At 52.3% G+C, this 56,120-nt stretch carries 55 protein-coding genes, 3 tRNA genes and 4 pseudogenes (2 of these 62 cut by a window edge); 28 read left to right on the forward strand and 34 right to left on the reverse strand.

The annotated features are described in order from the left end of the window. The 3 genes in view from V2154_RS01915 to V2154_RS01925 are tightly spaced (at most 21 nt apart) and all read left to right on the forward strand, a layout consistent with a single transcriptional unit that may run on beyond the window. Window positions 1-447, forward strand: partial view of a ShlB/FhaC/HecB family hemolysin secretion/activation protein gene (locus V2154_RS01915; RefSeq protein WP_353500836.1) — the 3' portion only. It extends 1,281 nt beyond the left edge of the window; only the last 447 of its 1,728 coding nucleotides appear in the window; the start codon falls outside the window, past its left edge; its stop codon occupies window positions 445-447. Between the two features lie 21 nt (window positions 448-468). Further along, window positions 469-13,005, forward strand: a complete 12,537-nt coding sequence (locus V2154_RS01920) for a hemagglutinin repeat-containing protein (RefSeq protein WP_353500837.1) — start codon at window positions 469-471, stop codon at window positions 13,003-13,005. Continuing rightward, window positions 12,992-13,261, forward strand: a complete 270-nt coding sequence (locus V2154_RS01925; RefSeq protein ID WP_353500838.1) for a hypothetical protein — start codon at window positions 12,992-12,994, stop codon at window positions 13,259-13,261. Before V2154_RS01920 ends, V2154_RS01925 begins: the two co-directional genes overlap by 14 nt. A gap of 59 nt (window positions 13,262-13,320) precedes the next feature. Here the strand turns inward: V2154_RS01925 and V2154_RS01930 are convergent, their stop codons facing one another. Next, window positions 13,321-13,479, reverse strand: coding sequence for a hypothetical protein (locus V2154_RS01930; protein ID WP_353500839.1), 159 nt, complete (start codon window positions 13,477-13,479; stop codon window positions 13,321-13,323). A gap of 126 nt (window positions 13,480-13,605) precedes the next feature. On the opposite strand from V2154_RS01930, the gene V2154_RS01935 reads away from it, so the two are divergent. From V2154_RS01935 to V2154_RS01945, 3 genes are read left to right on the forward strand one after another with little or no spacing between them, the layout of a single operon-like run. Further along, complete coding sequence (locus V2154_RS01935) at window positions 13,606-14,088, forward strand: VENN motif pre-toxin domain-containing protein (RefSeq protein ID WP_353500840.1); 483 nt, start codon at window positions 13,606-13,608, stop codon at window positions 14,086-14,088. Between the two features lie 32 nt (window positions 14,089-14,120). Further along, window positions 14,121-14,726, forward strand: coding sequence for a filamentous hemagglutinin (locus tag V2154_RS01940; protein ID WP_353500841.1), 606 nt, complete (start codon window positions 14,121-14,123; stop codon window positions 14,724-14,726). A 2-nt stretch (window positions 14,727-14,728) separates the two neighbouring features. Continuing rightward, the gene (locus V2154_RS01945) at window positions 14,729-15,172 is read left to right on the forward strand and encodes a hypothetical protein (RefSeq protein WP_353500842.1); all 444 of its coding nucleotides are present in this window, start codon (window positions 14,729-14,731) and stop codon (window positions 15,170-15,172) included. Between the two features lie 52 nt (window positions 15,173-15,224). On the opposite strand, the gene V2154_RS01950 is transcribed toward V2154_RS01945, so the two are convergent. Further along, window positions 15,225-15,374 carry a SymE family type I addiction module toxin gene (locus tag V2154_RS01950; RefSeq protein WP_185688632.1) on the reverse strand — a complete coding sequence of 50 codons (150 nt, stop codon included), beginning with the start codon at window positions 15,372-15,374 and terminating at the stop codon, window positions 15,225-15,227. A gap of 158 nt (window positions 15,375-15,532) precedes the next feature. Here V2154_RS01950 and V2154_RS01955 point away from each other — a divergent pair, with 158 nt between their 5' ends. Continuing rightward, complete coding sequence (locus V2154_RS01955; RefSeq protein WP_437342018.1) at window positions 15,533-16,333, forward strand: polymorphic toxin type 50 domain-containing protein; 801 nt, start codon at window positions 15,533-15,535, stop codon at window positions 16,331-16,333. Window positions 16,334-16,359: 26 nt separating this feature from the next. Further along, on the forward strand, window positions 16,360-16,659 hold the full coding sequence (locus tag V2154_RS01960) for a MafI2 family immunity protein (RefSeq protein ID WP_353500843.1): 300 nt from the start codon (window positions 16,360-16,362) through the stop codon (window positions 16,657-16,659). Window positions 16,660-16,697: 38 nt separating this feature from the next. Here the strand turns inward: V2154_RS01960 and V2154_RS01965 are convergent, their stop codons facing one another. Next, window positions 16,698-16,862, reverse strand: a complete 165-nt coding sequence (locus V2154_RS01965; protein ID WP_353500844.1) for a SymE family type I addiction module toxin — start codon at window positions 16,860-16,862, stop codon at window positions 16,698-16,700. Between the two features lie 158 nt (window positions 16,863-17,020). Between V2154_RS01965 and V2154_RS24890 the strand changes: the two are divergent. From V2154_RS24890 to V2154_RS01980, 3 genes and pseudogenes are all read left to right on the forward strand, one after another. Further along, window positions 17,021-17,308 (forward strand): annotated as a pseudogene (locus tag V2154_RS24890) (VENN motif pre-toxin domain-containing protein); the annotation flags it as partial. Window positions 17,309-17,476: 168 nt separating this feature from the next. Then, a pseudogene (locus tag V2154_RS01975) lies at window positions 17,477-17,899 on the forward strand (polymorphic toxin type 28 domain-containing protein); the annotation flags it as partial. Next, window positions 17,896-18,282: a contact-dependent growth inhibition system immunity protein gene (locus tag V2154_RS01980; RefSeq protein ID WP_353500845.1), complete on the forward strand. Its 387-nt coding sequence runs from the start codon at window positions 17,896-17,898 to the stop codon at window positions 18,280-18,282. The pseudogene V2154_RS01975 and the gene V2154_RS01980, both read left to right, overlap by 4 nt. A gap of 48 nt (window positions 18,283-18,330) precedes the next feature. Here the strand turns inward: V2154_RS01980 and V2154_RS01985 are convergent, their stop codons facing one another. Further along, window positions 18,331-18,693, reverse strand: coding sequence for a SymE family type I addiction module toxin (locus V2154_RS01985; RefSeq protein ID WP_353500846.1), 363 nt, complete (start codon window positions 18,691-18,693; stop codon window positions 18,331-18,333). Window positions 18,694-18,913: 220 nt separating this feature from the next. Here V2154_RS01985 and V2154_RS01990 point away from each other — a divergent pair, with 220 nt between their 5' ends. The 3 genes and pseudogenes from V2154_RS01990 to V2154_RS24895 form a co-directional block, all read left to right on the forward strand. Beyond that, window positions 18,914-20,092 carry a VENN motif pre-toxin domain-containing protein gene (locus V2154_RS01990; RefSeq protein ID WP_353500847.1) on the forward strand — a complete coding sequence of 393 codons (1,179 nt, stop codon included), beginning with the start codon at window positions 18,914-18,916 and terminating at the stop codon, window positions 20,090-20,092. 14 nt (window positions 20,093-20,106) lie between these two features. Beyond that, window positions 20,107-20,394, forward strand: coding sequence for a hypothetical protein (locus V2154_RS01995; protein ID WP_353500848.1), 288 nt, complete (start codon window positions 20,107-20,109; stop codon window positions 20,392-20,394). Continuing rightward, window positions 20,387-20,482 (forward strand): annotated as a pseudogene (locus V2154_RS24895) (O-acetyl-ADP-ribose deacetylase); the annotation flags it as partial. The gene V2154_RS01995 and the pseudogene V2154_RS24895, both read left to right, overlap by 8 nt. Before the next feature lie 29 nt (window positions 20,483-20,511). Here the strand turns inward: V2154_RS24895 and V2154_RS24900 are convergent. Beyond that, window positions 20,512-20,712, reverse strand: a pseudogene (locus tag V2154_RS24900) (SymE family type I addiction module toxin); the annotation flags it as partial. A 219-nt stretch (window positions 20,713-20,931) separates the two neighbouring features. Between V2154_RS24900 and V2154_RS02005 the strand changes: the two are divergent. The 8 genes from V2154_RS02005 to V2154_RS02040 all read left to right on the forward strand — a co-directional run bounded on the left by V2154_RS02005 (window position 20,932) and on the right by V2154_RS02040 (window position 31,690). Continuing rightward, window positions 20,932-21,738 carry a VENN motif pre-toxin domain-containing protein gene (locus V2154_RS02005; protein WP_353500850.1) on the forward strand — a complete coding sequence of 269 codons (807 nt, stop codon included), beginning with the start codon at window positions 20,932-20,934 and terminating at the stop codon, window positions 21,736-21,738. A 474-nt stretch (window positions 21,739-22,212) separates the two neighbouring features. Further along, on the forward strand, window positions 22,213-23,352 hold the full coding sequence (locus V2154_RS02010) for a porin (RefSeq protein ID WP_353500851.1): 1,140 nt from the start codon (window positions 22,213-22,215) through the stop codon (window positions 23,350-23,352). Window positions 23,353-23,580: 228 nt separating this feature from the next. Further along, window positions 23,581-23,934, forward strand: coding sequence for a type II toxin-antitoxin system RelE/ParE family toxin (locus V2154_RS02015; RefSeq protein WP_353500852.1), 354 nt, complete (start codon window positions 23,581-23,583; stop codon window positions 23,932-23,934). Further along, window positions 23,924-24,247 (forward strand): helix-turn-helix domain-containing protein, encoded by a 324-nt coding sequence (locus V2154_RS02020; protein WP_353500853.1) that lies wholly within the window; start codon window positions 23,924-23,926, stop codon window positions 24,245-24,247. The genes V2154_RS02015 and V2154_RS02020 overlap by 11 nt, the downstream gene beginning before the upstream one ends. A 503-nt stretch (window positions 24,248-24,750) precedes the next feature. After that, window positions 24,751-26,034 carry an HAAAP family serine/threonine permease gene (locus V2154_RS02025; RefSeq protein WP_353500854.1) on the forward strand — a complete coding sequence of 428 codons (1,284 nt, stop codon included), beginning with the start codon at window positions 24,751-24,753 and terminating at the stop codon, window positions 26,032-26,034. A 101-nt stretch (window positions 26,035-26,135) separates the two neighbouring features. Continuing rightward, on the forward strand, window positions 26,136-27,503 hold the full coding sequence (locus tag V2154_RS02030) for an L-serine ammonia-lyase (protein WP_353500855.1): 1,368 nt from the start codon (window positions 26,136-26,138) through the stop codon (window positions 27,501-27,503). Window positions 27,504-27,635: 132 nt separating this feature from the next. After that, window positions 27,636-29,288, forward strand: coding sequence for a dihydroxyacetone kinase subunit DhaK (locus V2154_RS02035; protein WP_353500856.1), 1,653 nt, complete (start codon window positions 27,636-27,638; stop codon window positions 29,286-29,288). A gap of 239 nt (window positions 29,289-29,527) precedes the next feature. Continuing rightward, entirely contained in the window at window positions 29,528-31,690 is a 2,163-nt protein-coding gene (locus tag V2154_RS02040) for a YgiQ family radical SAM protein (protein ID WP_353500857.1), read from the forward strand. Here the strand turns inward: V2154_RS02040 and rhaM are convergent. The 5 genes from rhaM to rhaB are packed head-to-tail and all read right to left on the reverse strand — an operon-like array spanning window position 31,665 to window position 36,756. After that, a complete protein-coding gene (gene rhaM, locus V2154_RS02045; RefSeq protein WP_353500858.1) occupies window positions 31,665-31,979 on the reverse strand; it encodes an L-rhamnose mutarotase in 315 nt (104 codons plus the stop codon). The genes V2154_RS02040 and rhaM overlap by 26 nt on opposite strands. A 13-nt stretch (window positions 31,980-31,992) precedes the next feature. Continuing rightward, the gene (gene fucO / locus V2154_RS02050; protein ID WP_353500859.1) at window positions 31,993-33,141 is read right to left on the reverse strand and encodes a lactaldehyde reductase; all 1,149 of its coding nucleotides are present in this window, start codon (window positions 33,139-33,141) and stop codon (window positions 31,993-31,995) included. Between the two features lie 19 nt (window positions 33,142-33,160). Further along, entirely contained in the window at window positions 33,161-33,985 is an 825-nt protein-coding gene (rhaD, locus tag V2154_RS02055) for a rhamnulose-1-phosphate aldolase (RefSeq protein WP_353500860.1), read from the reverse strand. 42 nt (window positions 33,986-34,027) lie between these two features. Next, a complete protein-coding gene (locus V2154_RS02060) occupies window positions 34,028-35,284 on the reverse strand; it encodes an L-rhamnose isomerase (protein ID WP_353500861.1) in 1,257 nt (418 codons plus the stop codon). Continuing rightward, a complete protein-coding gene (rhaB, locus tag V2154_RS02065; protein ID WP_353500862.1) occupies window positions 35,281-36,756 on the reverse strand; it encodes a rhamnulokinase in 1,476 nt (491 codons plus the stop codon). Before rhaB ends, V2154_RS02060 begins: the two co-directional genes overlap by 4 nt. A gap of 330 nt (window positions 36,757-37,086) precedes the next feature. On the opposite strand from rhaB, the gene rhaS reads away from it, so the two are divergent. Continuing rightward, entirely contained in the window at window positions 37,087-37,914 is an 828-nt protein-coding gene (rhaS, locus tag V2154_RS02070) for an HTH-type transcriptional activator RhaS (RefSeq protein ID WP_353500863.1), read from the forward strand. Window positions 37,915-38,002: 88 nt separating this feature from the next. Beyond that, complete coding sequence (rhaR, locus tag V2154_RS02075) at window positions 38,003-38,872, forward strand: HTH-type transcriptional activator RhaR (protein ID WP_353500864.1); 870 nt, start codon at window positions 38,003-38,005, stop codon at window positions 38,870-38,872. A 69-nt stretch (window positions 38,873-38,941) separates the two neighbouring features. Here rhaR and rhaT read toward each other — a convergent pair whose 3' ends face one another. Next, the gene (rhaT, locus tag V2154_RS02080) at window positions 38,942-39,976 is read right to left on the reverse strand and encodes an L-rhamnose/proton symporter RhaT (RefSeq protein ID WP_353500865.1); all 1,035 of its coding nucleotides are present in this window, start codon (window positions 39,974-39,976) and stop codon (window positions 38,942-38,944) included. A 496-nt stretch (window positions 39,977-40,472) separates the two neighbouring features. Continuing rightward, window positions 40,473-41,564: a GGDEF domain-containing protein gene (locus V2154_RS02085; protein WP_353500866.1), complete on the reverse strand. Its 1,092-nt coding sequence runs from the start codon at window positions 41,562-41,564 to the stop codon at window positions 40,473-40,475. 264 nt (window positions 41,565-41,828) lie between these two features. Here V2154_RS02085 and V2154_RS02090 point away from each other — a divergent pair, with 264 nt between their 5' ends. Further along, window positions 41,829-42,113, forward strand: coding sequence for a DUF1435 domain-containing protein (locus V2154_RS02090; RefSeq protein ID WP_353500867.1), 285 nt, complete (start codon window positions 41,829-41,831; stop codon window positions 42,111-42,113). A 137-nt stretch (window positions 42,114-42,250) separates the two neighbouring features. Here V2154_RS02090 and V2154_RS02095 read toward each other — a convergent pair. The 4 genes from V2154_RS02095 to rsmC form a co-directional block, all read right to left on the reverse strand. After that, window positions 42,251-42,336, reverse strand: a tRNA-Leu gene (locus tag V2154_RS02095). Between the two features lie 49 nt (window positions 42,337-42,385). Continuing rightward, a tRNA-Leu gene (locus V2154_RS02100) sits at window positions 42,386-42,471 on the reverse strand. Window positions 42,472-42,528: 57 nt separating this feature from the next. Next, window positions 42,529-42,614, reverse strand: a tRNA-Leu gene (locus tag V2154_RS02105). Window positions 42,615-42,895: 281 nt separating this feature from the next. Beyond that, entirely contained in the window at window positions 42,896-43,954 is a 1,059-nt protein-coding gene (gene rsmC, locus V2154_RS02110) for a 16S rRNA (guanine(1207)-N(2))-methyltransferase RsmC (RefSeq protein WP_353500868.1), read from the reverse strand. Window positions 43,955-44,069: 115 nt separating this feature from the next. Between rsmC and V2154_RS02115 the strand changes: the two genes are divergently transcribed. From V2154_RS02115 to V2154_RS02125, 3 genes are all read left to right on the forward strand, one after another. After that, on the forward strand, window positions 44,070-44,483 hold the full coding sequence (locus tag V2154_RS02115) for a DNA polymerase III subunit psi (RefSeq protein ID WP_353500869.1): 414 nt from the start codon (window positions 44,070-44,072) through the stop codon (window positions 44,481-44,483). Further along, window positions 44,452-44,895, forward strand: a complete 444-nt coding sequence (rimI, locus tag V2154_RS02120; RefSeq protein ID WP_353500870.1) for a ribosomal protein S18-alanine N-acetyltransferase — start codon at window positions 44,452-44,454, stop codon at window positions 44,893-44,895. The genes V2154_RS02115 and rimI overlap by 32 nt, the downstream gene beginning before the upstream one ends. A 450-nt stretch (window positions 44,896-45,345) precedes the next feature. Next, entirely contained in the window at window positions 45,346-46,596 is a 1,251-nt protein-coding gene (locus tag V2154_RS02125; RefSeq protein WP_353500871.1) for a tyrosine-type recombinase/integrase, read from the forward strand. On the opposite strand, the gene V2154_RS02130 is transcribed toward V2154_RS02125, so the two are convergent. The 18 genes from V2154_RS02130 to V2154_RS02215 all read right to left on the reverse strand — a co-directional run. After that, window positions 46,568-46,747, reverse strand: a complete 180-nt coding sequence (locus tag V2154_RS02130; protein WP_353500872.1) for a helix-turn-helix domain-containing protein — start codon at window positions 46,745-46,747, stop codon at window positions 46,568-46,570. The genes V2154_RS02125 and V2154_RS02130 overlap by 29 nt on opposite strands. Window positions 46,748-46,781: 34 nt before the next feature. Then, complete coding sequence (locus tag V2154_RS02135) at window positions 46,782-46,937, reverse strand: hypothetical protein (RefSeq protein WP_353500873.1); 156 nt, start codon at window positions 46,935-46,937, stop codon at window positions 46,782-46,784. Further along, on the reverse strand, window positions 46,934-49,036 hold the full coding sequence (locus tag V2154_RS02140; protein ID WP_353500874.1) for a DNA cytosine methyltransferase: 2,103 nt from the start codon (window positions 49,034-49,036) through the stop codon (window positions 46,934-46,936). The genes V2154_RS02135 and V2154_RS02140 overlap by 4 nt, the downstream gene beginning before the upstream one ends. After that, on the reverse strand, window positions 49,033-49,968 hold the full coding sequence (locus V2154_RS02145) for an MT-A70 family methyltransferase (RefSeq protein WP_353500875.1): 936 nt from the start codon (window positions 49,966-49,968) through the stop codon (window positions 49,033-49,035). Before V2154_RS02145 ends, V2154_RS02140 begins: the two co-directional genes overlap by 4 nt. Continuing rightward, window positions 49,968-50,207, reverse strand: a complete 240-nt coding sequence (locus V2154_RS02150; RefSeq protein WP_353500876.1) for a DUF4060 family protein — start codon at window positions 50,205-50,207, stop codon at window positions 49,968-49,970. Before V2154_RS02150 ends, V2154_RS02145 begins: the two co-directional genes overlap by 1 nt. A gap of 70 nt (window positions 50,208-50,277) precedes the next feature. Next, on the reverse strand, window positions 50,278-50,622 hold the full coding sequence (locus V2154_RS02155; RefSeq protein WP_353500877.1) for a hypothetical protein: 345 nt from the start codon (window positions 50,620-50,622) through the stop codon (window positions 50,278-50,280). A 1-nt stretch (window position 50,623) separates the two neighbouring features. Then, on the reverse strand, window positions 50,624-51,064 hold the full coding sequence (locus V2154_RS02160) for a hypothetical protein (RefSeq protein WP_353500878.1): 441 nt from the start codon (window positions 51,062-51,064) through the stop codon (window positions 50,624-50,626). A gap of 5 nt (window positions 51,065-51,069) precedes the next feature. Beyond that, window positions 51,070-51,357 carry a hypothetical protein gene (locus tag V2154_RS02165; protein ID WP_353500879.1) on the reverse strand — a complete coding sequence of 96 codons (288 nt, stop codon included), beginning with the start codon at window positions 51,355-51,357 and terminating at the stop codon, window positions 51,070-51,072. Next, window positions 51,354-51,857, reverse strand: a complete 504-nt coding sequence (locus tag V2154_RS02170; RefSeq protein ID WP_353500880.1) for a hypothetical protein — start codon at window positions 51,855-51,857, stop codon at window positions 51,354-51,356. Before V2154_RS02170 ends, V2154_RS02165 begins: the two co-directional genes overlap by 4 nt. Beyond that, entirely contained in the window at window positions 51,850-52,533 is a 684-nt protein-coding gene (locus V2154_RS02175) for a hypothetical protein (RefSeq protein WP_353500881.1), read from the reverse strand. The genes V2154_RS02170 and V2154_RS02175 overlap by 8 nt, the downstream gene beginning before the upstream one ends. Then, window positions 52,530-52,841, reverse strand: coding sequence for a DUF4406 domain-containing protein (locus V2154_RS02180; RefSeq protein WP_353500882.1), 312 nt, complete (start codon window positions 52,839-52,841; stop codon window positions 52,530-52,532). Before V2154_RS02180 ends, V2154_RS02175 begins: the two co-directional genes overlap by 4 nt. Before the next feature lie 82 nt (window positions 52,842-52,923). Then, window positions 52,924-53,184, reverse strand: coding sequence for a hypothetical protein (locus V2154_RS02185; RefSeq protein WP_353500883.1), 261 nt, complete (start codon window positions 53,182-53,184; stop codon window positions 52,924-52,926). Then, entirely contained in the window at window positions 53,181-53,375 is a 195-nt protein-coding gene (locus V2154_RS02190) for a hypothetical protein (RefSeq protein ID WP_353500884.1), read from the reverse strand. The genes V2154_RS02185 and V2154_RS02190 overlap by 4 nt, the downstream gene beginning before the upstream one ends. Before the next feature lie 32 nt (window positions 53,376-53,407). Beyond that, complete coding sequence (locus V2154_RS02195) at window positions 53,408-54,112, reverse strand: single stranded DNA-binding domain-containing protein (protein ID WP_353503885.1); 705 nt, start codon at window positions 54,110-54,112, stop codon at window positions 53,408-53,410. Next, window positions 54,109-54,792, reverse strand: a complete 684-nt coding sequence (locus tag V2154_RS02200) for a DEAD/DEAH box helicase family protein (protein WP_278879009.1) — start codon at window positions 54,790-54,792, stop codon at window positions 54,109-54,111. Before V2154_RS02200 ends, V2154_RS02195 begins: the two co-directional genes overlap by 4 nt. Next, window positions 54,792-55,463 carry an exodeoxyribonuclease X gene (exoX, locus tag V2154_RS02205; protein ID WP_353500885.1) on the reverse strand — a complete coding sequence of 224 codons (672 nt, stop codon included), beginning with the start codon at window positions 55,461-55,463 and terminating at the stop codon, window positions 54,792-54,794. The genes V2154_RS02200 and exoX overlap by 1 nt, the downstream gene beginning before the upstream one ends. Before the next feature lie 144 nt (window positions 55,464-55,607). Beyond that, on the reverse strand, window positions 55,608-55,769 hold the full coding sequence (locus V2154_RS02210; protein WP_353500886.1) for a hypothetical protein: 162 nt from the start codon (window positions 55,767-55,769) through the stop codon (window positions 55,608-55,610). After that, window positions 55,760-56,120 carry the 3' portion of a hypothetical protein gene (locus tag V2154_RS02215; protein ID WP_353500887.1) on the reverse strand. The gene runs 26 nt beyond the window's last position, so only the last 361 of its 387 coding nucleotides appear in the window; its start codon lies off the right edge, out of view; the stop codon is at window positions 55,760-55,762. Before V2154_RS02215 ends, V2154_RS02210 begins: the two co-directional genes overlap by 10 nt.

Genomic DNA, 56,120 nt, shown 5'->3' on the forward strand with positions numbered 1-56,120 from the left:
AGCAAATGGACGCTGGCGACCAGCTACTACCTGCCATTGACCAAGCACGTGACTTGGCTCACCAGCGCCTACGGCCAGCAAACCGACGACCGCCTGTACGGCAGCGAACGCCTGAGCATCGGCGGCGAAAGCTCGGTGCGCGGCTATAAAGAGCAGTATTTGTCTGGCGATAACGGCGTTTACTGGCGAAACGAACTCGACGGCCAGCTTGGCACGCTGCCACTGCTCGGCCAGATCACGGCGATTGGCGCCATCGACGGCGGCGTGCTGCGCCACAACAACGACGACGTCAACGCCTCCGGCACCCTGTGGGGCGGCGCTATCGGGCTGGCTAACAGCAACCGTTATTTCTCCAGCCAGTTCACCGTCGGCTGGCCGCTGAAATACCCAGACTCGCTCTCCCCTGACCGCGTTACGGTTTATTACCGCATCGGCTTTGTGTTGTAACTTTTCATGAGGAATTCACGGATGGACGATTTAACAACACAGCCTGTTGCAACCTGGCGCAAATTGCTGACCTACACGCTGGTCACGCTTCTGGCCGCGCAGCCGTTGTTACCGGCCTTTGCCGCGGGCGTGACCGTCGCCAATGGCAATACGCAGGTGGATCAGGCGGGCAATGGCGTGCCGGTGGTCAATATCGCCACGCCAAATCAGGCGGGGATTTCTCATAACCAGTACAACGATTTTAACGTCGATCAGGAAGGGCTGATCCTTAATAACGCTACGGGAAAATTAACTCAGACCCAGCTCGGTGGATTGATTCAAAACAACCCAAACCTGCAACCGGGCAAAGAGGCGCAGGGCATTATTAACGAAGTGGTGTCCGCCAACCGCTCGCAGCTCAACGGCTATATGGAAGTGGCGGGGAAAGCCGCCAACGTAATGGTTGCCAACCCTTATGGCATCACCTGTAACGGCTGCGGATTCCTCAACACGCCAAATGCCACGCTCACCACCGGCAAGCCGGTTCTGGGTGCCGACGGCTCGCTGCAATCTTTGGAAGTGACGCAGGGCGCTATCACCATTGAAGGCAAAGGGCTGGACGCCACGCAGAGTGATGCCTTCTCTCTGGTTTCCCGCGCCGCGCAGATTAACGCCGGGCTTCACGCTAAGGATCTTAATGTCACCGTGGGGGCCAACAGTGTGGACGCGCAGGGGCACGCCACGCCGCTGGCGGCGGGCAATGCGCCGCAGCTGGCAATTGATACCGGCGCGCTCGGCGGCATGTACGCCAACCGCATTCATCTGGTGTCGAGCGATAAAGGCGTCGGCGTTAACCTCGGCAACCTCAATAGCGCGGTTGGCGACATGCAGATTGACGCCAACGGCAAGCTGGCGCTGGGCAATACCACCTCCAATGGCAAGCTAACGGCCAACGCGCAGGAGATTGCGCTACAGGGCACTCAGCAGGCGAGCGGCGATATAGCGCTGAACAGTCAGGGGCAGTTGGCGGTGCAGAACAGCCGCGTGACCAGCGGCGGCAATCTGGCACTTAACGGCGGGCAACTCAGCGCCGACGGGCAGGCGCAGGTTTCTGCGGCGGGCAATATCAACGCCAATGCTGCAAACGGCGGGCAGTGGCAGGGCAGCCTGACGGCTGGCAAAGATTTGCAACTGAGCGGCGGTGATTTCAGCAACGGCGGCACGCTGGCGGCGGCGGGCAATAGCCAATTAACCGCACGCAACCTGACTAACAACGGCGTAATCAGCGCGGGTGGCAGCTTACAGCTCAAGGCTGAACAGGAGCTGACGCAGGGCGCGAATGGCTCGGTGGCGGTAAATTCCTCCCTGAATATTGCTGCCGGGAATGCCAACTTGGGCGGCAAAATCAGCGGCAAGCGCGATAGCCAGATGAACTTTGGCTCACTCAACACCACGGCGGGTTCTGCTATCAGCAGCGACGGGGATCTGACGGTGAATGCCGACAGTGCCCAGCTCGGCGGCCTGCTTTCTGGCGACCAGCAATTGACCGGGCGCTTTGGTCAATTGACCACGTCGGCGGGCTCACAAATTCAGTCCGGCAGTGATGCGGATATCGCCGCCACCGGCAGCGCCGCGCTGTGGGGCAACCTGCGCGCCGGGCGCAACCTCCAGCTGAATAGCGGTTCACTCAGCGCCGACAAAGGGGCGCAGGTTTACGCCGTCGGCAACGTGCTGGCGAATGGCGGCAACAATGGCGTATGGAACGGCAATCTGACGGCGGGAGGCGATTTAGCGCTGAATGCCGCCGACTTCACCACCAACGGCACGCTGGCGGCAGGCGGCAACAGCCAGATCACAGCCCAAAAACTCACTAACGGCGGGATGATTCAGGCGCAGGGCCAACAGAGCCTCAACGCCACGGATCTCAGTAACAGCGGCAAGTTACAGTCCGGCGGCGGGCAGCAGATCCACGCCAACAATCTCGACAGTCAGGGCAGCATTGCGTCTCAGCAAGGGCTGGATCTGCAAATCGCCAAACAGCTTAACGTCGGCGAGGCGGGATCGCTGTTCGCGGGCGATAAATTGAATGCGCACGCGGGCGACATGGCCTTAGACGGCGTATTGATAGGGAAAAATGGTCTGACGCTGGGCGGCGATAGCCTCACCAGCGGCCAGAACTCATTACTTAACAGCCAAGGGGATATCGCGCTTAACAGCACGGATTTCACTCACGGCGGCCTGCTGGACGCGGGCGGTAGTAGCAACATCACCACCCAGAAGCTGACCAACACCGGGGTCTTACAGGCGCAGGGTGAGCAGAAAATCCAGACTGCCGAACTTAATAACGGCGGCAAGATCCAGTCAAAAGCAGCACAAAATATTCAGGCTGACAGCCTGCAAAACGATGGCGCAATCAGCGCCGATGGCAATTTACAGCTCAACGTCAAAAAAGAGCTGACGCAGGGCGACAATGGCAGCCTCGCGACCAATTCCGCGCTGGGTATTGCCACCGCGCAGGCCGTCCTTGGGGGCAAAATCACCGGCCAGCGAGGAACCCAGCTTGATGCCGGTTCGCTCAGCACCAGCGGGAATTCGTCCATTACCAGCGGCGGGGATTTGGCGATAAATGCCGACACCGCGCAGCTTGGCGGGCTGATTTCTGGCGACGGCTTATTAACCGGGCGTTTCGGCCAACTGACCGCGGCGGCCGGATCTCAGCTGCAATCAGGCGCGGATGCCAATATTGCCGCCACCGACAGCGCCGCGCTGTGGGGCAATCTGCGCGCCGGGCGCAATCTTCAGCTCAACAGCGGCTCACTCAGCTCTGGCAAAGGCGCACAGGTTTACGCCGTCGGCGGTGTGAACGCCAACGCTGGCAACAACGGCGTGTGGAACGGCAGCTTAACCAGCGGCGGCGATCTCGACTTCAACGCGGCTGATTTTACCAACGGCGGCACGCTGGCGGCGGGCGGCAACGCGCAACTCATCACCCAAAAACTCACTAACGGCGGGCTGATTCAGGCGCTGGGCCAGCAAAACCTCACTGCCAGCGATCTCAGCAACGGCGGCAAGTTGCAGTCTGGCAGCGCGCAGCAGATCCACGCCAACAATCTCGATAATCAGGGGCTGATGGGTTCCCAGCAGGGGCTGGATTTACAGGTCGCACGGCAGGCGACGATAGGGGATCAAGGCTCGGTTTTTGCCGGTGACCGGCTGGGGTTCACCAGCGGGCAGGCGCAGATTGACGGCGTGCTGACCGGCAAAAATGGCCTGACGCTAAACGCTGATGCGGTTAACGCCGGGCAGAACTCGGTGATCAACAGCCTTGGGGATATTCAGCTCAACGCGGCTCAGCAGGCGCTTAACGGCCAGCTTTCCACCACCGGCAATGTGGGCCTGAACGCCACGGATCTCGCCGTCGGCGCGCAGGGCAAGATCCACAGTGACAAAGACTTGTCGGTCGCCGCCAGCAATGGTGCGACGGTGTCCGGCGCGCTCGACGCCAACACGTTGCAAGCCAGCGGCGGCAAGCTACAGCTTAACGCGGGCGGCTCGCTGGCGGCTCTCGGCGATATGAACTTATCTGCCGCGCAGCAGCAACTCGACGGCACCAGCAGCGCGGGAAATAATCTGACGATCGCCGCTGATACTCTTAATAGCGCGAGCAGCGGCAAAACCTCGGCCAAAAACGATCTGCAGGCAAAAATAGCCAGCGGCGGGCAGTGGCTCGGCAGCTTAATTGCCGGGCGCGACCTGGGTTTCACCTCGGGCGACTTCAATAACGGCGGCACGCTGGCGGCCAACCGTAACGGGCAGTTCGGCTTTAAAACGCTGACCAACGGCGGCCTGCTGCAGTCTCTCGGTAGCCAGACCCTCTCCGGCGATATCTTCAATAACAACGGCACGGCGCAGTCCGGCGGCGACCAGACGCTAACCCTCAATAGTTTTGATAACCAAGGGCTGACCGGGGCGCAGGGCGATCTCGGCCTTAACGTGCGCGACAGTTTAACCACCGGCGACGGCAGCACCTTGCTGTCCGACGGCTTGCTCACCCTGCGTGCCGCGCAGGCCGATTTAGGCGGCACCCTGACCGGCGCGCGCGGGGCAAATCTTACCGCCAGCTCGCTGAGCAGCCACGCGGGTTCGGTGCAGAGCAGTAAAGGAGATGTGGCGCTCAACGCCGACACCGCCAAGCTAAACGGCTTCCTTTCCGCCGATGGCAGCATGGCGCTGACCACCCAGCAGCTGACGACCGGCAATGGTTCGCAGACGCAGGGCAAAAACGCGCTGGGGATCAGTGCGTCCAAACAGGCTGATTTAGCGGGCAAGCTGGTCACGCCGGGGACCCTCACCCTGCAAGCCGGAACGCTGAACAACAGCGCTGCGCTTGGCGCCAATAACGTGGAATTGAACGCGGGCACGCTGAATAACCAAGGGGCGCTGACCGCCGATAATAACCTGCACGTGAAAGCCGACGCTCTGCAACAGCAGGGCAGCCTCGCGGCGCAAAACCAGATGAACCTTGAAGGTAAAACGCTGGTCAACCAAGGCAATATTGCGGCGGGCGATCTGACAGTTAATGCCAGTGGGAGTTTGGATAATCAGCAGTCGGGCACCCTTTCCGCCTCGCGCGGCGCAACGCTCACCACGCCGACGCTGACCAACCAAGGCACGCTGGCGGCGAAAACGCTGGGCGTCAATGCGGGCAGCATCAGCAATAACGGGCTGGTGCAGGGCAATGGCGATACCACGCTGACCGCCAATTCTCTGGCGAACGGCACTCAGGGGCGGGTGCTGTCTGGCGGCACCCTCGACCTGCATCTTGGCGACACCCAGAATCAGGGGCGTCTACAGGGTAATCAGCTCAACCTGACCGGCAATGGCCTGAACAACGGCGGCACGCTGCTCGGCAGCAATGGGCTGAACACGCAACTTCAGGGTGACCTGAATAACGCGGGCAGCCTGCTGACCTCGGGCAAGGCGATCATCAATGCCGCCACGCTGGAGAACGGCGGGCAGCTGCTGAGTGATAAAGACGCGACAATCAGCGCGGGCCGCATCACCAACCAAGGGCAGATGCAGGGCGACACGCTGACGCTGAATGCCACTAACGCTGACAACAGCGGCAATATCATCGGCCTGAAGGGGCTGACGGCCCAGCTTCAGCAAGATCTCAATAACGCCACTTCCGGCAAAATGCTCACCCAAGGGGCGCTGGCGATCACTGCCGCCCACGCCACCAATAACGGCAGTTGGCAGGCCGATAGCGCGGATCTTCACGCCAACCAGTTGGATCTGAATGGCGCGATCCAGACCGCTTCTCGCGCCAATCTTATTCTGACCGGCGCGCTTAATACCCAGTCGCAGGGCAAAGTCGTCTCTTCCGGCTTGGCAGTATTACAGGCTTCAAGCCTCAACAATCTGGGGAACTGGTCGGCCAATAACTTGCAGTTGCAGGGCGGCACTCTGAGCAACGGCGGCACCGCCAGCGGCGTGAGCTCTCTGGCCACCAGCCTCAGCGGGCAGCTGCAAAACCAGCAGGGCGGAGCCTTGCTCAGCGGCGGCACCAGCACCCTGAATGCGGGCAATATTGCCAACAGTGGCAATTTGCAGGCCAACAACTTGGTGTTCAACACCAACAGCTTGTCGAATAACGGCCAGCTACAGGGTCAACAGAGCCTGAGCGGCACGGTAAAAAATGATATCAATAATCTTGGCGGCGGCACGCTGCGCAGCCAAGGGACGCTGGATCTCGGCGCACAGTCACTGCTCAATCAGGGGCAGTTGCAGGGCGACGGCGTCAGCCATATCACCCTCAGCAATAACCTGAACAATCAGGGCACGCTGCTCAGCGGCGGCGCGTTAACCCTCTCCGCTCCGACCTTAAACAACAGCGGCGTGCTGCAAAGTCAGGGCCTAACACTCAGCGGCAATACGCTCAATAACGGCGGCACCTTGACCGGGCAGGGCGGCAGTACGCTCACCTTCGGCCAGACCTACAATCAGGGGCAGCTGCAAGGGGATTGGCTGCAACTGAACGGCGGCGAGTTGCACAACAGCGGCACGCTGTTCGCCAGCCAAGCGCTGGGAATTAATGTCCAGAACGCCGACAACCAGTCCAGCGGCAAGCTTTACAGCGCGGGGAACCTGACGCTGGTCGCGCCGACCCTCAACCCGGCGGGCAGCCTGCTGGCGCGGGGTGATTTGACCTTACAACTGGGATCGGGCTTCAACCAGAGCGGAACGCTGGCGGCGGGGCAGAACCTTAGCCTGAGCACGCAGGGCGACCTGAATATCTATGGGACGCTGCAAGGCAACGGCATTCAGCTCAGCTCCACGGGCAATTTCAGCAACAGCGGCGTGCTGCGCGGCGGTGGCGGCACGGTTGGCGTTGATGCCAACAACATTACGCTCAACGGCAATGGCAGCCTGAACTCCGGCGGCGATATTCGCCTCGCCAGCCGCGGCCAGCTCAATAACAGCGGCTTTGTCGGCGCAGCGGGCAACCTGCTGATGTCCGCCGCCGGGCAACTGGGCAACACCGCGCTGCTCTACGCGGGTAATAACCTGCAACTGCTGGCTGACAGCATCAATAACTACCGTGGCGATATTCTGGCGGGCAACAGCCTGTGGATGATGCGCGACGGCAGCGGCGCGGCCAACACTCAGGTGGTCAATACCTCCGGCAATATCGAAACCACCAATGGCGATATCACCATTAACACCGGCCATCTGCTGAACCAGCGTGATGGGCTGAGCAGTTCGAGTAGTTATCAGGCGGGCAGTAATGCCGGGGTGAATCAGGGGCAGAGTTCGATACAGATCCAGCTAGGTGACCTGAATGATGATGAGATTGGTGTCTACTTGGAAACGCGGACGCGTCATACAGGCGGGAGTAATGGTAAAGGCAACGGTGGCGAAGAGTCCTATACCGTTGTCGGTTTGGCTCCGACCAAAGCCGCGGCGAATAGGCAGTTCTTGGTGGGTTCTTCGACGGTAACTGCTACCGCGACAGGTGGTGCGGGCCGCATTGCCGCAAACCGCAATTTAGCTGTTTCGACCGGCGTGCTTGATAACCTCGGCAGTAATATCTTGGCTGGAGGGAATATTGCGCTTTCGGGTTCTAACCTGAATAACCAATCATATGAGAACAGCGTCCAGAATGAATATCTAACTTATCAATACATTGGAACGATAGGTACCCTGCAAAAAGATACAACTCTTATTCCTGATATCCGCAAAGGTAATACCAGAGCAACCCACTATGAAACGGGTTTGGGAGATAAGATCACTTATAAACTCACTGGTGCCCCAACTTACGAGACGACCAGCACCGGCGAAGGTCTGCGTTCGGTCATTCAGGCGGGGGGCGCGGTTAATGCCAGCTTCAGCAATAACATCAGCAATACCACCACCAGTGCCAACGCGGGCGGGATTTCCCATGAGATTGGCGCGCCGACGCTAAACGGTGCTTCCGGCGTGCAGCAGGTCAGCGGGACGCAGGCCCAGCAGTTGGCTGCGGGGAAAAACCTGACGCTAGGCTCGGTGCAGTGGACCAATTCAGTCCAAGATGCGCTGAAGCAGATCGGTAATCAGGGCGCGGCTTTGACTGATTATCCGTTGCCGACCAGCAATAACGGCCTGTTCGTCGCCAATAAAGATCCGTCCAGTCCTTACCTGATCACCACCAACCCGCAGCTTGGCCAAATCGGTAAAACTGATCCTAATCTTTTTAACGGCTTAAACGATTACCTTTCACGCCCGACCTCGTCGGTCTCGGGAGTGAACCAGCAGGCGACGCAGAACAATGGCGGCCCTGAGTTTGCGACGGTGAATCATTCAGGTGGGATGCCAAGCCTGTCTTCAGTATCGGCTGTGGCCTCGGCGCAGACGCCAGTCGCGGGTTCGACCGCTATCGCTACGCCCGCAATGGGTTCCGTGAGTGCGCAAGGCAAGGTGATTAACCCGGTCGTTACTCCCGGCCAGACCACCAATCCGCTGATTGAGACGCGCCCGCAGTATACCGACGAGACGCAGTTCCTCGGCTCTTCCTACTTTATGGATAGGCTAAAACTGCGCCCGGACTATGACTATAAATTCCTCGGCGACGCGGCTTTTGATACTCGCTATGTCAGCAATGCGGTGCTCAGTCAGACCGGCCAGCGCTACGTGGGCGGCACGGGGTCTGACCTGCAACAGATGCAGTATCTGATTGATAATGCTGCCGAACAGCAGGCAGGTTTAGGGCTGAAACTGGGCGTTAGCCTGTCGCCAGATCAGGTCGCGGCATTGACCAAAAGTATCGTTTGGTGGGAGAAGACCACCATCGATGGCCAGACCGTGCTTGCGCCAAAACTCTATCTCTCCGCCAATGACACCCACGCGGTAACGGGCAGCGTGATTTCGGGAGATACCGTCAACCTTGACGCCGGACACATCGTTAACGCCGGGAGCACGATTCAGGCCGACACCCAGCTCGCCGCCAAAAGCAGTGGTTCGCTGGATAACCTTAACGCCGGTTTAATCAAATCCAACGGCGATCTACAGCTCAGCGCGATTGGCGATATCAACAACATTGGCTCCTCCATCAGCGGCAAGACGGTTGATCTCGAGTCTTTAAGTGGTGATATCAATAACATCACGCAGGCCCAGCAGTGGAACGCCGCGCCAGCGACCGGCAAAAATAAAGGGCTTACTTTCAGTGACACTCTGACCGGCAGCCTCGCCAGCATTAGCGCTACCGATGGCCTGTCGCTCAGCGCGGGCAACAACATCAACAACACCGGCGCAAAACTCAGTGCAGGAACGGGCTTGCAGCTCGACGCCCTGAACGACGTCAATATCACCGCCAACGCCATCAATAGTGACAAAACCGCGTTCAGTGGCTGGTATGGCAACAACGGCACGCGCACCATCAGCAGCGACAGTCAGGGGAGTGATATCAGCTCGGGCGGCATGGTGGATATCAGCGCCGGACATGACCTCAACCTCACCGCCAGCGCAGTCAACGCCAAGGGCGACGCCAGCCTGAGCGCGGGGAATGACGTTAATCTGACGACGATGGACAAGAGCAGCCATCAGACCACCAAAAACAGTCAGAACGATGTCAACAATGCGACGCGCAGCAGCGTCAGCAGCGGCGGCGATCTGGATATCTCTGCCGGTCGTGACCTCAACTCGCGGGCTGCCCAGCTCGCCGCTGACCTCAATACTTCGCTCAGCGCCGGGCGCGACGTCAACCTCGCCGCGCAGCAGACCAGCAGCTACAGCGAACATCACGGCAGCAAAGACCAACACATCACCGAGACGGTTCGCCAGCAGGGAACCGACATCACCAGCGGCGGCGGCACTTCAATCGCTGCCGGTCGTGATATCAACACCCAAGCCGCCGAAGTCAAAGCGGTCGGCGATCTGGCGCTCAACGCCGGGCGTGACGTCAATATCACCACCGCCAAAGAGAGCGACTACCAGTACGACGAAGAGACCAAAACCAAAAAAGGCCTGTTCTCCAGCACCACCACGCACACCGTAAAAGAGGACTCTTCCACCACCGAGAAGGGGACGCTGCTGAGTGGGGATAATGTTTCTGTTGTGGCTGGGCAAGATCTGAACGTGACGGGTTCGGCGATTGCGGGAGATGGTCAGGTTGGGCTGAAGGCGGGTAATGACGTCAACATTGTGGCGGCAACCGAAGAACAATCGAGCTACCGACTAGATGAGAAGAAAAAGAGCGGCTTATATAGCGGCGGCGGTATTGGGATCACCGTCGGCAGTGTTTCATCCAAACATGAATTAAACTCTGCAGACACCACTCAGAGTCAGAGTGTCAGCACCGTGGGCAGCACTGGCGGCAACCTGAGTGTGGAAGCTGGTGGTAAGGCGTTGATCAGCGGCGCGGATCTGATTGCAGGCAAAAACATGTCTGTCACAGGCGACTCGGTGCAAATCGATCCGGGTAAAGATACTCACCGCAGTGATGAAAAAACCGAGCAGAAGAGCAGTGGTATTACGCTGGCACTCTCAGGAACCGTCGGCAGCAATATCAACGCGGCGGTAACCACGGCGCAGCAAGCTAAACAGGAGAGTGATGGCCGACTGGCTGCGCTGCAAGGGGCAAAAGCCGCACTTTCGGGTGTTCAGGCTTCACAAGCGAGCCAACTGGCCGAAGCGAAGAATGATACTGGCAATATGATCGGCATTAGCATTTCAGCCGGAATGCAAAAGTCCTCGTCTTCCCAGCATCAAGAGCAAGTCGCGGTTAATGGCTCGACCTTAAACGCGGGTAATAACCTGACGGTGACGGCAACCGGTAAAGGCTCAAGTACCAATAGCGGCGACATCGCCATCGCGGGTAGCCAACTTAAAGCCGGGGGTGACACCACGCTTGACGCTTCCCGAGACATTTTGTTGGGCGGTGCTGCTAATACTCAACTCACGGAAGGCAGCAATAAGAGCAGCGGCGGCAATATTGGCGTCAGTTTGGGCGTGTCCAATGGTGGGCAGGGCGGCGGTTTAAGTGTCTTCGCCAACGCCAATGCCAGCAAAGGCAATGATAAAGGCAACGGCACGACGTGGACCGAGACCACCCTCGACAGTGGTAAAACGCTGAACCTGCTCAGCGGGCGCGATACCTCGCTCGTGGGGGCTCAGGCCAATGCCGACACCATCAATGCTGATGTCGGTCGCAACCTGACGTTGCAAAGCCAGCAGGATACCGATCGTTACGACTCTAAACAGCAGAGTGTCAGCGGCGGCTTAAGCGTGGCGATTATCGGCGCAGGCGGCTCGGCCAGTCTGAGTGTCAGCAGCGATAAGATGCACAGCAACTTTGATTCGGTGAATGAGCAGACGGGACTATATGCAGGTAAGGGCGGGTTTGACATTCATGTCGGTGACCACACGCAGTTAGACGGCGCGGTGATCTCAAGTACCGCAAATGCAGACAAAAATAGTCTGGATACGGGGACTTTGGGCTTTAGCGATATCCATAACGAAGCCGATTATAAAGTCGATCATCAAGGCGGCGGCTACAGCTCTGGTGGCCCGGTCGGCGCACAAATCGTCGGCAACATGGCAAGTGCGCTACTGTCCGGCATTAATAATTCTGGGCATGCGGAAGGCAGCACGCAGGCCGCCGTCTCGGCGGGCACTATCACGGTTCGTGACCAAGCAAATCAGCAACAGAATGTCGCTGACCTTAGCCGCAATACTGAACATGCCAACGGCAGCATCACGCCAATCTTCGACAAAGAAAAGGAGCAGAAACGTCTTGAGCAGACACAGCTGATTAGTGAGGTATCGAGCCAAGTAGCAGACGTAGTTCGGACGCAGGGACAACTTAAAGCCATTGATGCCGGTAAAGCTGAACTGGCGAAAAGCAATATTTATGAGCCTGCGAAAGATGCACCGACACAAGTATGGAAAGATTATAACGATAAAGTAGAAGCCACCAAAAGTTACCAAGAGACCCAGAAAAATTACGGGACGGGAAGTTCGCTTCAGCGTGGTATTCAGGCGGCGACGGCAGCAATTCAGGGCTTGGCCGGTGGTGATATTCAGTCAGCGATTGCCGGTGCGAGTGCGCCATATATGGCGTCACTGATCCACAAATTAACCGAAGAGCCTAATCCTACCGACCCGAATGGTGAGCCGGTAGTCAATCGTGAAGCCAATCTGATTGCCCACGCGGTTCTCGGCGCCGTGGTGGCTCAGATGCAAGGTAACAGTGGATTGTCAGGCGCATCGGGTGCCGCCATCGGCGAGTTCATTGCGCAAGAAATGTATCCGGGCGTTAAGCGAGCAGATCTCAGCGAAGAGCAGAGACAAACTATCTCTTCACTTTCAACTCTCGCTGCTGGCCTTGCTGGTGGCTTAACCGGAGATAGCTCGGCCAATGTCGTTGCGGGTGCGCAGGCAGGGAAGAACTCTGCCGAAAACAATAATCTTTCATTGCCCTCAGGGATGGTTGATTACGGTCAAGCAGCAACTTCATGGAATCAATACGCTGTAGACAACAATCTATCTCCTGAACAGACGCAGGCGGGGTTGGATAGGTTAGCAAAAGGTGATTTACCGGAAGGTGCTAATATAGCGAAAGTCGTTGTTGATGGTTATGTGGATGGTGTAATGATTGCGGGAGCCTGGTATCTGGGGCCAGCGGCATCGATAGGAAAAGTTGTTGCGAGTTCTGCAATAAGCGAAATCGCCAATGGCTCTTATCAGTGGTATGACCTGAGTCAATCGGGTAATGAAAATAAGAGTTGGGATTACTGGGGAAGTGTCTCGGCAGGCATCACCGGGGCGCTGGCTCCGGGGCGGGGCGTCTGGCAGAACGCAGGGATTGCAGCAGGTGGGACATTGTTTACAGATGGCCCAGATAAAGGCGCTTTAGCTGGAACTGGGGCTGGTTGGGCATTTGGTGCAATAGTTGGAGTAGTTGCACCGCCTATATTGAATCCAGTTTTAGGCCCTGGCTCTGGCTTTGTTAGTGATGTCATTAGTTCTGTTGGTGGTGAATTTATTGGTAATAAAATCGAAGATAAAATAAATAAGAAGGATTTCAATAATGCTGATAAATAAAAAAAAGAATATAAACTTGAAGATTTTATTTTTAAGTGTTGTTTATCTTATTTTCTGTTGTTTCATTTTTTTCTTTATGGCTAGTGTTGTTATTGACTTGATTTTTGATAGTAAGGTTAATTTAACACGAAAAGTAATTATAGATATCCTCGTTGTAAGTACTATCTCAGGAACTGCGGGGGGGCTGGGTTCATGGATTTTTGCCAAGATAGACGAACGTAAAGCCCGAAAATCTCCCCCATCAGATCCTGAGTAAAGCACAGATCCCGGCCACAGAGCCGGGATCCTTTTATCAGCCGTTACCAGCACTACCCGTCACGGCGCTTGAACATCGCCGGCATCTTTAAGCTCTCCCGGAAAATCCTTGATCCACTGGTTCATCTTCTTCTCGTTGAAGTTAAGGATGCTTAAGCCTTCGGCGCAGCCCCACAGCTCGCGGGTGTTCTGGGTGGTGATGACGATGTAGTTCGGCAATACTACTATCTCCAACTGCAGCCAGTCGTCCAAGTCGGAGTAGACGCAGACCAATAATCAGAGTCAGGACAGCAACCACTAAGACTCGAAACAGCAAAGTGCGGAGGTGTCGTCCGCGCGGCGATTATGAGCCAAGCACTGGCTGGTGGGTTAGTACCCTATCTTTCACTGGCGGTGAAAAAAGCTACCGAAGGTGATCCGACGGCCAATATTGCGGGCCATGCGTTAGCTGGGGCCGTTATCGCCTATCTACAAGGCCGTTCAGTGTCAGGCGGCGCAGCGGGTGCTGCGGGTGGCGAACTTGCTGCTCGTGCCATTATGGCAGAGATCTATCCGGGCAGAAGTGTTGAAAGCCTGAGTAACGATGAGAAGAGTAACATTCGTGCACTCAGTCTCTTGGCCGCGGGCTTAGCGGGTGGTATAGCAGATAGCTCTTTAAATGCCGCAGGAACGGGAGCTGTTGGCGGTAAGGTGACGGTTGAGAATAATAATCTTGCTTTAATTCGTGCCGGGGGTGCCGTTTGTGCGGAGGTATCCGTATGCCGAGATAGTATTGTTAAACTGGGGCTTGGTGCTCTGCTAGGGGGGGGGCTGCAACATCTGCCATAGAAAACCTTTCTGAGTCGCAAAAAACTAATATTATGTTGGCGGCAATGTCTGGTGATCAGAAACTAATAGACAATTTGTCCCCGACAGAACGTGCAGCTTATGATGAACTGAAGACAAGCCAAGGAATTATCACTGTCTTCCCTTCTGAAGGAAAAGACCTCACAGGTGGAAAACTTGAGAATCCGATTGCTGATAACAGCAAAGGAACCTCTCTAGTAACTCCGGACCAAAGTGGTGGGCAAGGTGCGAGTAATACAGGGAATAGCGACGGCGCGCCGAATGTAGGTGGGAATACGATCACGACACCTGTTGCGGAGCAGAATCCGGATGATTTGGCTTATACATCAGAGAATAGTAAATATGTTCCCAGTCCCAAACATGCCGCTGGAGGCTGGGGAACCCCAATGGATTTAAGTGATTCGAAGGCCCAAGAGGTATTAAATAACTCTATTCAAGGCGGTAAGCAAAAATATGGAATTAGTGACGGTAAAATCTATGAATTCCAACCAGATAATGTTGGTGGATGGCATGGTTATCCGGTACCAGGGACAGAAGCTCCACCTAAAGTATTACGTGAGTTCCTTACTAGAGGTGATATTAGCAAAGCTGAATACAATAAAATGATTAAAGGTAAATAATAATGAATAAGCTGAGTATCAGGTTGATTGAATCTGCGTCACTGAAATATCCACAATCAATTGAAATATCAATAGAAAGTAGTGGCGAACTGCACCTTCTGTTTACTGGGCGAGTCGATTTACCAGCATTCACTGAGTGGTTTATAGAAAATGAGGATGCAATCCGAAAATCGGACTTTCCAGTAGATAATTTAACTCAAGATTCTTTAGCGAAAAAAGTACATTGTTTTTACGAAAACGCGAACGTAGATGACGATGATCTTATTGATGCAATGTTTGATTATCGTGCATCTCATTGTCTTAGATTTGCTTGTCGTGGTGTTAATTTTCCTGAGATTTATATTGGGAAATTAGGTAGTGGGCATGAGGTTTCTTTATTTACTCAGAATGAAAATTGGCAGTATTTTTTTGATGTTGATGATTTTTTTTGCAAATTGAAATGCTGAACAAGTCCCGGCCCAGTCGCCGAGATTTTACTTTGTAGCCTTAGCTGCCAAACTAAGCCCTGATAACTAAACCCCCGTTCTCAGCCGTAATGCTCACCGGCTGGCCGGTGGTAATTCCCAGCTGTTCCAGCCATTTACCCTTAGTCGTCATTTGCGGGCTGGGGTTGGGTCTGCCGCCGTTGGGTCTTCGCCGTCCGGACATCAAAGTACATAGATGAAAATGGTTGTAAGTCGCTAATTGTAATGGAAAAAGAGGGTTTAGTGCAGTGATTCACGTAAGAGTGAGTTGTTGTTTAGAATAATGCGCTGATTGATGCGGGTGATAAGCAACGTCAGGATACGAAATGGGCGCTGCCTTATCTGGAAGGTGATAAGAAGGTACAAGCCGAAAAACTGATCAGTGACCTGAATGCGAAGGATAAAGCCTTTGATGCCGCCATAGATGCAGCATGTAAGAATCTGTCATCAGAAGACTGTCGGGGTATGCGTCAGGAGCTGGCGGCAATGGGTAAAAGCTATGATGCCCAGCTTGATGGTCAGTACATCGGCACAATGGCCAGCGTTTACAAAGAGGGAGCAGATCAGGTTGATGGTCTGCTGTGGAAGTATGCGACGGCGGATGCCCAAGCTGAAAAAGAAAGAAATATTCAGATCCTGGTCAGTAAGGGGATCCCAGAGAATGTAGCAGCCGGACTCGTTACGGGAATGGCTGCAGTCCATACGGCTGCGGCGATTGGTGGTGCGGTGTATGGAATGAAGGGGCTAGATGTTCCTGCGATAAATAAACCAAGTACGTTGGCACCAGAAACGGTAACAACTAAAGGGGCGACGGCAAGCTCGGGTTCTGTAAAAAATGTGTCAATTAACCAAGGTCAACAGAATAAACACATACCAGGTACAAACGAATACAAAATAGCTTCTGATGCGGGTTTAAATAAAAGTACTATCACAGTGTCTTCGGAAGTGTTGTTACAGAAAGTCGGGAGTGGTCAACAGGTTGGGAATGTTGCCATCGGAATTCCAGGTTCAAAAGAGAGAATTAATTACGGTCAAGTGATCGGGAATTATATCGACCCACAAACTGGTATCTCTACGCCGACAACCAATGGTATTGTTCACTATGGTAAGAATGGTGTTCATATTGTTCCAGCAAGGCCATAAAAAGCATAAGTAAGGAGCTATTTTTAATGATTGATACTGATTTTTCGAACTATTTAAAGTTATCCCTGCAAAGGGCGTTGCTTGGTAATGTAACCCCTAATATTAGAAGTGTGGCTGTTATTTTAGACGCCAAGAATATCCGGCTATTTTTTTATTATGATGGTGAGTTTACAGATTGTGATGAAGAATTAGCATCAGAAGTTGAGACTGAAATCATGGCTGATTTTGATGACGACTTTATTATTAGCACTCATCTTGAACGGCTTGACTATCCTAAGCCAATCAAAATCAACAATGGTTATTGTGTTTATTTAAGAAAAGAATAATGTTGTAAGATCCCGGGCCCGGGATCTTACTTTTAAACTTATGCTCTGATCACCAAATACCCGTTCTCAATCGTAATACTCACCGGCTGGCCGGTACTTAATCCCAGCTGTTCCAGCCACTTCACTTTAATCGTTAGCTGCGGGCTGGGGTTCGGTCTGCCGCCGTTGAGCCTGCCGTCGTTGGGGGGTCGCCGTACGGACATCAAAGTGTATAGGTGAAAATGGTTGTAAGTCGCTAATTGTAATGTGAGAAGTGGGTTTAGTGCAGGGATTCACGTAAGAGTGAGTTGTTGTTTAGAATAATGCGCTGATTGCTGCGGCTGATAAGCAACGTCAGGATGCGAAATGGGCGCTGCCTTATCTGGAAGGTTATAAGAAGGTACAAGCTGTAAAACTGATCAGAGACCTGAATGCGAAGGATAAAGCCTTTGATGCCGCCATAGATGCAGCATGTAAGAATCTGTCATCAGAAGGCTGTCGGGGTATGCGTCAGGAGCTGGCGACAATGGGTAATCGCCTGAGTAACGATGAGAAGAGTAACATCAGTGCACTCTGTACTTTGGCCGCAGGCCTAGCGGGTGGCGTAGCAGGCAACTCCTTAAATGCCGCAGGAACGGGAGCTGTTGGCGGTAAGGTGGCGGTTGAGAATAATGCGCTGGGTGGATCTACTCCGACAACTTGTGCCAACGGGGTAGATATCCTCCATGGCGGTGGGAGTGTTATTGGTAACTCTGGAAGTGCAGCAGGTGGGGTTGCGGGAGCGGGTATGGGTGCAATAATTGCAGAGATGTTCGGCGATGATGACAAAGAAACGCAAAGTCAGCCCAATGCAGGGAAAGATCTGACAGATGCAGATAAGGCTGAACTGGGTGGAACGGGGTCTGGAACTGGAGCGCCTCCACCACCAGAAAATGATCCTAAATAGCAGAATGAAAAACCTGTAGAAAAACTTAATCAGAAGCAAGAAAGTTCTATCAAGAAGATTGATAACACTATAAAAAATGCACTGAAGGATCATGATATAACAGGAACTCTCAAAGATATGGATGGTAATCCGGTACCCAAAGGGAATGGCGGGTATTGGGATCATATGCAGGAAATGCAGAATACTCTCAGAGGATTAAGAAATAATGCGGATACGTTGAAAAACGTGAATAACCCTGAAGCTCAAGCTGCATACGGTAGGGCAACCGACGCCATTAATAAAATAGAATCAGCTTTGAAAGGGCATGGGATATGAGTACTTTTCGTAAATTGATAGGAAATATCAACGTAGCAAAGGAATCAAGTCAACAATCTCCGCTTGAACTATGGTTCGAACGCATCATCGATATACCAATCGAAGAGTTGGCTGTCGAAGATGTTTGCCGTGCTCTTCGACAGGAACTGTGTGTGGATCATTTGATGCCGAGAGTGTTGGATATTCTGACTGAGGACCCGCTGGCTGGAGAGTATTATGATGGTGAACTTATAGCTGCTTTATCGACAATAAAAAGAGAGGATCTAAAAGATTACATAAGTATCTTTATCCAAATAAAGCAGCTTATAAATCAGCTAGCCCCTTCAGATACTAACGATGATATAAAGAAAGATATATTAAAAATCAATGAAATAGTAATATAAAAAGATCCCGGCTAGGTCGCCGGGATCTTTTGAGCTGTCAGCCAGCCGTCAAATCCACTTCCCGGCAGGTAGCCGCTTCGCCGTGATCACCTCGATAAACTCAAGGATCTGCTGCTGCTTGCGCCCTGAAAGCTTCGTGACTTTACGCAGCGTCTGCATAATCTCCGGCTTTGGCGGCGGTGGGGGTAACGGTTCTTCGGCGGTCAGTACCAGGCAACCGGGCATTACCCGTATCTTCAGCGGTGTACCCGTCTCAAACCCCGCATCATCCAGCCAGCTTCCTTTAAGCGTGATGGAGGTTGCTTTGTTATGCGTCTTCCAGTCTCGAATGTAATCCACGGTATAACAGCGGGTTTTTAACTCCGGTGCATCTGTTGTAACCACTTCTGAAATAGAATTGAGCTCAGCCATACTCAACTCCTTGCGTTGGTTGTGGTTAGCGGGCTGGTCAGCGAAACGCCGCGGGACACTCAGAAGCCGGACGCGGCGCCGGATAGCCTGCAAAGCTAGCTCGTTCCCTGTGAGTGAGCTGACGAGTGCCCCCAGCAGCAGGCGCGCTGTTGGGTTTCTTCCCTTCCTTAGTGCTGGCACGGCTATCTCCAGTGCACTAGCAGGATTGGCTGGTGGGGATATGAACCAGGCACTGGCTGGTGGCTTAGCACCCTATCTTTCACTGGCAGTGAAAAAAGCTACCGAAGGTGATCCGACGGCCAATATTGCGGGCCATGCGTTAGCTGGGGCCGTTATCGCCTATCTACAAGGCGGTTCAGTGTCAGGCGGCGCAGCGGGTGCTGCGGGTGGCGAACTTGCTGCTCGTGCTATTATGGCAGAGATCTATCCGGGCCGAAGTGTTGAAAGCCTGAGTAACGATGAGAAGAGTAACATCAGTGCACTCAGTACTTTGGCCGCAGGCCTAGCGGGTGGCGTAGCAGGCAACTCCTTAAATGCCGCAGGAACGGGAGCTGTTGGCGGTAAGGTGGCGGTGGAGAATAACTTCCTGAGTCAGGGAAGTCCGCGGAAATACGCTGAGAAGTATAAAAAATGTAACGGAGAGGCTGACTGTGAGCAGAACATCCGTAAGGATATGGCGCGGGAATCAGCGGAGAATGTTCAGAAGCTGAAATCATGCTGGGATGCTGGTGATGCAACTTGTGTGGCAGATACTCGTTCGAAAATCGAACTTGATGAGAAAGCGTATACTGAACTACGACAGCAAGACAATATGGCCGGGCGTGCTTATGAAGACTCAGCGAAATGGTATGCTGATATTATCGATCAGTGTGCTGGTAAGTGTGATTGGCTAGAAGCTGCGCTGCTGAAGACCGGAGCCGATGGGTTAGGTAACCTAGTTTATGGTGCACTGGGTGCGGGGAGCCTAACGGGAGGGAAGCCGGGTTCTGCCACGATAGCTGAAAGCAGTGGAGAGAGAGGGGCAATACCAAATACCAGCCCTGTATTAAAGCTAGGTGAAACGGCGATTATCAATGAAGTCAAAGTTACTCGTGTTGGCAGATGGATGTCTCCTGATGAATTAGCCCAAATGCAAAATGGAGGCAAAGTGGTTCAGGGAGGTGGTGGGCAGACATTTATTTCTACTAATGGTATTACAGACTTTAAGGCTACAGCACCAGCGGGATCGGTCTACGTTGAGTTTGATGTCCCTACAAATAGTTTGTTACAAGGCGGGAAAGATGGATGGTTCAAGCTAATTGGCCCAGACGCAAGTAAATCACAGAAGTTTATGTTGAATAAACAAGGTGGTAGTCAACTGCCTGATGCTAAAAATATCACAGTCTTAGGTAAGAAATAGAAGGGGTATTAATCATGGATATAAATTTTTTTAAAGCCGAGATTGCCCCTCGTTTAGCAGGGTATGAGCTTCAATATAGTTCTTTTAGGAATGGTGATTTTGGTGACTTAGAGCGTGTTGAGTTTGAGAAGGGAGATAAGCTCGGAACAGTTGACCTGTGGTCTAAAGGCTGGATGAGCATTGATGTCTACGACACTGCTTTAGATGCTCAGTTAATTAACCTATTGTTAAGTCCAGACGAGTTAGAACAGCAAAAAAAATCTATAGAAACTCTTGTACGGATTTTAGAAGTTGATGAATAGAGTTCGGTTATTACATGGTGATATAACGAAAGTAGCTGCAGGACCTATTGTGAATGCGGCTAACTCGTCTTTACTTGGTGGTGGTGGGACAACGACAGGCTCCTGAGCCGTAAGCACCAGGCAACCGGGCATCACGCGCAACTTCAGCGGTGTACCCGTCTCAAACCCCGCATCATCCAGCCAGTTCCCCTTAAGCGCGATGGACGTGGCCCTGTTTTGCGTCTTCCAGTCACGAATGTAACCCACGGTATAACAGCGGGTTTTTAACTCCGGTGCATCTGTTGTAACCACTTCTGAAATAGAATTGAGCTCAGCCATACTCAACTCCTTGCGTTGGTTGTGGTTAGCGGGCTGGTCAGCGAAACGCCGCGGGACACTCAGAAGCCGGACGCGGCGCCGGATAGCCTACAAAGCTAGCTCGTTCCCTGTGAGTGAGCTGACGAGTGCCACGGCAGCAGGCGCGCTGTTGGGTTTCTTCCCTTTCTCAGTGCTGGCACGGCTATCTCCAGTGCACTAGCAGGATTGGCTGGTGGGGATATGAGCCAAGCACTGGCTGGTGGCTTGGCACCCTATCTTTCACTGGCAGTGAAAAAAGCTACCGAAGGTGATCCGACGGCCAATATTGCGGGCCATGCGCTTGCTGGGGCCGTTATCGCGTATCTACAAGGCGGTTCAGTCTCAGGCGGCGCAGCAGGTGCTGCGGGTGGCGAACTTGCTGCTCGTGCTATTATGGCAGAGATCTATCCGGGCCGAAGTGTTGAAAGCCTGAGTAACGATGAGAAGAGTAACATCAGTGCACTCAGTCTCTTGTCCGCGGGCCTAGCGGGTGGCGTAGCAGGCAACTCCTTAAATGCCGCAGGAACGGGAGCTGTTTGCGGTAAGGTGACGGTTGAGAATAATAATCTTGCTTTAATTCGTGCCGGGGGTGCCGTTTGTGCGGACGTATCCGTATGCCGAGATAATATTGTTAAACTGGGGATTGGTGCACTGCTAAGAGTAGGCGCTGCAACATCTGCTATAGCAAACCTTTCTGAGTCGCAAAAAACTAATATTATGTTGGCGGCAATGTCTGGTAAGCAGAGTTTGGTCGACGATTTGTCATCGACGATATTAATTTGGCGATTGGCAATAACCAAACTATTTGGAGTAAAAAGGCTTATGAAGGAGAGAGGAAGCCCAAGTTATGATTTTGTTATTGGCAGCGATATCGCCCGTGATTGCATGTATGTAGAAGTACGGCTCAAGGATACAAATCCGTTACTAGTACTCGCAGAAATCTTCTTCTCCGACCAAACCCACACTTTACCCTTAACTGCTACGAACAAAACATCCCTCTGGACGTGATACTCGAACTGATCGACATTGCACAAAAGAAATTGCCTCCCAACCATCAATGACGTTCTGTCATATTTCTCTGCTAATATCCTTCTATATAAGCCCAATTTCTATTAATCACACGAAGAAATAATAAATAGCGTCATTAATTTTTCCTCCACAATGTCAAAAACTGTTTTGTTCAGACGTGCTCTGTTACAGAGTGATTTGTTATCAAATATGTCGACACAGTCTAAAAAGCCTGCCCGTATTGAGTGTATATCCAACAGTTTGAAATCAAAGTGAGCAGTAAAGTATTCAATGTTTCATAAGCTAACAACTGTATACATTGCTGCTTAATTAATGATCTGATTTTAAAAAAATCACTCTGGGAACTTTCTCATTTTCTTCTTTGTGACCCTCATCACCTATGTTAATTATTTGTTCGTGGCGCAACACCACTGCAAACACATAACAATAGAAATTGATCAGACAGGGTAATTTATGAGCAAATTTATTAAGCCAATGATTATTGGCGGCGTCGTTCTGTCGGTATTATCTGCCAGCGCACAGGCTGAGATCACCGTTTTAGAAAAGAATAAGCAAAGCGATGCTTTGCTCGCGCCATTAAGCGTTAAAGTTGGCGGTAGTATTCGTCCAGAGTGGATTTTTAATAACGGCCCAGAGCCAGGTTATTATAAAAATGGTCACGACGGCGGTACGCGCTTTCGTTTCAGCACTGATTATGCTCTGAGCCAAGATACCTCAATCATTGGTTATTACGAGTTAGGTGTAGACCTGGCGCACGCGCTGAGCTGGGATGACCACTACAACGAAGATGGCCGTCGCGACAAGCAACGCCAGTTATACGCCGGTATTAAAGATGATCGTTACGGTACTTTCACTTACGGTCACCAGTACGGCATTTATTATTCCGTCGTCGGTATTAAAAGTGACGTATGGGATAACGATGGTCACGCAGGCGCAACCGGTATTGGTGTAAATGGTGATTACGACGGTGCAAATAAACCGAAGAACAGCCTGAAATATACTAATGATTTTGGCCCAGTCACTTTATATGCCAACTACTTATTACCTGAAGATCAAACAACCGCCGGTGGCAATTTAGATTACCGTCGTAATAACGGCGCAGGTATTGGTGCAGATTATAAAATCACTAAAGATTTAGTCTTCAGCGCCGCATATAGTGCCAACAACGCCACTATTAAAGAAACGCCGGAAAACGAAAAAGATTACCATCAGGAAATCTCAGGTACTGCTTTAACCTGGCAGCCGAACAACTGGTATATCGTCGGTACTGCGAGCTACTACAAAAACTTTGTGCCAAGCACGCATGAACAGTCTGTTGACCGTTACTTTGCGGGCAGTGGTTACGGCGTAGAAGGCTTTGTTGGTTACACCTTCAACATCGACCAGCCGTTCCTGAAATCTATCCAGCCATACGTTGCAGCCGATTCCCTGCAATTGAAAGGCGACGAAGATTACCATCAGAACAATGTGTACTTCGGTGCGGGCACCGTTATTGGCCACGGCCTGTCTGTGTATGTTGAACGTACTCTGGCAACCTCAACCAACAACGAAGTGCCAGACTCTACTTGGGTCACCGTGTTCTACGACTTCTAATCCCTGTCCTGCGCGGCAACACGCCGCGTAAACAGGCAAAGCCAGTGCCGAGAGGTGCTGGCTTTTTTGTTGCTTAAAATGGGTGACATGAATGCGTGAAGCCTCGCAGCGATGAATGTAATTTATGTAAATGGTAGCTAATTAGTGAGGTCGATATTTTAACTCCATCCTTACAGCGTAAAGTGACTGACTTAGTGATACACTTTTAGCTGACAGGATGTCCAAAAGATGAGAGTTTTTAGAACAAAATGGTTCACCAAAGCCGCGAGGTCACATGGGATTAAGGATGTTGCTTTATGTGACGCTCTTAAAAAGGTACTTGAAGGTAAAGCGGAGGACTTAGGCGGAGGTGTTTACAAGAAGCGCCTTAATAAGAATAGAGATCGTTCAATTATTCTCGCTAAAGGTGGTCAAAATTGGTTCTATGCTTTTCTTTTTTCTAAACAAGACAAGTCTAATATTGATGATGCCGAACTCGCTGCGTTCAAGGTTCTAGCTAAGCAATATGCAGCACTGCAAGAAGTAAAACTCACAGAAATGATAATACAGAATGAATTAGTGGAGATTTGCCATGACTACTAAAAGTAAGTTCAAAAGCCCTGCGTTTGAAGCTATTCACAGCGCGGCGTCAGGCTTAAGAAGTGTTGATGCTATTAGTCAGGAAACCATGCGTCAGTTTGATGCAACCTGTTTATCGGTTGTTGACGACTTGCAGCCAGACGAGATCAAATCCCTTAGAAATGGCCTGAACATCAGTCAGCCAGTTTTTGCCAAGTACCTTAACACCAGCGTTTCGACTATCCAGAAGTGGGAAACCGGGTTAAAAAGGCCGAGTGGTTTAGCCTTGAAGTTACTCTCTGTTGTGCAAAAACATGGATTGAAAGTGTTGCTCTAAAGGTTGTGATGAGATTTTGGATTTGGCTTTAACACTGGCATAGTGACAGGAATCGATAACTCAACCCTCATGCCAGAAATACTCCACACAATAAATCACCCACCGCAACTATTAACATCCTCTAAATCACCCTAATAACAAAAACGCCAAAATTATCGTCAATTGGTTTTATTTTTGTGCGATCTGAACAAATAACGCGCAGATATAAGTAGGTGGCTACAAATATAATTTGTTACTGAATGTCCTAAGTTGGGATCATCTACAGGGCAATTATGTTAATAAAAGGTGTTTTCTAAGGCTTATTATCGAGCATTAGCTATTAATCGTGACTTTGATCTCAAAGCAGAGCGAAATGACAGCTTTTTATGCTGCCGATAGGTATCATCCCGCCATTAATGATATGTTTTAAACGATTCATTGGTTTTTTAACGGCGCGCTTGTGGCATTACAACGTAGTTAAAAATCAATTATAAATAACAGATTGTTTTTTATACCGAGGGATTATGGACAATACACATATTGATACGCAGGTAAATGTCTCAACCAGTACCTGGCGTAAAACCGATACCATGTGGATGCTGGGTCTGTATGGTACAGCAATTGGTGCAGGCGTTCTGTTCTTACCTATTAATGCCGGGATTGGTGGTTTAATTCCGCTACTTATTATGGTCGTACTCGCTTTCCCAATGACCTTTTTTGCTCACCGAGGTCTGACGCGTTTTGTATTGTCAGGTAAAAATGCGGGCGAAGATATTACCGAAGTTGTTGAAGAGCACTTTGGAATTTCAGCCGGTAAGTTAATTACTCTATTATATTTCTTTGCTATTTATCCTATCTTGTTGGTTTATAGCGTCGCGATAACCAATACGGTCGAAAGCTTTATTACTCATCAGATGCACTGGACGGCGCCGCCGCGCGCGCTGTTGTCTCTGGTCTTGATCCTTGGCCTAATGGCGATCGTCCATTTTGGGCAGGACTTAATCGTGAAAGCGATGAGCATTCTGGTGTTCCCTTTTGTTGCCGTGCTGATGGCGCTGGCGTTTTATCTCATCCCGAACTGGAATACCTCGGTATTTGAAAACGTCTCAATGTCTGGCAATGGCGTGGGCAGCGGCATGCTGATGACGCTGTGGCTGGTCATTCCGGTGATGGTGTTCTCCTTCAACCACTCGCCAATCATCTCTTCTTTCGCGGTGGCCAAGCGTAAAGAGTATGGCGAAGGCGCTGAGAAGAAATGTTCACGCATCCTGGCTTATAGCCACATCATGATGGTGCTGACCGTGATGTTCTTCGTGTTCAGCTGCGTGCTGAGCCTCTCTCCGACTGACCTGATGGAAGCGAAAACGCAGAACATCTCTATCTTGTCTTATCTCGCCAATCACTTCTCTAACCCACTGATTGAATATATCGCGCCATTTATTGCCTTTATCGCGATCACTAAATCTTTCCTCGGCCATTATTTAGGTGCTCGCGAAGGCTTTAACGGTATGGTGATTAAGTCATTGCGCAGCAAAGGTAAAAATATCGCGCTGCCAACACTGAATCGCTACACCGCTATTTTCATGTTGCTGACGACCTGGGCCGTGGCGACATTAAACCCAAGCATTTTGGGGATGATTGAAAATATCGGCGGGCCTATTATTGCAATGCTGTTATTCCTCATGCCGATGTATGCGATTCGCAAAGTGCCGGCAATGAGAAAATACAGCGGTCATATTAGTAACGTGTTCGTGGTTATTATGGGTTTAATTGCCATGTCTGCGATTGTTTATACTCTTCTGGGTTAATCTTCACCTTTAATAATAAAGAAGGGGCAGGGATGTTCTGCCCCTCTATCCAAAACTTTCCTTCCTGATTTTTCTGACATTTTATTGCCATGGAGTCTAACGTGATTAGCATCTTCGATATTTTCAAAATTGGTATTGGGCCTTCGAGTTCACACACCGTCGGGCCAATGAAAGCCGGGAAAATATTTAGCGATGAGCTTATCGCCCTCGGCCATATTAATAATACTTCTCGTGTCGTGGTGGATGTTTATGGTTCTTTATCTCTGACCGGTAAAGGCCACCACACGGATTTAGCCATTATTATGGGGCTTGCCGGTAATTTACCCGATACAGTAAATATCGATGCGATCCCTGGTTTTATTCGTGATGTGGAAAGCACGGGCAAGCTGATGCTGGCCAATGGTGCCAAAGAGGTGGAGTTCCCAATGCAGGGCAGCATGAACTTCCATTCCACCAACCTTCCTCTGCATGAAAATGGCATGACCCTGAGCGCCTTCGACGGCGAGCAGCTGCTTTATAGCCAAACTTATTACTCGATTGGCGGCGGGTTTATCGTCGAAGCCAGCCGTTTTGGTATGCAGGAAGAGAGCGCGGTCACCATGCCATTCCCATTCAAATCCGCCCATGACTTGCAGCAGCACTGCAATAATACCGGCTTATCGCTATCCGGCGTGATGATGCAAAACGAACTCGCGGGTCACTCGAAAACTGAGATTGCCGAACATTTTGCGGCTATCTGGGATGTGATGAGCGAGGGCATTACTCGCGGTATTCACACCGAAGGCCTGCTGCCGGGCCCTATGAAAATTAACCGCCGCGCCGCTGCTTTGCGCCGGATACTGGTAACGCAGGATAAGAATAATGTTGACCCGATGGGCGTCGTCGACTGGATAAACATGTACGCCATGGCGGTCAATGAAGAGAACGCCGGCGGTGGCCGCGTGGTGACTGCGCCAACCAACGGCGCCTGTGGCATCATCCCCGCGGTGCTGACTTACTACGATCAGTTTATTCGGCCGGTCAGCCCGGACTCTTACAGCCGCTTTTTCTTAGCCGCTGGCGCGGTGGGCGTTCTGTTCAAAATGAACGCCTCTATCTCGGGTGCCGAAGTCGGGTGCCAGGGGGAGGTCGGCGTGGCCTGTTCAATGGCGGCGGCGGGGCTTACCGAACTGCTGGGCGGCAGCACGGCGCAGGTGTTTATGGCGGCAGAAATCGCTATGGAGCATCACCTCGGTTTAACCTGTGATCCACTGGCCGGGCAGGTTCAGGTGCCTTGCATCGAGCGAAATGCCATCTCAGCCGTGAAGGCGGTGAATGCTTCGCGTATGGCGCTACGCCGCACCAGCGAGCCACGCGTCTGTCTCGATAAAGTCATTGAAACCATGTATGAAACCGGCAAAGACATGAATTCTAAATACCGCGAAACCTCGCGCGGCGGATTGGCCATCGCCGTTGTGGCGTGCGATTAGTCAAAAAATCTGTTTTCTCTAAGGCGGGAAACCGCCTTTCCGCCCCAAATCTCCTGCTGCTCTGTGCTATGTTGGTTTAGAGGTATTCACAAATCTGACCATACTCAATAACAGTTAAAGGGACGAATCGGCATGTCGACATTTTTCATGAATGACCGCAAGAATCTGATTAACGACGTAATTGAAGGCGCAATTCTTACTTCCCCCTACAAAAATCTCGCCAAGCTGGACATCGATCCGGCCATTCGCGTTGTGGTTCGCAGCGACTGGGACAAAAAGAAAGTCGCGCTGATCTCCGGCGGCGGCTCCGGCCATGAACCGGCGCACGTCGGATTTATCGGCAAAGGCATGTTAACCGCCGCCGTCTGTGGCGACGTTTTTGCTTCTCCCAGCGTCGACGCGGTGCTTAGCGCCATTATTGCCGTCACGGGCGAGGCTGGCTGCTTGTTGATTGTGAAAAACTACACCGGCGACCGTCTCAACTTTGGGCTGGCGGCTGAAAAAGCCAAAAACCTGGGTTACAAAGTCGATTTAGTGATGGTGTCCGACGACATCTCCCTGCCGGATAACAAGCAGCCTCGCGGCATTGCCGGCACCGCGCTGGTGCACAAAATCGCGGGCTATGTGGCTGAAAAAGGTAAGTCACTCAAGGCGGTAACCGCCGCGGCGCAAAAGGCTATTGATGCCACCTCGAGCATTGGCGTGGCGATGAGCGGCTGTAGTTTGCCGGGAGACAGCGGCAAAGAAGAGGAAGAGAGCCGTATCCCTGCCGGGCAGGTTGAGCTAGGTTTGGGTATCCACGGCGAGCCGGGCGTGTCGAAAATCAAAACTCAGAACAGTGAAAAAGTCGTTGCCACCCTGGTCGAGAAGCTACAGGCGCAGGTGAAGAAAAGCGACAAACTGGCGGTATTGATTAATAACCTCGGCGGCGTTTCTCCTCTGGAGATGAATCAGCTGACCAAAGAGCTGGTGCATTCGGCGCTCGGCAAGTCGATTCGCTATCTGATTGGCCCTGCGGCGCTGGTCAGCGCGTTAGATATGAAAGGCTTCTCGCTTTCCACCATCGTGCTCGACGATGAAACAGAAAAAGCGCTGTTGGCGGATGTCGAAGCCGCAGGCTGGCAGCCCCTGGTGAAATTGGAAAAACTGCCGACGTTGAAAGCCAAAAAGCTGGGGCAGAAATCAAAAGTTAAGGCCTCAACCAATGCCGAAGTGGGCAAGATTGTCGAGGTAGTCACCGAGACGTTATCCGGGCTGGAAGATGAGCTGAATAAGCTGGACGCCAAAGTCGGCGATGGCGATACCGGTTCAACCTTCGCCTCCGGCGCGCGTGATATCCAAGAGCAAAACAAAGGCAAAAAGCTGCCGCTTAACGACCTTTCTGCGCTGTTAGCCGTGGTCGGCGATCGCCTGGCAACTGTCATGGGCGGCTCGAGTGGCGTACTGATGTCGATTTTCTTCACCGCCGCCGGGCAAAAAGTGGCAGAAGGGAAAAAGATCAACGAGGCGCTGTTGTTTGGTTTGGAACGCATGAAGCACTACGGCGGGGCTGACTTGGGCGACCGCACCATGATTGATGCCTTGCAGCCCGCTCTGGAAGCTTTGGGTAAAAAAGGCGACCTGAAAGCCGCCGCCAAGGCCGCCGCAAAAGGCGCCAAGGACACTTCCACCATGAAGAAAGCCAACGCGGGGCGCTCCTCTTACCTCAGCAGTAATAGTCTGAAAGGGGTGAAAGATCCGGGCGCAGTGGCAGTGGAAAAAGTGTTTGAGGCGCTCGCCAAATAACCTTCTTTATATGCTGTATATGCGCTGAAATAAAAACGGCCTGTGTGGTTTTCCATGCGGGCCATTTTTTATGGGCGCTATTTATTTCTGCATGAAGCCTTATTGCGAAGCTCCAGCAGTTCGGCCAAAAGGTTGATCTAAAGCAGGCAAAGTCGCTTCTTCCCCACGCTCTGTGTGGCTTATCCGTATAATTCCTCGCCAAAATATTCATAATGTCACTCCGCTAACGAAGAGCTTCTATGTCTGCCAGCCTGATCCAGCCCGAGCGCCATCTGTTTTCCTATCCCCTTTATTGGGCCGAGTGCTATGGCACCGCCCCATTTTTACCCATGTCCCGCGAGGAGATGGACCAGCTTGGCTGGGATAGCTGCGATGTGATTGTGGTGACGGGCGATGCCTATGTGGATCACCCCAGCTTTGGTATGGCAATCATTGGCCGCATGCTCGAAGCGCAGGGGTTCCGCGTGGGGATCATCTCCCAGCCTGACTGGACGTCCAAAGATGACTTCATGAAGTTGGGCAAGCCGAACCTGTTTTTTGGCGTGACGGCGGGCAACATGGACTCGATGATCAACCGTTATACGGCAGATAGAAAATTGCGCCATGACGATGCATACACCCCGGATAACGTCGGGGGCAAACGGCCAGACCGCGCCACGGTGGCGTATTCCCAGCGCTGCAAAGAAGCCTTTAATGATGTGCCAGTGGTGCTCGGCGGAATAGAAGCCAGCCTGCGTCGTATCGCCCATTACGACTATTGGTCTGACACGGTGCGTCGTTCGGTGCTGGTTGACTCCAAGGCCGATATGTTGATTTACGGCAACGGTGAGCGACCGCTGGTTGAAGTGGCGCACCGGCTGGCAGCAGGGGAGCACATCAGCGAGATCGTTGATGTGCGCAATACGGCGGTGATGCGCAAAATGGCATTGACGGGCTGGAGCGGGGTGGACTCAACGCGCCTTGATAAACCAGGCCGCATCGAGCCAATAATGAACCCCTATGGTGAAGACCTGCCTTGCGCTGAAGGAATACTGCCCGAAGCCGATGGCCCGCAGCCCATCACCGTTCGCGCACCTAAGCCGAAACCTTGGGAAAAAACCTACGTTCTGTTGCCCTCGTTTGAGAAAGTTAAAAATGACAAAGTGATGTATGCCCATGCTTCTCGGATCTTGCATCACGAAACTAACCCCGGCTGCGCGCGGGCGCTGATGCAAAAACATGGCGACCGTTACGTGTGGATCAATCCGCCTGCGATCCCCCTCGCCACCGATGAGATGGACTCAGTTTTCGCCCTGCCTTTCCAACGAGTGCCGCATCCTTCTTATGGTCAGATGCGTATCCCCGCGTATGAGATGATCCGTTTTTCCGTGAATATCATGCGCGGTTGCTATGGCGGCTGCTCTTTCTGCTCGATCACCGAACATGAAGGGCGAATTATTCAGAGCCGTTCTGCCGATTCTATTGTCAGAGAAATTGAAGAGATCCGCGATCGCGTGCCGGGATTCACCGGCGTGATTTCGGACTTGGGTGGGCCTACTGCGAACATGTATATGTTGCGCTGTCAGTCGCCACGTGCAGAACAAACCTGCCGTCGCGCCTCCTGCGTCTACCCTGATATTTGCCAGCATATGGACACTAATCATGAGCCGACCATCAAGTTATATCGGCGTACTCGTGCTTTGAAAGGTATCAAGAAAATCCTGATTGCATCGGGTGTGCGTTATGACCTCGCTGTACAAGACCCGCTTTATATTAAGGAGCTAGCGGAGCATCACGTTGGGGGATATTTGAAGATTGCTCCTGAGCATACCGAAACGGGACCTTTATCTAAGATGATGAAACCTGGCATGGGCAGCTATCATCGCTTTAAGAAGCTCTTTGACCAATATTCGAAAGCTGCCGGGAAAAAGCAGTATCTGATCCCCTATTTTATTTCGGCACATCCGGGGACGCGGGACGAAGATATGGTTAATTTAGCCCTGTGGTTGAAAGAGAATCGCTTCCGACTGGATCAGGTACAAAACTTCTACCCATCACCCCTCGCCAGTGCGACCACCATGTATTACAGCGGCAAAAATCCGTTGAATAAAGTGGATTACAAAAGCGAAGACGTGGTGATACCTAAAGGAGATCGCCAGCGGCGTTTGCACAAAGCCTTACTACGCTATCACGATCAGGCGAACTGGCCAGTGATCCGCGAAGGGCTAGTGACGCTGGGGCTCAAGCATCTTATCGGCGAACGTTCGGAGTGTCTGGTTCCCGCCGAAAATGGCAGGGGCTATAACGCCAATCGACCAAAATTCAGCGCCCGTCCGGCAGCTACACGCTTTACAGAGGGGCCGAAGCCCCTCCAATCTGGCGTGAGAAAGAGCACCGCTAGTCGAGGTAAAAAACCGGCTTAAGACTATGACTCACTGGGCTATTATCGGCATTCGCGGGCATAATGTCCGCCATATGTCGCCACCATTTTTGGCAAATTTGGGTGTCTGCTACTGCATTCCAGCGCGCTTCAGATTCAATCTCTACGGTGGCAAACAGCAAGCTGCGCTGCTCATCCAAGAAAATGCTGTAGTGATGCGCTCCGTGGGCCTTCAGCGTTTCTTCTAACTCCAGCCAGATAGGGGTGTGCCGCCGCTGATATTCGGCGTGCGCGTCAGGATTCACCTGCATCACAAAAGCTTTACGAATCATTTGTGTCCCCTCATTACATCGCGTTGAGATAGAGTTCACGGACCTGTTCCCGAGAAGCTTCTCTTGGGTTGCAGGGCGCGCAAGGGTCTGCCAGTGCTTTATCCAGCCAGCCTTCGATATCGTCTTTCGTGATGCCCAACTCGGCAAAACCTGAAGGAATACCCACGCGTTGAGAGAGTGCGCGGATAGCGTCGAGCGCAGCGTGGCTGGCGCTTTCTTCATCCATCCCGCTGATATCTACCCCCATAGCACGAGCAATCTCTGCAAACCTCTGCGGACAGGATGGCCGATTAAAGGCTTCAACGATCGGCAGTAATATGGCGTTGCAGATACCGTGCGGCAGGTTGTGCGTGGCGCCCGGCTGGTGGGCCAGTGCGTGAACCAGTCCCAACCCGGCGCTATTGAATGCCATACCCGCCAGATATTGACCGTGGGCCATCTTCTCGCGTGCCTGTAAATCCTTGCCGTTCTCTACTGCTGCTGGCAACCATTGGCTAATGGTACCGATCGCCGCCAGCGCCGTCGGATCCGTCAGGGGATGTGCCCCAACAGAGACGTAAGCCTCGATAGCATGGGTAAGGGCATCCATGCCGGTTGCGGCAGTGACGCTTGCAGGGATGGCCAACATAATGGCGGGATCATCCACGGCGATATCAGGGATCAGGTTGGTGTCGATGATCACTTCTTTGACCTGACGCTGGCTGTCGGTGATCACCGCGTTACTGGTTAACTCGGCCGCGGTGCCTGCCGTAGTGTTGATCGCCACCAAAAACGCACCTGGGTTTTTCACCTTGCCAACGCCCGAATAGGCCGTGACCGGCGCAGGGTTGGCAGTGAGGATTTTGATGCCTTTCGCTGTATCAATCGGGCTGCCGCCGCCAAACGCGATCAGATAGCTGCATTTATTCTGCGCATAGAGCCGGTAGCCTTCATCCACGATTTCACTGGTGGGGTTTGGCGAGACGCCGCTATAGAGTGCATAGGGCAAGCTGGCTGCTTCTAAAGCGTCAAACAGGCCGTCGAGCAGGCCGAGTTCGATCAGCTGGGCATCCGTGACTATGAGCGCTTTGCCGGAGATCTTGGTCTGGAGCAGTGCCACCATATCCGTGATGGCACCTTGCCCATGTAAGCTAATTTTAGGTAAAGCCAACATAAAGCTCATAACGCGTTCCTTTTCATCATTATGCTTTGAGTGCGGCGGCAAAAGGTTTGACGTCGAAACGCTCGCCCAATGCAATCAATTCCTCGGTAGAAATGGTTTGCTTCTTGCCGCCCATGGCAATCACTTTGACCAATATCTCTGCGGATTTCTCAGCGGTATCAATAAGTCCAAAGGCATCGTCGAGGGAAGGGCCGCTGCCGAAAATGCCGTGATAAGCCCAGAGCACCAGAGTGTGGTGTTGCATCTGATCGGCAGTCGCTGCACCGATGCCATCCGTGCCCGGCACCATCCACGGCACAATGCCGATACCATCAGGGAATACCACCAGACATTCGGTGCTGCATTCCCAAATTTCGCGAGTGAATTTTGCGCTATCAAGCTCAAGCACGTAGGTCAGAGCAATCAGGTTAGTGGCATGGCAGTGCATGATCACTCGATCCTGACCATCAGTCACTTTCATGCGAACGATATGAGATTGAAGATGCGCAGCCAGCTCGGAGGTCGGTAAGCCCCCGGCAGTTAAGCCCCACAGAATGCGGTAACCCGTCCCCTGACCGTTAAGTTGTATAACGGCCAAAGACTCGGCGGGCGAAAGCTGAACATTGCGGAAGAACTTGCCCGAGCCCGTGACGATAAAGTAGTGATTCGCCAGTTCCGGTGCTGCTTGAGTTAGGGCTACTGACCGTGGCTCACTGTAAAAATCGGCTTTATAGGGCGCGACATCTTCTGGCAGCAGGCGCAGGCTGACGTTGCCGCCGTTGCGCTCATCCCAGCCTTTCAGCCACATATCGCTGGTGGCTTTGATCATGCCCTGGACGAACCAAGCGTTGAGTAAAGTTTTCATCGTTAAATACCTTTAAAATCTTAAAAAATAGTGAGTTAGCTTTTATCGTTTTGCGAGTTCAGTTTTTTCATAATGGCGAACGTTATCCAGCCATTGGCTGCCGACCGGCACGTCATGGCGCAGGCAATACATATCCCACACGGCTTGCCACGGCAGGCATTTCTGTTCTTCGAGCAGCGCCAGTCTTGCGGTGTAGTCCCCCTCGTTCTCGAGCTTTTTCAGCAAGTCGGTGGGTTCGAGCAGGGCGCGCAGCAACGCTTTTTTCATATTGCGCGTGCCAATAACCCACGCCGCGATACGGTTGATGGAGGCGTCGAAGAAATCGAGTCCGATGTGTACGCGGTCGAACAGCTTGTGGCGGATGATCTCGTTGGCGATGGCCTGAGTTTCGTCATCCAGCAATACCACGTGGTCGCTGTCCCAGCGTACTGGGCGGCTGACGTGAAGCAGCAGGCGCGGGACGTACAGCATGACGCTGGAGATTTTGTCGGAGATGACTTCCGTTGGATGGAAATGACCTGCATCCAGACACAGTGCAGTTTGGCGGCTGGCCGCATAGCCCAGATAAAACTCATTCGAGCCGACGGTATAGCTTTCCGTGCCGATGCCGAACAATTTGCTTTCTACTGCGTCAATGTGATGGTGGGGATCGAGTTTCTCAGCAATGACTTCATCAAGCGCGCTTAATAGCCTTTCACGCGGGGCGAGGCGATCGACGGTGAGATCTTTCATGCCATCAGGGATCCAGATATTCATCACCGATGGGGTATTGAGCGCCTTGCCGAAAGAGGCGGAAATCCGGCGACTGGCCTGACAGTGTTCAATCCAAAACTGGCGGATTTCAGGATTGGCGTGCGACAGTGTGAAGCCATCTGCACTTAATGGGTGTGAGAAGCATGAAGGGTTAAAGTCCAGCCCTAGCTGGTTTTTCTTCGCCCATTCGACCCACTGGCTAAAGTGTTTGGGTTCGATTTCATTGCGTGCGACAGGCTTGTCAGATTCCAAATATAAAGCATGTAAATTCAGGCGATTAGGGCCGGGAATAAGCGACAGGGCCTGTTCTAAATCGGCACGCAGTTGCTGTGCATTTTTAGCTTTACCCGGATAACTGCCGGTGGCCTGAATCCCTCCTGTTAATGCGCCTTCTGGATTTTCAAAACCGGCAACGTCGTCACCCTGCCAGCAGTGCATTGATACAGGTAGGGTGTCGAGTTTCTGCATCGCGTCTTCTGCATCAATACCGAGTTGGGAAAAGCGCTCTTTCGCGAGCGTCCATGCATGATCTATAGATGAAGTCATACTGCGAGTTCCTCATTGGCGTTACTGAGTGCCTGAAAGCGACACCAGTGGGTAGCAAGATTGGGTACAGGCTGCGGCACATAGCGCTGCTGTGGGAATTGGCTAGAGAGCATTTGCCGATAAAGGTCGACATCTTTGACCAAGTTAAGGGCCATCAGCTGGCAGCCGATATTGCCGAGGGTGGAAGCCTCGACAGGCCCAGCGGTCACAGGAATTTGGCAGACATCGGCACAAAGTTGATTGAGAAAAGCATTCTGGCAGCCGCCGCCGACAATATGGATTGCCTCCAGCGGTGCTCCTTGTAGTTCAGCGAGCTGCTGAGCCGTTTGACGATAAAGCATGGCAAGGCTGTCAAAGATGCAGCGTGCTAATGCCGCAGGGTTTGTTGGGGCCGGCTCCCCCTGCTCATGGCAGGCTTCACAGATGGCATCGACCATGGATGCGGGGTTAATAAAGCGCGAATCGTTGGGATTGATGAGGCTGACAAAGGCCGGCAGCGCGGCCGCCTCGTTAATTAAGGACGGCAAATCCTGCACGTTCAGCTCGTTGCAGATGCGCTGCAACAGCCACAGTCCCATGATGTTTTTTAATACGCGATAACTGCCGTTAATCCCGCCTTCATTGGTGAAATTCGCCTCAAGAGCCGCGCGATGGGTGAAGGCTTTCGGGCTTTCGATCCCCATCAGCGACCAGGTACCGGAGCTGAGATAAGCTGAGTTTTTTCCGGACATTGGGGCGGCCACCACGGCACTCGCCGTGTCATGGGTGGCAACGCTGGTTACCGGCACGCGGTGCCCGTTAGGAGACAGCCAATAGCCTAATGATTTGCCCGGTTGGGAAGGTTTCTCTAGCCAGCTTTGCGGAATGCCCGCATATTCGAGCAGCTTTTTATCCCACTCTCCGCTGTGAATATTGACCATCTGTGTGGTACTGGCATTGGTATGTTCCCAGTTCATCACGCCGGTTAAACGGTAATACAGATAGTCAGGCATCAGCAGAAGGCGGTCTATTTGCGGGAGCCATTCTGGCTGCTGGCGAGTCAGCGCTTTTAACTGGTAGAGGGTATTGAACGGCAAGAACTGAATGCCCGTGGTGCGATAAATCACGTCTCGACCAAGCTCCAGGCAGGCTTGTTCCATCACGCCGTCCGTGCGTTTATCACGGTAAGCGACGGGCAGGCCGACACGGTTTCCCTGCGCGTCCAGCAAGACAAAATCGACTCCCCAGGTATCAATCCCAATGCTGTCGAGGCGAATATCGGCCCTCTCCAGCAGGGTCAGGCCAGTAAGAATATGCTGCTCGAGAGCGTCGAGATCCCAAGTGTCATAGCCATCAACTTTCACCAGCGTATTAGGAAAACGATGGATCTCTTTCAGCGTCAGTTGCGCTTTATGTTCACTATTAAAGGTTGCAAGCATCACGCGCCCACTCGAGGCGCCCAAATCAATTGCAGCAATATGGTGGAGTGTCATAACGGCCATTCCTTTTCAGATATGGTCGCAGTTTAGGCGGGGAGCTGGGGCATGACCTTCCCGTGAATGCCAAGCAATGGAGGCAGTTGGCAGCATCAAAAAGGTGATGGGGGAGTGGATCACAAAACGATAAAAACGAAGGAATTTCACCGCGAATGTAATGGGAAGAATTTTGCAATTATAGGTTGTGATCTTCGCCGCAGTTCCTTTCAACAGTCGGCAAATCTTTAAAAAATAACCGCAGAACGCGTTTTCTATGCCGTCGTTTTAAGGTTATCCGCCAGTGGTCAGGATAGGGTTATTTCACTTATTGAGGACAGGAGGCGAGACATGACGTTACTAATTGGCGATGATTATTTTGCTTCACCAGAGTTAACCATAGCCGTGGAACGGCGAACTCCGCAGGAAGCCTTCCCTGAGCATTACCATGATTTCCACGAGATCATGCTGGTGGAGAGTGGGTCCGGCGTGCATATCTTTAATGATGCACCTTATACACTTACCGTCGGCACTGTCTGTTTCGTGCGCGCCAGTGACCACCATCTTTTTGAAAGCGTCGATAATCTTCGGCTGACGAATGTGCTTTATCGTTCACCACAGGCATTTCGTTTTCTGCACGACGTCGGGCAATTTCTCCCGCAAGAACATCACTATCAGCAACAGGTGCATTGGCAGCTTAGCCCAACTTTGTTGCAGCAGGCTCTACAATGTATCGCTGTTTTAGAGCAGCATGCGGGGGGAACCCACCCCCAGCAAATCGCGGCGACGGAAAGCCAGTTTCTGCACCTGTTGATCCTGCTCTATCAGGGGTGTTTCCAGCCACTATTGCGAGACACCTCGGAAAACAAAATTAACCAGCTACTCGAATGGCTGCATGGCCATTACAGTGAGGAGATTAACTGGCCGGAAGCCGCAGATCGATTTACGTTGGCACTACGTACCTTACATCGGCAAATGAAGCAGCAAACTGGTATGACGCCTCAGCGTTATCTTAATCGCCTACGTTTGCTCGAGGCGCGCCGCAGGTTACACCATAGCGATCAAAGCATTACCGATATCGCCTACGCCTGTGGCTTCAGCGACAGTAATCATTTCTCGACGCAGTTTCGCCGGGAGTTCTCCATGTCGCCAAAACTGATGCGCAACCAATTGCGTTAGCTGCCGCACCTTTTGGCTGCTTGATGCGGGTATAAAATTTGCCCTGCGCTTATATTCCTTTGACTGAATGGGTTTGGGGATAGCCACGATGCAGCTTAAATTAATGAAAAATGATTTTTTTCTGACCAATAAAAACTCCGTCATGGTGGCCGAACGCCACCCTCAGGCAAATTTCCCTTCCCATGATCACGACTTTGACGAGTTGGTGATTGTTTGGCGGGGTAACGGCACGCATATTTGGAATGGCATTCCTTACCCCATTACCTGCGGCGATCTGTTCTATATCAATGCCAATGACCGACATAGCTATGAGTCAGTCAATGACCTGGCGCTGGACAATATTCTGTATTGTCGCGAACGCTTTCGTCTGGCTGCCGATTGGACCCAACTGCTGCCAGGGGAGGGCGTAAGCCAGGAGCAGCGCTATTGGCGGCTCAGTTCCCTTGGCATGACGGCTTTACGGGATAAAGTCGACGAGCTTTCTGCTGAATGTATGAAATCAGAATCAATCTCGGTTCAGCTCAGTGAAGCATTATTGATGCAGCTCGCCCTCTTGCTGCTGCGTTATCGTCACCCGCCAAATAGCGGCGTTTTACCCGATGCTCACCAGCTAGATCTGCTGCTGATGGCACTGCGAGCGAGTATTAGCGAGCCGTTCCATCTGGAGAGTTTCTGCCAGAAGCACGGCGTAGGGCTACGCGCAGTGCGAGCCTTGTTCAAACAGCATACCGGCATGAGCGTGTCGCACTACTTAAGACAACTACGGCTGTGTCGGGCTATGAGTTTGCTGCGCTATAGCGATCGGACCATTGGTGAAGTTGCGGCGGAATGCGGCTTTGATGACAGCAACTATTTTTCAGTGGTGTTTAACCGAGCCTGCGGGGTATCGCCAAGAGATTATCGCCAGCGCTTTATGAAACATGTCGTTAAGCCGATGGTGGTGCCGACATTATCCTGATGCTCATGGAGCGACTGCCACAGTGAGTTTATCTTTTTGGCAGTCGCTGTAGGCAATGTGATTAAGGGATTAGGCCGACATTCCCATGCCCACGATGTTGGCGGCCAGAATAATGATCAGACATCCTAGAGACAAAATTGCCACCGGCTTCCTGCCCACGCCTAGCCACTCTTTGAGCAACAGGCCAACAATACCGCCACACAAGACGTAGAAACTCATGTGTAACATCCAGCTCATGTAGCCGTACTCTGACGGAATGCTGGCGTGGCCCCACGCATAGAAGAAGAATTGCAGGTACCACATGGTGCCGCCCAAGATGGCAAACAGCGCATTCGTGATGAGCAGGGGTTTAGCAATCGACAGATCTGCTTTCACGGAAAGTTCGCGACGGGTTGCCAGCCGAATAAAGCAGAAGCCGAGGTTGACGATCGCGCCGCCGCCCATAATGACAACATAGCTTGGCAAGGCAACATAGAGGGGATTCAAACCTAGCTGCGCGGCTGATTCATGCATAGGCGTCGCGGCGCTCATGGCAAATGACATTCCGGCGGAGAAAATACCGCAGAAAGCGGCCAAAATAAGCCCCTTCTTGAGGTTAAACTCCTCTGCTTTGATGCCCAGCGATTTTTCCTTCAGGTAGCCTGCGTAGCTGACCACGGCAACGCCAATCACCGCGACCAACACGCCGAGCAGCGTCATTCTGCCGCCCGCCGTTCCTATCAGCACATCAACTTTCCCTTGCAGAACGGGTGTCATGAGCGTGCCAATTATGAGGGTGATACCGATGGCGATGCCTATCCCCAGCGACATGCCTAAATAGCGCATGGTCAGGCCATAGTTGATATTACCTATGCCCCACATTGCCCCAAACAGGAAGATAGGTAGCAGTGTTGAAAGACTGAATGAGCTGTAATAGGCCCAAAAATCTGGCAATAAAACATAGCTCACTGCCCAGGGCAGAACTATCCATGAGAAGAGGCCGGCCATCGACCACATGGTCTCCCACGACCACTTTTTAACTTGCTTGAGCGGGGCGTAAAAACAAGCTGCGCTGGCGGCGCCCACCAAGTGCCAGATAATGCCAAGAATAATAGAACTGCTCATACTGATAACCCTTTTTCGTTATTCATACTGGTTGTAGATGAGGTTGTTATGTGAGGGCACGTTTTACTGCCGCGATAAACGTTAAGGGCGGCATTGAGCGAAGTTTAGGCAGGGTTGTTATTGGGTACCTTCCACTGAGTGCCATCATTGGGGCGCATTTGGCATTCGCTAAAAGATGGTGATGTGGCAGTTCACAGATTAGAAATGGCAGCTAAAAAAGAGGGGAGGGGGTATTTAATTTGGTCAGGCTAAGAAGGCCATAATCACCATCGCGGAATATATCCGGGTAATTTCTACTCTTGGCACTCGTCCGAGAGGTAACAGACTGATGTAACATAGGCAGTGAATGGTGCTATTTCATTCAGCAGCCTTAATGGATAAACGAGGTTGTCATAATAATGAAATAAATTTTCTCAGGAATAATGGTTAATGCCAATTTTCTTGGCGTATTAAGCATCCATTTTTTTAATGTTTGAAACATTAAACTCGCCGTTATTCACAGCGAGTTTTTCATGTTATCTGTCGAAAGAATAGCTTCCCAAGAATAAAGTATTTTATTTCTTCCGCTATTTTTGGCGTGATAAAGCAACTGATCTGCCGCAGTTAATGCGGAAGGGAAATCGCCGTCATGGAGGGTAGAAAGCCCGGCACTGACTGTCACATGGGTGGAAACATCAGCATTAAAGTTATGCGGAATATTTAAGCTCAGCACCTTATTTTGAATGCGCTCAGCCATGCGTACCGCGTAGTCCTGGGACACATTCGACATAACTACCAGAAACTCTTCACCCCCGTAGCGCACCACCACGTCGCGAGAACGAACGGCATCGCGTATGGCTGCTGCGACCCGCACCAAAGCCTGATCTCCCATGGTATGACCATAGTTATCGTTGTAGGCTTTGAAGTGGTCAATATCGAGCAACATCACGTAATGGCTGGATTTGTCCTGACTGAATACGGTTTCTAGCTTGTTTTGTAAGCCGCGGCGATTATACAAACCGGTAAGGGGATCAAGCATACTAAGATCGCTAAATTTTTCCCTTTCGCTATAGAGATTAGTCAACATTCGGCGGGTGAAGGCGTCGCTGCGTTTAAGCATCATATGGTGCAGATACAGCCCAATGAGCGGCAGGGCAACGGTGAAAATTATCTTGGAGATGTGAGTGAAACCGTCTAAAAAAATAACGGTTCCAGTGGAAGGTGCTACATGAAGGCAAAATGCCAGGAAATTATCCGATAAAGCGATAACGCTAATAAAGAATATACTGAGCAGGCTGACCAGCAAGTAACTCTTATCATAGTCACCGATTTTATCGAACTGCAGAATTATATGCCATGCCCATAAACTGCCGACCAAGATGGAGCAGATACTTAAACGGAATAGCTCAGTTTTTTTATTCAAATAAATGAATATTAATCCTGATACGCACACCACCCCAATAATCATTAAGGGTAGGCTGGATTTAGCCATCTTTACTGCTGGGTTAATCATTGAAAATAGGGCCGATGCACTATTTAAGAAAAAGAATAACAATAGCGAAAGACGATGTTTGCTTTTTAGCAATTCATCATAGGCATGAAATATCATTAAAATTCACTCTATTTAGGGTCCGGCCTTATGAATAGTTCAATGCTGCAATATCTGCAGTAAATAGCTGAGTTCAAATAAATTGACGACTAATAATCTAGGAAGGTGATTATTTAAATTCGATAGGTTATTAAATACCGAACTTAAAACTATCACTTTTGGTTACCACTGTCACCTTAACGGGCGCGTGGCGGGCAAAATGATGCGCGATGAGAAAAATTGCTATATGCTATTGGTTCTCATTATCACTGTATGGCAAAAATCATGATTGCAGCGATGGTAGCGGCGTGTGGACTCTGGGGAGTGAGTTGGTTTTTAGGTAAAAGGCTGACCAGCGGCTGGGGCGTACTTTTGCCTTGTGCGCTGCTGCCCTTCTTGGCTTTAGCCAATCTTTCGTTGGATAACCTACGCGTACTGGTCGTTATTGCGATGCTCGCCACGCTGGTGATGTTGCTGCATAAAACACTTCGCCACTATTTACTCCTGCCGTCGTTTGTTGCACTGGCAGGCGGGCTGACAGCACTCTCTTTAAATTTCAATCTGCTATAACAGGACGGGCGAAAGGATAAATCGTTTAACAAGGTTTAGGGGTTTTGGGTGACTGACTGTTGCCTGAAAGGCAGAGATTTTTTTGAGAAAAGACAGAGACTTGCAAGAGGGGATGTCGATATTTGAAGAGAATCATGTGGTGCGAAGGGAGGGACTCGAACCCTCACATCCTAAGGACACTAACACCTGAAGCTAGCGCGTCTACCAATTCCGCCACCATCGCACAGATGATTTCTTCTTTATATCTAACTGCCTGATTTATATCACCGGAGTGGTGCGAAGGGAGGGACTCGAACCCTCACATCCAAAGGACACTAACACCTGAAGCTAGCGCGTCTACCAATTCCGCCACCATCGCATCGTGCCGTGCAATATAAATTCAGTTTACTGCTGTTAACTCACTCAGTAGTTGTATTGGTGCGAAGGGAGGGACTCGAACCCTCACATCCAAAGGACACTAACACCTGAAGCTAGCGCGTCTACCAATTCCGCCACCATCGCATTCTCAGCAGAAAATTCATCAGAACTTACTCTGCGAGTAATACAACTACGGGGCCGAATTCTAGAGATTTCCGCTCCGCCGTCAATACTTATTTCCGCCATTGCCGACGTTTGGTGTAAAAAGCAGCATATTCACGGGGAATAGGGCTGTTTAGCTATTTACCAATAGGCCAAATGCAATGACTCGAGGGAAAGTTCGCCGCGTTTGATGTCTCCCTGAGTGAAGCCAAGGCCACGGCGATGTAAGGTGCCGCAGCCTGTACGGCTCCGGCGAGTTAAGGTTAGCGTTTTTTCTTTTTCGGATCGCGTGGCGTGCGGCCTAGCGTGGCCTGATACACCTTAAAGCGGCCATTCTGCGCCAACACTTCGTGGCTGCCGAAGGTGGCATCCAGCAGGGCAGCGTATGGCAGGAAGGCGTTAGCTACGATGCGCAGGTGCCCGCCGGTATTCAGGTGCTTGGCTGCGCCGCGAATCAGCTGTTCAGCCGCATGGAGGCTAGTTTGCAAGCCTTCGTGGAACGGCGGGTTGGAAATGATCATATCGAAACGACCCGCGATGTCGGAGTAGACATTACTGGCGATAACTTCACCCGGCAGGTCGTTAGCTGCCAGCGTCGCCCGGCTGGCTTCGATAGCCGCTGCGCTCACATCGCTGAGGGTGATTTTCATTTTTGGCGAATAAGTGGCCAATACTGCCGCCAGCACGCCGGAGCCGCAGGCGATATCCAGCACTTTGCCTTTCACCGGCTCTTCAAAGCTGTTGATTAACAACAGGCTGCCGCTATCTAGCCCTTCGCGGCTGAATACGCCAGGCAGGGTTTTAATGGCGACTTCTTCCACCATATAGGTGTCCCACCACTCTTCGGCGTCGAACGCAGGCTGTTTTTCCAAACGGCCGTGGTATAAGCCACAGCGGCGCGCGCTGTCGATTTTGCTCACTGCGCACAGGCCTTCGAGCACGGTTTCCACGCTGCGAACGCCACTGCGGTTCTCGCCGACCACAAAGATGTCGATACCGACTGGCAGCTGCGACAACAGGTTGAACAGTTGGAATTTTGCTTCCTGCTTGCTCTTCGGCCAGTAGTAGACCAGCAGGTCAGAAGGCTGGATAAATTCAGCATCGGCTAACAGGCTAAATTGCACATTGTCTTGTAATGCGCCGCTCAGCATCTGCCAGTGGTGATATTGATTGGTATGAACGCGAACCTCTTCGGCCTCGCACTCATCAACGAAAATGGCGGGTAAATCATCTTGTAAGTCACCGGCAAACAGCACGCGGCGCCCTGTAAATTCGTCACTGTGGCGCAGTATTACTTCACTTGCCGGGGTTAATGCAGACATCAGGTTGTGGCTCCTCAGGAATATGACCGGTGATTATAGAGGTTTATTGGCGCGCGTTCGATGTGTTTGCTAGCATAGCGCGGCATTTCGGGTGTTCAACAGGCAGGGAACAGGTATGGCATCAAGACGAGACTGGCTGTTACAACAGATGGGGATCACCCAGTGGACATTGCGCAAACCCTCTGTTTTACAAGGGGAAGTGGCCGTTAGCTTGCCGGAAAATACCCGACTGCTGATCGTCGCCGATGTGCCTCCTGCTGAAGATGAACCGTTGGTAAATGATGTGGTGCGCAGCCTCGCGCTGGCTGCTCAACAGGTTTACCGTCTGACGCCAGAGCAGGTGAGTATGCTCCCCGAAGGCACGCACTGTAATACATGGCGACTGGGCATTAACGCACCCTTAGCGGTCGAAGGCACACAGTTATCCAGCCCGGCTCTGGCCGAGCTTTATCAAAATGCCGCAGCCAAACGCGCGCTCTGGCAGCAGATTTGTGAAAATGAACAACATTTCTATTCTGACGCCCGCTGATTTACCCCGTGCTCTGCAAATTGAAAACGCCAGCCACGCTTTCCCCTGGACCGAGAAAACCTTGGCCAGCAATCAGGGCGAGCGTTACCTCAATCTCAAAATCACGCAGGGCGAGCAGATGGCCGGTTTCGCCATCACGCAGATCGTTCTCGACGAGGCGACGCTGTTCAACATCGCCATCGACCCCGCATTCCAGCGCCAAGGTTTAGGCCGCAAGCTGCTTGAAGATGTCATCGAAAAGCTCGAGCAGCGCGACGTCGTCACCCTGTGGCTTGAGGTCCGCGCCTCCAACAGCAAAGCTATCGCGCTGTATGAAAGCCTCGGCTTTAATGAAGTTTCCGTTCGCCGCAACTATTACCCCGCCGCGCAAGGCCGTGAAGACGCCATCATGATGGCGCTGATTCTGGGTTAGCGTAAACCCTGCCTAAAAAACCATTGATTGCCCATCCAGCTTAAATCAGTGAAAATAGCCGGCTATTAACTTTTATTACCGCTTTGCCTGACGTCCTGTGACGTGATGAACAATGATGCAGGGCGGCCAACCGAAGAAACGTGAAAAACATGTCTCCAAGTGAATTCGCCCTCGAAGTGGCTAAACGCCGTACCTTCGCTATTATTTCTCACCCAAATGATTGTCCCTCTACAAAGTATTTTAAGCTCTAATAAAGCCTGAAAAACTCCTACCGAATATCCCCGTAAAATCCCGCCTCAGAACCTCAAAAGAACGAATAAACAACAAAGCATGAAAAAGAACACCAAAGTAATTTAAAGTCTTCTCATCAAAAATCTGTACAACAGTCTGTACAAAATCTTAATCTTCCCACCATACCTTTAAAAAATATGTACAACCAAGGTGGGATCGATGGCGCTTTCAGACACATGGCTACGCTCAACGCTGGGCAAAGATCAGGAGAAAATTCTGGTTAAGACTGACCGTGATGGGTTGTCCGTTCGCGTCTCCACGAAAGGGAAGATCACCTTTCAATTTCGTTATCAATGGGGCGGGAAAGCCGAGCGCGTTGATATTGGAACGTATCCGGCCATGGCCCTGAAAGATGCCCGAGATGCTGCGATAAGATTGCGCGGAGAAATAGAAAACAACCGAAACCCGCGAGTTGTTAAACGCACAGAGCGTGAAACCGCAATTGGCGCTTTAACAGTCAAACAGGTTGTAATGAGCTGGTATGACGGATACTGCGAGAAAAACAAAAAAAGCCCTGAGCAAATTAAGCGTTCTTTTGAGATTCATGTTTTTCCAAAAATCGGCGATCTGCCACATGACCAGGCGACTCTGCATGTCTGGCTTACCGTTCTCGAAAAATTAGCTGATAAGTATCCCGGCATCGGGGAACGGATTTTAGTCAATGCCAAGCAGGCTCACAAATGGGCTGTGAGAAGGCAGCTTGTGACAACATCCCCACTGTCAGAGCTAATGACCAAGGATCTTAATATTGAGTTTGAAGACGGCGAGCGGACGTTGTCGAACGATGAAATAAAGATAATTTGGCAAGCAATGGAAGGGGGGCGGATGACGATGAAAAATCGGTTATTCGTGAAGCTGTGCCTGTTATTTGCTTGTCGCGGTGGGGAGCTAAGGATCGCAAAGGTAAAGGATTTTGATTTCGAGAAGAAAATTTGGACGATTCCGGCAGAGAACCATAAGACGGGAGTTAGGACGGGGCGGCCGCTGCGCAGGGCAATTATTCCTGCTGCTCAAGAGCTAATAGAAGAAGCAATGAAGCATAACAGCGGCTCACAGTGGCTGTTTACAAACACGGGGAGTAAAGAGGTTATGGGGCGTTCTGCGCCACTTGCATTGCCTTACGGGATAATGCAGTACGCAAGAAAAAAACTAGGCGTGGAAATGGAACACTGGTCAATACACGACTTGCGAAGAACAACGCGAACTAACCTATCTGACCTCACCGAGCCACACGTCGCTGAGATTATCATGGGACATAAATTACCAGGTGAGTGGCAGGTTTATGATAAGAGCAATTACCTTGAAGAGCAGTTCAAGGCATACGCTCGGTGGTGGGCCAGAATAGAAACGATCGTTTATGGCGAAGGGAACGTTGTCGAGTTCACTCACGCGAAGTCTCAGCATATTTGAGAATATCCGATCTCCTGTATTGCAAAGGACAGCTCTTTATAGCCGGTGCGGGGAAAGCTGGTTTTTTCTTTCTCCAATTCAAAATGGTTTGCTGACTTTTTCCGAAGAAGGCCGCGACCTCTTCAGTGCTCATATAAAATTGTTGGTCCATAAATACCTCGCTTCACTTTGATATTGAGGGTTGATTATTCCGGCTCACTGAGAGCTTTTAGGCTGGCGATGACTGCATCAGCATGCTTACGGGCTTCGGTATAGTCAGTGGGATGCAACTCCCCCGAGGGGGAGACGGCAACCAGCCAGCCGTTGTAAGCGGAAAGCCAGATTTTCTGGAACTCGTTCACGCAGCCACCTCCTTGGCACCCGCGCACATTTCAGGAAGGTTTGCCCTGACCAGCGCTTCAGCAAACGGGGGCGGTACCGCATTACCGCAGCGCGCGACCTGCTTATCTTTGGCATATTTCGTGCCGCGATAATCCTGATCGATGACGTACCAGCTCGGGAAGCCCTGTGCGGCGTATAGCTCATGCGGTTGCAGCATGCGCATGCCGATATCCACGATTTGATAATCAACGCCTTCTACCGTGACCAGGCCAAAGCGATCGTTGGTGGTCACCGTGTGTAGCGACTCGTCAAGGCCGACGCCCTGTTTCTCGTTACCGTAATACTTGAGCAGGAAGGCGCGTACCTCGCCAATATGCAGGCCGCCGGCGGTAATAGTTGGCGCTGGCTCAGTGACGGGCTGGCCGTCTTTGCACGTTCCGCGCAGCTTGATCAGGTTAGAAGTTACCAAAGCATGGTGATCTACCGTGGTAACGCTGTGTGCTGGGGTATTCAGCTCGACACCGGGGCCGTTGTAGTTCCCGCCGAAGTGCTTCGCGAGGAAAGCCGCGCATAACTGGCTTTTGCCGCCACCGCCCGCCGTAATTGTCCCGTTAGGCTCATCGGCAGCATGGCCTACGCTGTTCCCGAATTGCCGCGTAATCACTGGCGCAACAAGAAGGTGCTCAACTTTGCTGGTTACGGTGGTCAGCGGCTTGCATACGTCATAAGCCATGCGGTCGCCGCCAAATCCGGTCTGTCCGATGCGGGCAATAACTGGCGCTACTACAGCAAATTTGTTGCCGCCAGCTGTCACCGTGCCAACTGGCTTTTCAATATCCAGCGCGCGAGGTGCCTGTCCTTCACGTTCGCCATAACCCATCTGCACTAAGGTTGGGGTGATTAAGGCAGAATGTGATTCTTTCATCACAGTGTGAAGTGGAACGTCAGCGGCACGCGGCTTGCCCTGATACTCGGATCCGCCTGCGCCAGCAATGAAAGGTGATAGCGTCGCTTCAACCATTCCCAACGCGTGACCATTCCCGCCTGGTCTTTCCGACGTGCCAGCTGTGATCGTTGGCAGCGGTTCATCACATTCCTGCCCAGTCGCGCCGGTGCGGAACTTGGTGATGTGTGGTGTAACTACTGCGTAACCGTGTTTCTTGGTGATGGTTTGTAGTGGCTCCTCTAGCGGCTGACCACGGAAGCAGTCATAGGACGTCTTGCTGCTGGTGTGGTTGCACTTCACGATGAACGGCGTGGCGTTGTCGATCACGAAACGCTGAATGCCTCGGGCGATACGCTTGAGGGTATTCTCTGCCAGTGGCCGCTTACGCTCGAAAATGCTCGGGCATGGGATTGACCAGTCGATGCACTCAGCAGCTGTGCGCCACGGCGCTAACTTGCCGCTTTGGACGTCCAGCGACTTCGGATCCGCGTGGCTGGCTTCCGGCCACACAACTGGCGCGCCATCGCAACGCATCACCATGAAGAAACGGCGGCGAATGGTCGGGGCGCCGTAATCGCATGCGCGCAGTTCGCGGTGGTCAACAACATAACCTAAGCCAGCAACCAGACGGCGGGCATCATCACTATCGGTGCTGATCCCTAGCACTTCGCAGCACTCTTCTAAGGCAGGGTGACCTGCTTCGACGCCGCTGGTTAGCATTGCGATGAACGCAGCAAAAGTTTCGCCTGCGCGTGATCGGTCAGGGTGATGCATGCCATTTTCGTCTGTAAGCAGCGGCCCCCACGTTTTAAACTCTTCGACGTTCTCAAGCATCATGACACGCGGGCGCTTAGCCAATGCCCAGCGGATAACTACCCAAGCCAAACCGCGAATTTCTTTCTTAACCGGCGCGCAGCCCTTGGCCTTACTGAAATGTCGGCAGTCAGGGCTGAACCAGGCTAAACCAACTGGGCGGCCGGCAGTCGCTGCAACCGGATCAACATCGAACACCGATTCGCAGTAATGCAACGTTTCAGGGTGATTGGTGCTGTGCATCGCGATTGCGTTTTCGTCGTGATTAATCGCTATATCTACACTTCGGCCAATTGCCATTTCAATGCCGGTGCTGGCACCACCGCCCCCGGCAAAATTATCTACGATGATTTCTCTCATGATCTCGCTCCCATTGCGCGCGCCAGCGTTCCAGCGGTTTGAATGATTTGGGCCATTGACAGGCCATCGATTTTTAAACGGTTGATGTGGTGGCGCAGCTTGTTCTGTAGGTGCGCGTCAAGACTTGAGGACTCGGTAACTTGGTCAAATAGCTGATGGACCTCGGCAGGCCAAACGTTGTTTGTCGTTTCCGGTAAAATATCAGGGTCGATTTGGTGCTGCTGGACTTGTCGTAGTGTGCCGGACTGTACAGCCTGATAATGTCCGGCCTGCGCCTTAACCAACGAAATGCGAGAGTTTGGCAGGGGCCGAGAGCTTGCTGGTATCAGCTCCACGTCGGGGAATGGGCATTCGTTGCCCCAGTGGTGCCAGCCCGGCGCATCGCCGCGGCTGAACAGCTCAATGCGGGCCACGTCGCCATACAGTTGCTCAAGACGAAAACGCACCTCAGCAGGTTTTTCGCTATGCTCGCTGAGGGGAGAGTAAAAGGCTTGCTTGACGCTGGCGCTGGCACGCTCCAATCCCGTGCCGCGCACGGCAATCAGCAGATCCTCGCTGTTGGCGCGGGTGTAGTTCCCGCCGTTCATGCGCGTTTGGGTATTCAGCAGCTCTAGGAAGTCATAAAAATCTTCGACCTGTCCGGCGGCCAGCGCTTTATTGATATGCTGCTCCGCCAGTTGATTTAGCTTCACCCAAGTGAATCCCTTCATAGTGCGGACCTGAAAGCCCCATGCTTCAGCTAGCTTTACCGCCTCGGCGTTGTGGGTGCCGGTGTACCACATTGCCAGCACGGCATTTTCGGCAGCGATGGACCAGATCGGCAGCCGCATTAAGTCGGTTAAGGTCATGGTGCTGTAATGATTCCCCGCCGCACCGTTGCTGATCGCGTTGTCATAGCGCCACGGCGGGTCTGCATAAATGAGTTGATACATCAGGCCGGTACCCCGCATATTTTTGATAGTGAGCGATGGTGATTCATGACCGTAGCCACGTATGACGCTTTACGGTTCATCACCTCGACTGAAATGATTTGGTGATCGACTTCCACGCGATAGGTTTCGCTGTTCTTGCGCCGGGCATATTCACCATATTTCTGCTGGTGGCAGTGCAAGGCTGCCTGAGCTGCGCGCCGTTCTGCTGGCGTCGGCTGTCCGCGAATGATGTGTCGCATGACTTTCTCCGGGCGAAAAAAAAACCGCTCGAAGGCGGTCATTTCTTTTCGCTGATGTCTGCGTGACATGTCACGCTGTTAGTTTTGTCTCATGCCAGCCCATCGTCTGCCAGCACGCACCCTCGCCGACGAATGCGCAGCCCTGTTTATCGCCGGGCAACGCGTCGCCGCACTTCTTGCAACTGCGCTTCGCTTGCTCTGCGAGCTGCGCCTTTAACTCGGCGTTGTCTTTGCGGATCAGCATGGTGATGTACTCGTCCATGTCGTATGGCTCCCGCGCCGGGCGGCGCAGTGCGCAGTTCTCGCGAAGCATATCGACTTCTTGTCGGTCGAGCGCCACCTCGACCTTTTGCACCCCGGCGTCACTCTGGCGCGCCCGCTGCGCGGCTTTGCGCTCTGCTGCTGATTTCGCCATATCACTCACCATCCTTAACGACGATGCCAGCGGACTTAGAAATATAGGCAGAAACAGCTTCCTTTATGGTTAGCTTGCTCGCAGGCGTAATGCGAAACTCTTCCCACTCCGCACCTTCTAGCTTCATGATGGAATCAAACTCTTCCGGCCTATCTTCGTACATCCATCGTGACGCTTCATGTTCTTCATCTGCCACCCACCGGTAGCGAAAAGCTATTTGGCCTTTCTGGCCCCGAACCGCGGCGAGTTCTGCTTCTGCCGCTTCTCGCTGCTGGCGTTCTTCTTCTAGCTGGTCAATAACAGTGCTGGAGAAAGCGGTAAATGCGCTTAGCTCATCCATGCAGAAATTTAGCCGGTGGCAATCGGTCAGGCGCTCGGTTAGATCCTTTAGCGCAAGTTCGAGCTTATCCCGCAGCGCCTCGATATCAGTTTTCTCAGTCATTTTGCTCACCATAAAATGTAAACGACAGTGGCTTTAAAAGAGCCGCGCACCCCTTCTTTGCTCGGGCTATACCAAGCTGTATAGCCATCGCGCGGGGTGGTGTGATACCAATTAACCTCATGTTTACCTGCTGCATATTTCTCTGCGTCATCAGGGGCAATTTCTTCCTGCTCAACCGCAGCGGCAATAACTGCCTCTTTAGAGTGCTCTCCTTTGGCCATTAATGTTTTGCTGTCGTCACTCTTCAGGAGCTGCACAACAAACGGCACGCTAATTTTGGTTGTCTCAGTCATACAGCCTCCTTCACCGGCAATCCGGCATAGACTTCTGGTAAATGGCCACGGATTTGCAGGCGGCGAAGCGCGCTGCACATGTAATCGCACTCAGCCTGCTTGTTGGCCTGAAACGGTTTCCGCGAAAACCAAACCGCATTGCCCGGCCAGCCCCAAATTTTATAGACACGGTCATTTTTTACGTTTAGCAGCCCCCAGCCTTCTGGTAGTTCCTCAATGCTGATCAGGCCCGGTTCGCAGATGAAAAATCGCCAGTCACCCATGCCTAATTCAGGGTTAACTCGGAACCGTTTTTTCCTATCTGCGAGGAAATCAGCGCGAGAGCACTTTGCCTCGATTAGACAGGAGGAGAGATTGCGGAATCCGATTGCGTCAGGTTGTTCTCCCGTTGAAACACCAGCAATAAACCGATCATGAAACGCAACCTTGAAACCATTATTCCTGAGGAAACGCTCCGCAATTACACAAAGCTCACTGTGAGTTTTGGTTGGCTCAGTCATGAGGTTGCTCCTTCACCGGCGCGATACGTGATGTTGTCCAAGTAACGCTGTGATTTGCGGTAAGGGTAAACGCGTGGCCGCACTCACCACATTCCAGCTCTTCGCCGTCTGCATCATAAGATTCGTCAGTGCATACCTCTGCGTTGCAGTAAGGGCACTTGGCCTCATCTTCGTACTCGTAGTCATTTTCATCGAATTCATCATCCGGAACGATGCGGGACAATGCAGCTTCGCGAGTTATCGCCTCTTGTCGCTCATGGCATGGATGACAAGTCCAACCCCAGACACCACAATCGTCATGGGATCCCCACATCCCGCCGCCATGGTCATGCTCGTTTCGCGGTGGAATGCCGGTGCAATCTGCTCTTTTTTTGTTGCAGCCTTGGCAGCGGTCATGTTCTTCACAAACCTGATAAGACATTTTATCGCCGTTGTCATTGCAGTGACCGCAGCCATTAACCCACAACCAAACACCAGAAATTTCCAAAGCATAAAGGTGCTTCTCGGGCGGAGTCAGTGAGAAATCGCACTCCTGAATAACCTTTCCGCCTCGAACAATGCGATCGCCAAATTGCTGCGTACTACCGCTTCTGGAACGGTATAGGCCGGGCGTGAGCCGCTGATCATCAATTGGCCCAATGATGATTTCGCCGTCTTTTGTTTTTTCAATCTTCACCCCTTCCTCCCTGCGCTCAAGTGTTCTTCCTTCTGCTCGATTACCTGTAAACCCAATTTCATCGCCAGCGCGTGTTCAGCTCTGGCGCCTGCGCTGAACTTCCAGCCGTTCAGTAGGTAGATGGCATCGGCGCGCTGAAGCATGGTTAAGCCGATAGCCATGTAATCGGCTTCGGTCATACCATCCGGTAGCATCGCCGGATTCAGCGGGGTATGTTTCTGGAATGACAAATTAAGTGCGGCTTGGAGGAAGGCTGGTCGGTTGAACTGCGGCAAGCCTGTCATCGGCCCGGCAATGTAAATTTTCATTGATGATTTCCTGAAAATACAGGCCGTAACGGTCTGTTCGTTATTTGAGCGAAATTAAGTGATCGATCATCTTTTTGATGAATCAGTGGGGTAACTTGATTTGGTAATCGGCGCAGAAGTCGAGCACGTAGAGGCACTCGGCGGGGCTTTCGGTTTCGTTGACCACGTCGCACCCGCCAGCGTGAAGGCAGTTACAGCTGGCGCAGCTCAGTCTATTGTCGAAACAGTGCTTTGCCATATGGAAGCCGTTGCATTGGCCGCCGCTGAACCGGTGCGGAAAATCATAAGCAGGGCAGCGGCAGGTAACCTGCCGGCCGTCCCAGTACACTTTCTCTCCGTTCATGGGTCACCGCCTGATTTATTCGATTCCTGATCGAGTTCCGTCCGCCGCTCCATCTCGTCGAGCGTATCGAGGTAAAGCCAGCCCAAACGCCGGACTGGCTTGCCTGCTTTCAACCCTTCGAACTGCGCGATGGCGTACTCGACGGCCTCCGCAGCAGTTTTGCATTGGTGGTTGTCAGCGTATTTTCTCATTGCCAGCGCTTACGCCCGGATGGGCGGGTCGGTCAGAAGGGAATGTCGTCGTCGAAGTCAGGAACTTGCTGCTGAGGTGCCTGGTTTTGGCGGTTAGCTGCCGCCTGTTGCAACCGTGACGTCGTGGATTGGTTGGCCTGCTGTGCGTATGGGTTGGATGGAGCCTGCCCGCTTGTGGCTCGCTGGCCCGCTGGGGCAGCGTTCGGATCACGTTCGTCACGGTCTTTCAGCTGGGCGACCAGCTTATCCACGGCCTCGGCCGGTGAGTTTTCCGCGTGCTCTGCGTAGGTCTTGCGCGTGCCGCATTTGAACACCTGGCGGATTTCCATCTTGTAGCCATCGCCGCCGTCGGTTTTGGTGTAGAGAGTTTTTTGCAGAACGAGTCCGGCGCTTTTGCCCTCCAGCGCCTGGTTATGCCATTCAAGGCCGTCAGACCCCTGAACTTGTACCGCCGCGGCTTCTTTAATGCCTGCCGACCACAGCAAGGCGGAGATTAGGCCCATACCAAAGGTTGGCTCGCCGTCGCGCCCGAGGAAGTTAATACGCAGATAGTTAGCCTTCGCACCGTGCGAATCAAAGCTGATTTCAAGCCCCTGCGACTGGCTGCCGTCTTTACCGAAGGTATAGATAGCTGAGGTAATGACGCCCTCATAAGCGCCATTCTCAGAAATACCCATGCCAGCGCCTGCTTTCTTGGCGGCTTCTGCGTCGAATTTAAAGCTCATTGGTTGCATCAGATTGTTGCTCCTAAAGAATCAGACATGAAGTCGCAGATCGCGACGTCCACAGCTTTGAGGTCATTGTCCATTTCGGACAGATCAGGGAATAAGTCGGGTGGTGCCTTGGCGGTGTCGTTGTCGTCACCCTTGATTAGAAAGACGTGCTTGCCGTCCTTCTTGATGGCGCGCAGAACGATTGAGAAGTAACCCTCCGGCGTCAGCTTTTCGTTGAGCATCTTCCCGGCGGTCTTCATGCGGATTTTGCCTTCGCTCTCTTCCGTGTGAGCCAGAAAGTAAACCCGCACGTCATCCGGCAGCTGCGTGGCTGCCGTGATTATTCGCCAGACGTGATCCGCCATCTCAGTGAATTTGGTGTAGCCAGTCTGGTAGGCGCGCATCATGTTTTCGTGTTGCATGACGACCTGAAAGTCATCGATGATGAGCACCTTGCGAGTTTTCGAGAGAACCATGCGCTGGATCTTGTCCTGCACATCGTTCCAGTCGTCGGTTCTGAATACATTCCCGCGCTGAGGCACGCCATCGCTATCAGGCTGGCCGTTGATACGCCATCCCTTAGAGCGAAACGGCAGCAGCTTGGGTATGCACTGGATTAACAGGCATTCTTCCGGATCAAAGTTTCGCAGGCTGTAGGACTTGCCCGCGCCTGAGTCGCCGAGGATTAGTACTGGAGTACCCATCAGAACATCGCTCCCATGTGGTGGCGCATCGTAAATTGCTGGTCCTCATTGAGTTCCAGATTTGATAAACACCAGCGGAAATAGCTCGAGTCCTTCGCAGCGATATCAGCAAAGGTCTTATTTTTGTATTTACCGAATTTCATGATGTGCAGCAGAGAAGGGCTGTTCGTGATATCCCGCATCTCGGAGATTTTCCACTTCGCTAGGCTGTTCATGTAAAGCAGGGTGGTAGCCGTAACGTAGCAGTCATAAAGAGCGCGGTGCGCATAAAGTCCTTCTGGTACGTCCGGCTCTAAGCCGAACCGGTACCGGAGATACTGGTTGCCGTGGGATGGCTCTTCCGGCCAGAGCTTGCGCGCCAGTTTCAGCGTGCAAACCCATGGCGCCATAATCATTGGCAGCATCTCGCGGTCGAAGGCGGCGTTGTGCGCCACGTAGATGTCAGCGCCGAGGTACTTATCAATCACTGCGCTGAGCGGCGGGGCGTCTGCGACCATTTTCTCGGTAATATGGTGCAGCGCCATGGCTTCAAAGCTGATGCGCTCAGAAGGCTTTACGAAGTCGCTCAGCGGGTTGCAGATTTGACCGTTGACGATATCCACGCTGGCGATCTCTACAACCTCGCCCTCAAGGGATGTCGTCTCGGTATCAATGACACGAAAGGTAGTCATGCTGGTTCACCGTTTCGGTTTGTGCGTCTAAATACGCTTCAAGATGTGCAAGCCGGAGAGCCAGGCGCTCAAGGTCTGCGGGAGAGATTCGGCGTGCGATGCACAGCGAGAGGATCAGGTCTTCTGTGACCTTCGGGTCTGTAGTTACTGCCATGGCGCATTCACCAGCATCATGACGCAGGCGGCCAGCGCCAGCAGAACAGCAATAAAAACCCCGCACCCGGATGTATCGCGCTGCCAGACACGAACGTCTTCGCCAGTCAGCTTGTGGCGATACTGCACTTTTTTCGCTGCATTCATTTCCATGATGTTTTACCTCTGGCGCCGCGCGCGGCTGGCGCTGGCTTAGTGCGTTTCTGCATCTGCAACATGTAGGCGCAATAGCCCTCTTTGCAGACCGTGTGAGACTTTGAACCTCGATACAGCTCAACGAGGATGACTTTCAGATCAGCTGGCGCGCGGAACTTGCCGCAGTAGTCGCACATCTGCGCGCTGACATCCTCGGTTGCCACCGAGCAGACCATCTGCTCAGTGAATGACTGTTCGACGCCCGCCTGATCGCTGTAGAACACGGCGCCAGCTTTGCATCCGGTAAAGGTCACCAACTGGCGGCCAATGCGCAGCGGCGTACCCACAGGCAAAACCGCGAGGCGTTCT

This window comes from Ewingella sp. CoE-038-23 (assembly GCF_040419245.1).
Taxonomy (GTDB): Bacteria; Pseudomonadota; Gammaproteobacteria; order Enterobacterales; family Enterobacteriaceae; genus Ewingella; species Ewingella allii.

Bases quoted from the DNA above. Each gene is read 5' to 3' on its own strand.
- V2154_RS01920 (WP_353500837.1), top strand. From the start codon at position 469: ATGGACGATTTAACAACACAGCCTGTTGCAACCTGGCGCAAATTGCTG.
- V2154_RS01925 (WP_353500838.1), top strand. From the start codon at position 12,992: ATGCTGATAAATAAAAAAAAGAATATAAACTTGAAGATTTTATTTTTA.
- V2154_RS01935 (WP_353500840.1), top strand. From the start codon at position 13,606: ATGAGCCAAGCACTGGCTGGTGGGTTAGTACCCTATCTTTCACTGGCG.
- V2154_RS01940 (WP_353500841.1), top strand. From the start codon at position 14,121: ATGTTGGCGGCAATGTCTGGTGATCAGAAACTAATAGACAATTTGTCC.
- V2154_RS01945 (WP_353500842.1), top strand. From the start codon at position 14,729: ATGAATAAGCTGAGTATCAGGTTGATTGAATCTGCGTCACTGAAATAT.
- V2154_RS01950 (WP_185688632.1), bottom strand. From the start codon at position 15,374: ATGTCCGGACGGCGAAGACCCAACGGCGGCAGACCCAACCCCAGCCCG.
- V2154_RS01960 (WP_353500843.1), top strand. From the start codon at position 16,360: ATGATTGATACTGATTTTTCGAACTATTTAAAGTTATCCCTGCAAAGG.
- V2154_RS01965 (WP_353500844.1), bottom strand. From the start codon at position 16,862: ATGTCCGTACGGCGACCCCCCAACGACGGCAGGCTCAACGGCGGCAGA.
- V2154_RS01980 (WP_353500845.1), top strand. From the start codon at position 17,896: ATGAGTACTTTTCGTAAATTGATAGGAAATATCAACGTAGCAAAGGAA.
- V2154_RS01985 (WP_353500846.1), bottom strand. From the start codon at position 18,693: ATGGCTGAGCTCAATTCTATTTCAGAAGTGGTTACAACAGATGCACCG.
- V2154_RS01990 (WP_353500847.1), top strand. From the start codon at position 18,914: ATGAACCAGGCACTGGCTGGTGGCTTAGCACCCTATCTTTCACTGGCA.
- V2154_RS01995 (WP_353500848.1), top strand. From the start codon at position 20,107: ATGGATATAAATTTTTTTAAAGCCGAGATTGCCCCTCGTTTAGCAGGG.
- V2154_RS02005 (WP_353500850.1), top strand. From the start codon at position 20,932: ATGAGCCAAGCACTGGCTGGTGGCTTGGCACCCTATCTTTCACTGGCA.
- V2154_RS02010 (WP_353500851.1), top strand. From the start codon at position 22,213: ATGAGCAAATTTATTAAGCCAATGATTATTGGCGGCGTCGTTCTGTCG.
- V2154_RS02015 (WP_353500852.1), top strand. From the start codon at position 23,581: ATGAGAGTTTTTAGAACAAAATGGTTCACCAAAGCCGCGAGGTCACAT.
- V2154_RS02020 (WP_353500853.1), top strand. From the start codon at position 23,924: ATGACTACTAAAAGTAAGTTCAAAAGCCCTGCGTTTGAAGCTATTCAC.
- V2154_RS02025 (WP_353500854.1), top strand. From the start codon at position 24,751: ATGGACAATACACATATTGATACGCAGGTAAATGTCTCAACCAGTACC.
- V2154_RS02035 (WP_353500856.1), top strand. From the start codon at position 27,636: ATGTCGACATTTTTCATGAATGACCGCAAGAATCTGATTAACGACGTA.
- V2154_RS02040 (WP_353500857.1), top strand. From the start codon at position 29,528: ATGTCTGCCAGCCTGATCCAGCCCGAGCGCCATCTGTTTTCCTATCCC.
- rhaM (WP_353500858.1), bottom strand. From the start codon at position 31,979: ATGATTCGTAAAGCTTTTGTGATGCAGGTGAATCCTGACGCGCACGCC.
- fucO (WP_353500859.1), bottom strand. From the start codon at position 33,141: ATGAGCTTTATGTTGGCTTTACCTAAAATTAGCTTACATGGGCAAGGT.
- rhaD (WP_353500860.1), bottom strand. From the start codon at position 33,985: ATGAAAACTTTACTCAACGCTTGGTTCGTCCAGGGCATGATCAAAGCC.
- V2154_RS02060 (WP_353500861.1), bottom strand. From the start codon at position 35,284: ATGACTTCATCTATAGATCATGCATGGACGCTCGCGAAAGAGCGCTTT.
- rhaB (WP_353500862.1), bottom strand. From the start codon at position 36,756: ATGACACTCCACCATATTGCTGCAATTGATTTGGGCGCCTCGAGTGGG.
- rhaS (WP_353500863.1), top strand. From the start codon at position 37,087: ATGACGTTACTAATTGGCGATGATTATTTTGCTTCACCAGAGTTAACC.
- rhaR (WP_353500864.1), top strand. From the start codon at position 38,003: ATGCAGCTTAAATTAATGAAAAATGATTTTTTTCTGACCAATAAAAAC.
- rhaT (WP_353500865.1), bottom strand. From the start codon at position 39,976: ATGAGCAGTTCTATTATTCTTGGCATTATCTGGCACTTGGTGGGCGCC.
- V2154_RS02085 (WP_353500866.1), bottom strand. From the start codon at position 41,564: ATGATATTTCATGCCTATGATGAATTGCTAAAAAGCAAACATCGTCTT.
- V2154_RS02090 (WP_353500867.1), top strand. From the start codon at position 41,829: ATGATTGCAGCGATGGTAGCGGCGTGTGGACTCTGGGGAGTGAGTTGG.
- rsmC (WP_353500868.1), bottom strand. From the start codon at position 43,954: ATGTCTGCATTAACCCCGGCAAGTGAAGTAATACTGCGCCACAGTGAC.
- V2154_RS02115 (WP_353500869.1), top strand. From the start codon at position 44,070: ATGGCATCAAGACGAGACTGGCTGTTACAACAGATGGGGATCACCCAG.
- rimI (WP_353500870.1), top strand. From the start codon at position 44,452: ATGAACAACATTTCTATTCTGACGCCCGCTGATTTACCCCGTGCTCTG.
- V2154_RS02125 (WP_353500871.1), top strand. From the start codon at position 45,346: ATGGCGCTTTCAGACACATGGCTACGCTCAACGCTGGGCAAAGATCAG.
- V2154_RS02130 (WP_353500872.1), bottom strand. From the start codon at position 46,747: ATGGACCAACAATTTTATATGAGCACTGAAGAGGTCGCGGCCTTCTTC.
- V2154_RS02140 (WP_353500874.1), bottom strand. From the start codon at position 49,036: ATGAGAGAAATCATCGTAGATAATTTTGCCGGGGGCGGTGGTGCCAGC.
- V2154_RS02145 (WP_353500875.1), bottom strand. From the start codon at position 49,968: ATGTATCAACTCATTTATGCAGACCCGCCGTGGCGCTATGACAACGCG.
- V2154_RS02150 (WP_353500876.1), bottom strand. From the start codon at position 50,207: ATGCGACACATCATTCGCGGACAGCCGACGCCAGCAGAACGGCGCGCA.
- V2154_RS02155 (WP_353500877.1), bottom strand. From the start codon at position 50,622: ATGGCGAAATCAGCAGCAGAGCGCAAAGCCGCGCAGCGGGCGCGCCAG.
- V2154_RS02160 (WP_353500878.1), bottom strand. From the start codon at position 51,064: ATGACTGAGAAAACTGATATCGAGGCGCTGCGGGATAAGCTCGAACTT.
- V2154_RS02165 (WP_353500879.1), bottom strand. From the start codon at position 51,357: ATGACTGAGACAACCAAAATTAGCGTGCCGTTTGTTGTGCAGCTCCTG.
- V2154_RS02170 (WP_353500880.1), bottom strand. From the start codon at position 51,857: ATGACTGAGCCAACCAAAACTCACAGTGAGCTTTGTGTAATTGCGGAG.
- V2154_RS02180 (WP_353500882.1), bottom strand. From the start codon at position 52,841: ATGAAAATTTACATTGCCGGGCCGATGACAGGCTTGCCGCAGTTCAAC.
- V2154_RS02185 (WP_353500883.1), bottom strand. From the start codon at position 53,184: ATGAACGGAGAGAAAGTGTACTGGGACGGCCGGCAGGTTACCTGCCGC.
- V2154_RS02190 (WP_353500884.1), bottom strand. From the start codon at position 53,375: ATGAGAAAATACGCTGACAACCACCAATGCAAAACTGCTGCGGAGGCC.
- V2154_RS02200 (WP_278879009.1), bottom strand. From the start codon at position 54,792: ATGGGTACTCCAGTACTAATCCTCGGCGACTCAGGCGCGGGCAAGTCC.
- exoX (WP_353500885.1), bottom strand. From the start codon at position 55,463: ATGACTACCTTTCGTGTCATTGATACCGAGACGACATCCCTTGAGGGC.
- V2154_RS02210 (WP_353500886.1), bottom strand. From the start codon at position 55,769: ATGGAAATGAATGCAGCGAAAAAAGTGCAGTATCGCCACAAGCTGACT.